The 57263-nt window shown below is 50.5% G+C and carries 56 protein-coding genes, 1 pseudogene and 3 riboswitches (1 of these 60 running past the window's edge); of the genes and pseudogenes, 37 read left to right on the top strand and 20 right to left on the bottom strand.

Going from position 1 to position 57263, the window contains the following annotated elements; genetic code table 11:
* Positions 1-995: the final stretch of a transketolase gene (gene tkt, locus K7397_RS16305; RefSeq protein ID WP_223068996.1), read on the top strand. It extends 1030 nt beyond the left edge of the window; only the last 995 of its 2025 coding nucleotides appear in the window; its start codon lies beyond the left edge, outside the window; its stop codon occupies positions 993-995.
* A gap of 146 nt (positions 996-1141) precedes the next feature.
* Positions 1142-1456 (top strand): pyrimidine/purine nucleoside phosphorylase, encoded by a 315-nt coding sequence (ppnP, locus tag K7397_RS16300; protein WP_223068995.1) that lies wholly within the window; start codon positions 1142-1144, stop codon positions 1454-1456.
* A 92-nt stretch (positions 1457-1548) separates the two neighbouring features.
* Here ppnP and K7397_RS16295 read toward each other — a convergent pair whose 3' ends face one another.
* Complete coding sequence (locus K7397_RS16295; protein WP_223068994.1) at positions 1549-2448, bottom strand: NAD(P)-dependent oxidoreductase; 900 nt, start codon at positions 2446-2448, stop codon at positions 1549-1551.
* 178 nt (positions 2449-2626) lie between these two features.
* Here K7397_RS16295 and K7397_RS16290 point away from each other — a divergent pair, with 178 nt between their 5' ends.
* The 7 genes from K7397_RS16290 (at position 2627) to K7397_RS16260 (ending at position 8358) form a co-directional block, all read left to right on the top strand.
* Positions 2627-3982, top strand: coding sequence for a glucose-6-phosphate isomerase (locus K7397_RS16290; protein WP_223068993.1), 1356 nt, complete (start codon positions 2627-2629; stop codon positions 3980-3982).
* 192 nt (positions 3983-4174) lie between these two features.
* The gene (locus tag K7397_RS16285; RefSeq protein WP_223068992.1) at positions 4175-4807 is read left to right on the top strand and encodes a YigZ family protein; all 633 of its coding nucleotides are present in this window, start codon (positions 4175-4177) and stop codon (positions 4805-4807) included.
* Between the two features lie 3 nt (positions 4808-4810).
* Complete coding sequence (locus K7397_RS16280) at positions 4811-5401, top strand: TetR/AcrR family transcriptional regulator (RefSeq protein ID WP_223068991.1); 591 nt, start codon at positions 4811-4813, stop codon at positions 5399-5401.
* Between the two features lie 223 nt (positions 5402-5624).
* Positions 5625-5840, top strand: coding sequence for a helix-turn-helix transcriptional regulator (locus tag K7397_RS16275; protein ID WP_223068990.1), 216 nt, complete (start codon positions 5625-5627; stop codon positions 5838-5840).
* Positions 5833-6225, top strand: a complete 393-nt coding sequence (locus K7397_RS16270) for a DUF2178 domain-containing protein (RefSeq protein ID WP_223068989.1) — start codon at positions 5833-5835, stop codon at positions 6223-6225. Before K7397_RS16275 ends, K7397_RS16270 begins: the two co-directional genes overlap by 8 nt.
* A 129-nt stretch (positions 6226-6354) precedes the next feature.
* On the top strand, positions 6355-7416 hold the full coding sequence (locus tag K7397_RS16265) for a sulfate/molybdate ABC transporter ATP-binding protein (RefSeq protein ID WP_223068988.1): 1062 nt from the start codon (positions 6355-6357) through the stop codon (positions 7414-7416).
* Positions 7417-7569: 153 nt separating this feature from the next.
* Positions 7570-8358, top strand: coding sequence for an MBL fold metallo-hydrolase (locus tag K7397_RS16260; RefSeq protein ID WP_237690980.1), 789 nt, complete (start codon positions 7570-7572; stop codon positions 8356-8358).
* A gap of 81 nt (positions 8359-8439) precedes the next feature.
* Here K7397_RS16260 and K7397_RS16255 read toward each other — a convergent pair whose 3' ends face one another.
* From K7397_RS16255 to K7397_RS16245, 3 genes are read right to left on the bottom strand one after another with little or no spacing between them, the layout of a single operon-like run.
* Complete coding sequence (locus K7397_RS16255) at positions 8440-9240, bottom strand: Cof-type HAD-IIB family hydrolase (protein ID WP_223068987.1); 801 nt, start codon at positions 9238-9240, stop codon at positions 8440-8442.
* Positions 9241-9283: 43 nt separating this feature from the next.
* The gene (locus K7397_RS16250; protein ID WP_223068986.1) at positions 9284-10222 is read right to left on the bottom strand and encodes a DMT family transporter; all 939 of its coding nucleotides are present in this window, start codon (positions 10220-10222) and stop codon (positions 9284-9286) included.
* A 1-nt stretch (position 10223) separates the two neighbouring features.
* Complete coding sequence (locus K7397_RS16245) at positions 10224-11225, bottom strand: lipoate--protein ligase (protein WP_223068985.1); 1002 nt, start codon at positions 11223-11225, stop codon at positions 10224-10226.
* Between the two features lie 274 nt (positions 11226-11499).
* Between K7397_RS16245 and cobD the strand changes: the two genes are divergently transcribed.
* The 11 genes from cobD (at position 11500) to K7397_RS16190 (ending at position 22818) form a co-directional block, all read left to right on the top strand.
* On the top strand, positions 11500-12591 hold the full coding sequence (cobD, locus tag K7397_RS16240; RefSeq protein WP_223068984.1) for a threonine-phosphate decarboxylase CobD: 1092 nt from the start codon (positions 11500-11502) through the stop codon (positions 12589-12591).
* Complete coding sequence (locus tag K7397_RS16235) at positions 12592-13314, top strand: adenosylcobinamide amidohydrolase (RefSeq protein ID WP_223068983.1); 723 nt, start codon at positions 12592-12594, stop codon at positions 13312-13314. It begins immediately after the preceding gene.
* The gene (cbiB, locus tag K7397_RS16230) at positions 13311-14282 is read left to right on the top strand and encodes an adenosylcobinamide-phosphate synthase CbiB (protein WP_223068982.1); all 972 of its coding nucleotides are present in this window, start codon (positions 13311-13313) and stop codon (positions 14280-14282) included. Before K7397_RS16235 ends, cbiB begins: the two co-directional genes overlap by 4 nt.
* 44 nt (positions 14283-14326) lie before the next feature.
* A complete protein-coding gene (locus K7397_RS16225) occupies positions 14327-15070 on the top strand; it encodes a histidine phosphatase family protein (RefSeq protein WP_223068981.1) in 744 nt (247 codons plus the stop codon).
* Between the two features lie 114 nt (positions 15071-15184).
* Positions 15185-15399, top strand: a riboswitch (cobalamin riboswitch).
* Between the two features lie 314 nt (positions 15400-15713).
* Positions 15714-16715, top strand: coding sequence for an ABC transporter substrate-binding protein (locus K7397_RS16220; protein WP_223068980.1), 1002 nt, complete (start codon positions 15714-15716; stop codon positions 16713-16715).
* Complete coding sequence (locus tag K7397_RS16215) at positions 16712-17755, top strand: FecCD family ABC transporter permease (RefSeq protein ID WP_223068979.1); 1044 nt, start codon at positions 16712-16714, stop codon at positions 17753-17755. The genes K7397_RS16220 and K7397_RS16215 overlap by 4 nt, the downstream gene beginning before the upstream one ends.
* The gene (locus tag K7397_RS16210) at positions 17756-18577 is read left to right on the top strand and encodes an ABC transporter ATP-binding protein (protein ID WP_223068978.1); all 822 of its coding nucleotides are present in this window, start codon (positions 17756-17758) and stop codon (positions 18575-18577) included.
* 181 nt (positions 18578-18758) lie between these two features.
* The gene (gene cobT / locus K7397_RS16205) at positions 18759-19820 is read left to right on the top strand and encodes a nicotinate-nucleotide--dimethylbenzimidazole phosphoribosyltransferase (RefSeq protein WP_223068977.1); all 1062 of its coding nucleotides are present in this window, start codon (positions 18759-18761) and stop codon (positions 19818-19820) included.
* 3 nt (positions 19821-19823) lie between these two features.
* Entirely contained in the window at positions 19824-20390 is a 567-nt protein-coding gene (cobU, locus tag K7397_RS16200) for a bifunctional adenosylcobinamide kinase/adenosylcobinamide-phosphate guanylyltransferase (RefSeq protein WP_223068976.1), read from the top strand.
* Complete coding sequence (gene cobS, locus K7397_RS16195) at positions 20387-21205, top strand: adenosylcobinamide-GDP ribazoletransferase (protein WP_223068975.1); 819 nt, start codon at positions 20387-20389, stop codon at positions 21203-21205. The genes cobU and cobS overlap by 4 nt, the downstream gene beginning before the upstream one ends.
* 29 nt (positions 21206-21234) lie before the next feature.
* Positions 21235-22818: a cobyric acid synthase gene (locus tag K7397_RS16190; RefSeq protein WP_237690979.1), complete on the top strand. Its 1584-nt coding sequence runs from the start codon at positions 21235-21237 to the stop codon at positions 22816-22818.
* A gap of 103 nt (positions 22819-22921) precedes the next feature.
* Here the strand turns inward: K7397_RS16190 and K7397_RS16185 are convergent, their stop codons facing one another.
* From K7397_RS16185 to queC, 8 genes are all read right to left on the bottom strand, one after another.
* Positions 22922-24613 carry a methyl-accepting chemotaxis protein gene (locus tag K7397_RS16185; protein ID WP_223068974.1) on the bottom strand — a complete coding sequence of 564 codons (1692 nt, stop codon included), beginning with the start codon at positions 24611-24613 and terminating at the stop codon, positions 22922-22924.
* Between the two features lie 265 nt (positions 24614-24878).
* Positions 24879-25967 carry a M24 family metallopeptidase gene (locus K7397_RS16180; protein ID WP_223068973.1) on the bottom strand — a complete coding sequence of 363 codons (1089 nt, stop codon included), beginning with the start codon at positions 25965-25967 and terminating at the stop codon, positions 24879-24881.
* Positions 25968-25993: 26 nt separating this feature from the next.
* The gene (locus K7397_RS16175) at positions 25994-26491 is read right to left on the bottom strand and encodes a DinB family protein (RefSeq protein ID WP_223068972.1); all 498 of its coding nucleotides are present in this window, start codon (positions 26489-26491) and stop codon (positions 25994-25996) included.
* A gap of 71 nt (positions 26492-26562) precedes the next feature.
* Positions 26563-27534 carry a 2-hydroxyacid dehydrogenase gene (locus K7397_RS16170; RefSeq protein ID WP_223068971.1) on the bottom strand — a complete coding sequence of 324 codons (972 nt, stop codon included), beginning with the start codon at positions 27532-27534 and terminating at the stop codon, positions 26563-26565.
* Between the two features lie 103 nt (positions 27535-27637).
* Positions 27638-28135 carry a preQ(1) synthase gene (queF, locus tag K7397_RS16165; protein ID WP_223068970.1) on the bottom strand — a complete coding sequence of 166 codons (498 nt, stop codon included), beginning with the start codon at positions 28133-28135 and terminating at the stop codon, positions 27638-27640.
* A gap of 36 nt (positions 28136-28171) precedes the next feature.
* Complete coding sequence (queE, locus tag K7397_RS16160; protein ID WP_223068999.1) at positions 28172-28972, bottom strand: 7-carboxy-7-deazaguanine synthase QueE; 801 nt, start codon at positions 28970-28972, stop codon at positions 28172-28174.
* Positions 28965-29465 (bottom strand): 6-carboxytetrahydropterin synthase QueD, encoded by a 501-nt coding sequence (gene queD / locus K7397_RS16155; RefSeq protein WP_223068969.1) that lies wholly within the window; start codon positions 29463-29465, stop codon positions 28965-28967. Before queD ends, queE begins: the two co-directional genes overlap by 8 nt.
* Positions 29462-30130 (bottom strand): 7-cyano-7-deazaguanine synthase QueC, encoded by a 669-nt coding sequence (gene queC / locus K7397_RS16150; protein WP_223068968.1) that lies wholly within the window; start codon positions 30128-30130, stop codon positions 29462-29464. The genes queD and queC overlap by 4 nt, the downstream gene beginning before the upstream one ends.
* Positions 30131-30266: 136 nt before the next feature.
* A riboswitch (PreQ1 riboswitch) is annotated at positions 30267-30310 on the bottom strand.
* 146 nt (positions 30311-30456) lie between these two features.
* On the opposite strand from queC, the gene K7397_RS16145 reads away from it, so the two are divergent.
* On the top strand, positions 30457-30993 hold the full coding sequence (locus tag K7397_RS16145) for a fumarylacetoacetate hydrolase family protein (RefSeq protein ID WP_223068998.1): 537 nt from the start codon (positions 30457-30459) through the stop codon (positions 30991-30993).
* A 149-nt stretch (positions 30994-31142) separates the two neighbouring features.
* On the opposite strand, the gene K7397_RS16140 is transcribed toward K7397_RS16145, so the two are convergent.
* The 3 genes from K7397_RS16140 to K7397_RS16130 all read right to left on the bottom strand — a co-directional run bounded on the left by K7397_RS16140 (position 31143) and on the right by K7397_RS16130 (position 34069).
* Positions 31143-32027 carry a cation diffusion facilitator family transporter gene (locus K7397_RS16140; protein ID WP_420488808.1) on the bottom strand — a complete coding sequence of 295 codons (885 nt, stop codon included), beginning with the start codon at positions 32025-32027 and terminating at the stop codon, positions 31143-31145.
* 240 nt (positions 32028-32267) lie between these two features.
* Positions 32268-33074 (bottom strand): adenosylmethionine decarboxylase, encoded by an 807-nt coding sequence (gene speD, locus K7397_RS16135; protein ID WP_223068966.1) that lies wholly within the window; start codon positions 33072-33074, stop codon positions 32268-32270.
* A 119-nt stretch (positions 33075-33193) separates the two neighbouring features.
* The gene (locus K7397_RS16130; protein WP_223068965.1) at positions 33194-34069 is read right to left on the bottom strand and encodes a radical SAM/SPASM domain-containing protein; all 876 of its coding nucleotides are present in this window, start codon (positions 34067-34069) and stop codon (positions 33194-33196) included.
* A gap of 206 nt (positions 34070-34275) precedes the next feature.
* Positions 34276-34363, top strand: a riboswitch (cyclic di-GMP riboswitch).
* A gap of 133 nt (positions 34364-34496) precedes the next feature.
* On the opposite strand from K7397_RS16130, the gene K7397_RS16125 reads away from it, so the two are divergent.
* The 10 genes from K7397_RS16125 to K7397_RS16080 all read left to right on the top strand — a co-directional run bounded on the left by K7397_RS16125 (position 34497) and on the right by K7397_RS16080 (position 47480).
* On the top strand, positions 34497-35759 hold the full coding sequence (locus K7397_RS16125) for a methyl-accepting chemotaxis protein (RefSeq protein WP_223068964.1): 1263 nt from the start codon (positions 34497-34499) through the stop codon (positions 35757-35759).
* A 130-nt stretch (positions 35760-35889) separates the two neighbouring features.
* Positions 35890-36318 carry a GAF domain-containing protein gene (locus tag K7397_RS16120; RefSeq protein WP_223068963.1) on the top strand — a complete coding sequence of 143 codons (429 nt, stop codon included), beginning with the start codon at positions 35890-35892 and terminating at the stop codon, positions 36316-36318.
* Positions 36319-36334: 16 nt separating this feature from the next.
* The gene (locus tag K7397_RS16115; RefSeq protein WP_223068962.1) at positions 36335-37960 is read left to right on the top strand and encodes a thiamine pyrophosphate-binding protein; all 1626 of its coding nucleotides are present in this window, start codon (positions 36335-36337) and stop codon (positions 37958-37960) included.
* 71 nt (positions 37961-38031) lie between these two features.
* Positions 38032-38373 carry a hypothetical protein gene (locus tag K7397_RS16110; protein WP_223068961.1) on the top strand — a complete coding sequence of 114 codons (342 nt, stop codon included), beginning with the start codon at positions 38032-38034 and terminating at the stop codon, positions 38371-38373.
* Between the two features lie 16 nt (positions 38374-38389).
* Positions 38390-39379 carry a ketoacyl-ACP synthase III gene (locus K7397_RS16105; RefSeq protein ID WP_223068960.1) on the top strand — a complete coding sequence of 330 codons (990 nt, stop codon included), beginning with the start codon at positions 38390-38392 and terminating at the stop codon, positions 39377-39379.
* Between the two features lie 242 nt (positions 39380-39621).
* Positions 39622-39960, top strand: coding sequence for a hypothetical protein (locus K7397_RS16100; RefSeq protein ID WP_223068959.1), 339 nt, complete (start codon positions 39622-39624; stop codon positions 39958-39960).
* 378 nt (positions 39961-40338) lie between these two features.
* Positions 40339-41874 carry a stalk domain-containing protein gene (locus tag K7397_RS16095; RefSeq protein ID WP_223068958.1) on the top strand — a complete coding sequence of 512 codons (1536 nt, stop codon included), beginning with the start codon at positions 40339-40341 and terminating at the stop codon, positions 41872-41874.
* Between the two features lie 168 nt (positions 41875-42042).
* On the top strand, positions 42043-45225 hold the full coding sequence (locus K7397_RS16090; protein ID WP_237690978.1) for an alpha-mannosidase: 3183 nt from the start codon (positions 42043-42045) through the stop codon (positions 45223-45225).
* Positions 45226-45733: 508 nt separating this feature from the next.
* The gene (gene rsgA / locus K7397_RS16085; protein WP_223068956.1) at positions 45734-46834 is read left to right on the top strand and encodes a ribosome small subunit-dependent GTPase A; all 1101 of its coding nucleotides are present in this window, start codon (positions 45734-45736) and stop codon (positions 46832-46834) included.
* Positions 46835-47078: 244 nt separating this feature from the next.
* The gene (locus K7397_RS16080) at positions 47079-47480 is read left to right on the top strand and encodes a VOC family protein (protein ID WP_223068955.1); all 402 of its coding nucleotides are present in this window, start codon (positions 47079-47081) and stop codon (positions 47478-47480) included.
* A gap of 442 nt (positions 47481-47922) precedes the next feature.
* Here the strand turns inward: K7397_RS16080 and K7397_RS16075 are convergent.
* Positions 47923-48051, bottom strand: a pseudogene (locus K7397_RS16075) (carboxymuconolactone decarboxylase family protein); the annotation flags it as partial.
* A 225-nt stretch (positions 48052-48276) separates the two neighbouring features.
* Here K7397_RS16075 and K7397_RS16070 point away from each other — a divergent pair.
* Both K7397_RS16070 and K7397_RS16065 read left to right on the top strand, forming a co-directional pair.
* The gene (locus K7397_RS16070; protein ID WP_223068954.1) at positions 48277-49071 is read left to right on the top strand and encodes an SDR family NAD(P)-dependent oxidoreductase; all 795 of its coding nucleotides are present in this window, start codon (positions 48277-48279) and stop codon (positions 49069-49071) included.
* Positions 49072-49091: 20 nt separating this feature from the next.
* Entirely contained in the window at positions 49092-50054 is a 963-nt protein-coding gene (locus K7397_RS16065) for an NADP-dependent oxidoreductase (protein WP_223068953.1), read from the top strand.
* Positions 50055-50203: 149 nt separating this feature from the next.
* Here K7397_RS16065 and K7397_RS16060 read toward each other — a convergent pair whose 3' ends face one another.
* Complete coding sequence (locus K7397_RS16060) at positions 50204-50614, bottom strand: DUF5367 family protein (RefSeq protein ID WP_223068952.1); 411 nt, start codon at positions 50612-50614, stop codon at positions 50204-50206.
* Complete coding sequence (locus tag K7397_RS16055; RefSeq protein WP_223068951.1) at positions 50614-51198, bottom strand: TetR/AcrR family transcriptional regulator; 585 nt, start codon at positions 51196-51198, stop codon at positions 50614-50616. Before K7397_RS16055 ends, K7397_RS16060 begins: the two co-directional genes overlap by 1 nt.
* 223 nt (positions 51199-51421) lie before the next feature.
* On the opposite strand from K7397_RS16055, the gene K7397_RS16050 reads away from it, so the two are divergent.
* Positions 51422-52264 carry an aldo/keto reductase gene (locus tag K7397_RS16050; protein WP_223068950.1) on the top strand — a complete coding sequence of 281 codons (843 nt, stop codon included), beginning with the start codon at positions 51422-51424 and terminating at the stop codon, positions 52262-52264.
* Between the two features lie 150 nt (positions 52265-52414).
* Positions 52415-52735, top strand: a complete 321-nt coding sequence (locus tag K7397_RS16045) for a hypothetical protein (protein WP_223068949.1) — start codon at positions 52415-52417, stop codon at positions 52733-52735.
* Positions 52736-52788: 53 nt separating this feature from the next.
* Here K7397_RS16045 and K7397_RS21630 read toward each other — a convergent pair whose 3' ends face one another.
* Together K7397_RS21630 and K7397_RS16040 are read right to left on the bottom strand one after the other, a co-directional pair.
* The gene (locus K7397_RS21630; RefSeq protein WP_237690977.1) at positions 52789-52881 is read right to left on the bottom strand and encodes a YjcZ family sporulation protein; all 93 of its coding nucleotides are present in this window, start codon (positions 52879-52881) and stop codon (positions 52789-52791) included.
* Between the two features lie 75 nt (positions 52882-52956).
* A complete protein-coding gene (locus K7397_RS16040) occupies positions 52957-53847 on the bottom strand; it encodes an aminoglycoside 6-adenylyltransferase (RefSeq protein WP_223068948.1) in 891 nt (296 codons plus the stop codon).
* Between the two features lie 650 nt (positions 53848-54497).
* Between K7397_RS16040 and K7397_RS16035 the strand changes: the two genes are divergently transcribed.
* Together K7397_RS16035 and K7397_RS16030 are read left to right on the top strand one after the other, a co-directional pair.
* A complete protein-coding gene (locus tag K7397_RS16035; RefSeq protein ID WP_223068947.1) occupies positions 54498-55556 on the top strand; it encodes a hypothetical protein in 1059 nt (352 codons plus the stop codon).
* A gap of 392 nt (positions 55557-55948) precedes the next feature.
* Positions 55949-57016: a hypothetical protein gene (locus K7397_RS16030; RefSeq protein WP_223068946.1), complete on the top strand. Its 1068-nt coding sequence runs from the start codon at positions 55949-55951 to the stop codon at positions 57014-57016.
* The last annotated feature ends 247 nt before the right edge of the window (positions 57017-57263 follow it).

Below are 57263 nucleotides of genomic sequence, written 5' to 3'. Positions count from 1 at the left end.
ACCTTCCTGAAGGCTGGGACAAAGATCTGCCGAAATACAGCTCCCAGGACAAAGCGGTATCCACTCGCGTGGCTTCCGGCAATGCGTTAAACGGTTTGGCTCCGAATGTGCCTAACCTTGTCGGCGGTTCTGCCGACCTGGAAAGCTCCACGATGACCCATCTGAAAGGTCTGACCAATTACAAGCCAGGCAGCTATGACGGCCGCAACATTTATTTTGGCGTTCGTGAATTTGGCATGGCTGCGGCTATGAACGGTATCGCCCTTCACAGCGGTCTGAAAGTATTCGGCGGCACCTTCTTCGTATTTACGGACTACTTGCGTCCGGCTGTCCGTCTGGCCAGCATTATGAAGCTGCCTGTTACTTACGTGCTGACTCATGACAGTATTGCAGTCGGTGAAGACGGTCCTACGCACGAGCCGATCGAGCAGCTTGCTTCCCTGCGCATCATTCCGGGTCTGACCGTGATTCGTCCTGCGGACGGCAACGAAACTTCCGCGGCATGGGCTTATGCGGTAGAGAACAAATCCAACCCGGTAGCACTGGTGCTAACACGCCAAAATCTGCCGATCCTGGAGAAGACGGCAGAGCTGGCGCGCGAAGGCGTCAAACGCGGCGGTTACGTAGTATCCGACGCTAAGGACGGCAAACCGGTGGCGCAACTCATCGCGACAGGCTCCGAAGTGCAGCTTGCCGTTAAAGCGCAAGCGAAGCTGGCTGAAGAAGGCATTCAAGTGCGCGTTGTCAGCCTGCCAAGCTGGGATCTCTTCGATAAGCAGGATCAGGCTTATAAGGATTCCGTCATCCTGCCTGACGTTAAGGCGCGCGTAGCCGTTGAAATGGCGCATCCGTTCGGCTGGGAGCGTTTTGTCGGCGAAAGCGGCAAAATCCTCGGAATCAATACGTTTGGCGCATCCGCACCTGGCGACAAGGTGATCGAAGAATATGGCTTCACGGTCGAAAATGTAGTGAAGCTCGTTAAAGAACAGCTGTAATTTTAACCGAAGCCACAGGCGCTGTGGGCCTTGCCCGCAGCGCCTAATTTATAGGTATTCTGGCCTGCCGTAAAGTCGGCCTCTATGAACAAGGAACTACACCATACCATAATTCATTAATGAAGAAGAGCGGGGGAACAAGAGTCATGTCTCAGCTGCAAAATGTAACGGTCGATAAAAAAGCCAATGTGTATTTTGAAGGGAAGGTTACCAGCAGAACGGTCTGGCTGCCTGACGGCAGCAGAGTGACGCTTGGCATCATGCTTCCGGGCGAATACGAGTTCGGGACGGATGCGGAAGAAACGATGGAGATTCTGGCCGGCGATTTGAAGGTGCTGCTGCCGGGTGAGACCGAGTGGAAGGAAATTAACGGGGCAAGCACATTTTTCGTCCCTGCGAAAAGCTCCTTCAAGCTTGAGGTGCGCAGTGTAACGGACTACTTGTGCTCTTACGGAGCATAGCATTGTTTTAGATAAAATAAACGTGCAGAAGGGCCGTATCGTATATGATACGGCCCTTCTGCCATAATCGCTTCACGTTATCAAAAGGTCGACTAATTCAGCTTTTCTCCGCCGATTTTCTGTCCGATCCACTGCTCGTACACCTTCACGACAGAAGACAAATCCTCGTCGCCGAAGCCCTGCGTCTGGCCCGACTGAAACAACGTTTTAGTCAAATTCAGCATTGGAGACGGGATGGAGGCGCCGTCGGTCAGGGAAGAAGCGAGCTTGAGATCCTTCAGCATAAGAGACAGCGAGAACTGATTATCGAAGTTGTGCTCGATAATTTTCCGGCCTTTGAGCTCGGCCGCTTTGCTGCCTGCCGATCCCAGCTGCACCAGCTCCAAAAACGCATCGACAGGAAGGCCTGATTTGGAGGCGATGGCAAAGCCTTCGATCAGGGCCAGATTGTTGATGCCGACGATTGTATTGTGCGCAAGCTTGGCGACGGAGCCTGTCCCGTTCTCGCCCATATGCAGCACTTTTTTGCCAAGAGTATCAAAAATATCCTGCTGCGCTTCCACAGTCTCGGCAGGTCCGCCAACCATAAAGACAAGCGTGCCGTCAATTGCCGCCGGCTTGCTGCCCGTGACCGGAGCATCCAGGAACGTCCCGCCGAGCTCCTCCACCTGACCAGCCAGCTTCTTGGAAAAAGCCGGAGAAATGGTGCTGGAGTCGATCACGGTCGTTCCTTTGCCGATCCCTGCCAGCAGACCATCCGGACCCTCATAAACAGCGGAAATCGAAGCGTCGTCGCTTACCATGGTAATGACAACATCCTGCCCTTTCGCAGCTTCGCGGGGAGTAGCGGCAATAGAGGCGCCTTCTTCGGCCAGGGGAGCTGCCTTGGAGGCGGTACGGTTATATACAGCTGTCTTATAGCCTTTCTTAATCAGATTGGAAACCATGGGCGCTCCCATGGTGCCAAGCCCGATAAATCCGATCTTTTTCATATGGTTCTCCTCCCAAACGATATTTTAATATTTTCTATATTTTAGCACGATGGTCATGTTCATGTATAATGTGCCCTTGTTTTCACCCCTATTTTACAGTATTCTAGGTTTAAGTTGTTCCGTTTTGAACAAGCCGTGTCACTATATCACTATACAAGTTAACGGAGGCGTTATCGTAATGTCTAAACAAGTTAGTTTCGATTACAGCAAAGCCCTTTCGTTCGTGAATCAGCATGAAGTGGACTACTTCGCTGAACCGATTCGTCTGGCGCATGAGCAATTACATAATGGAACCGGCGCAGGGTCGGATTTCCTGGGTTGGATTGATCTTCCAACAGCCTACGACAAGGAAGAGTTTGCCCGCATCCAGCAGGCTGCCAAGAAGATTCAAGGCGATTCCGAAGTGCTGATCGTCATCGGCATCGGCGGTTCCTATCTGGGGGCGCGCGCAGCGATTGAAGCTTTGCAGCATTCCTTCTATAACCTGCTGCCGAAGGACAAACGCAAGACGCCGGAAATTTACTTCGCCGGCAACAACATCAGCTCCACTTACGTGAGCCATTTGCTGGAACTGATTGAAGGCAAGGACTTTTCCGTTAATGTCATTTCGAAATCCGGCACGACAACCGAGCCTGCCATTGCATTCCGTATTTTCCGCGCGGCGCTTGAGAAGAAATACGGCAAGGAAGAAGCCCGCAAACGGATTTACGCGACAACCGACCGCGAGAGAGGCGCTTTGAAGAAGCTTGCGAACGAAGAAGGCTACGAAACCTTCGTTATTCCGGACGATGTGGGCGGACGCTATTCCGTTCTGACTGCCGTCGGCCTCTTGCCTATCGCGACAGCCGGCATCGACATCGAAGAGATCATGAAGGGCGCTGCCGATGCGGCCAAGGAATACAGCAATCCTAACGTAGCCGAGAACGGTGCGTATCAATATGCGGCTGTCCGCAACGCCTTGTACCGCAAAGGGAAAGTAACGGAAATTCTCGTTAACTATGAGCCTTCCCTGCACTACGTTTCCGAATGGTGGAAGCAGCTGTACGGTGAAAGCGAAGGCAAGGATTACAAAGGTATTTATCCGGCTTCCGTCGATTTCTCGACAGATCTTCACTCCATGGGCCAATTCATCCAGGAAGGCAACCGGAACATCTTCGAAACCGTCATCCAGGTGGAAGAAGTGAAAAGCCATATCACGATTGAAGAAGATCCGGCGGACCTTGACGGGCTCAACTTCCTGACAGGGAAGACGATGGACTTTGTCAACAAAAAGGCGTTCCAGGGCACGCTGCTGGCACATACCGACGGACAGGTTCCTAACCTGATTGTGAATGTCAAGGATATGACTCCTTATTCGTTCGGATATCTCGTATATTTCTTTGAAAAAGCATGCGGCATCAGCGGTTATCTGTCCGGTGTCAATCCGTTTGACCAGCCTGGCGTTGAAGCATACAAGAAGAACATGTTCGCCCTTCTTGGCAAGCCGGGTTACGAGAAAGAAAAGGCAGAGCTGGAAGCCAGACTTTCCGAGTAATTTGGGAGCACGTTTCGGAGCACATGTAAGAAATTAGCCCCGTTATATGGGGAGAATGCCAATGGAGCAGTTCGCCGCTTTTTTTCAGGCAGGCCGAACTGCTTCTTGGTACATAAGGATTTTGCAAGGTCCGGGCAGCGGGGCTGAAATCGAATTTTGCGAAATCTTGACACAAAAGGATGGTTTGAGCATATGTTGGATACATACAAAACGGTGCGAGGACCGGGCAGTAAAGAAATTGTCATCAAGAAGTCGAGATTTATCGGCCATATTATGCCGGTAAAGGATGAAGCGGAAGCGGTCGCCTTTATTGAAGACATCAAGAAGAAGCATTGGAATGCAACTCACAACTGTTCGGCCTATATGATTGGTGAACGAGACGAAATCCAGAAGCAGTCAGACGACGGAGAACCAAGCGGGACAGCCGGCAAACCGATATTGGAAGTCATTCGTAACCAGGGACTTAAAAATGTGGCTATTGTCGTTACCCGTTATTTTGGAGGTATTTTGCTCGGGGCCGGTGGCCTCATCCGCGCTTATACCGACGGGGCGGTCGCTGCGATTGAATGGGGAGATCCCATTACACGTATACTCCATCGCGAATTTGTTGTAGAATTAGATTATACATGGCTGGGAAAAGTAGAGAATGAGCTGAGAGGTCGAGGTATCCGAATGGGACCTACGGAATTTACGGATAAAGTCACATTGCTTTGTCTGCCGCTCGATCGGGAAGCAGAGGAGTTTCAAGCATGGATGACGGATCTGACACAAGGACAATCCGAAATTACCGAAGGAGAAAGGATCTATTTTATCGAAGGAGAATAGGATATGGCCAGAAGAGCAGTAGAGCATGAATTGTCGAGAGAGAGGATAATGGATGCCGCAAGGCATTTGTTTATTACGAAAGGCTACAGGGCGATTTCGATGCGCAGCATCGGGCAGCATTTGGGCTACAGCCACGGTTCTTTGTATTATCATTTCAAAGAGAAAGCCGAATTGTTCTATGCAATTGTCGTTCAGGACTTTCATCATGTTGCCATGCTGTTTGAGCAGGTGATGAACCGCCCGCCTGTAGAAGGTTTGACGCGGGTTGAACAGCTTATGCTCGAATTCATCAAGTTTGGGCTTGATCATCCTCATCAGTATGAAATCATGTTTATGCTGCGGGATGAGGAAATTTTGGCTTACTGCCGGACCGAGCAAACAAAGTGCTATGAACGTTTTGCTTCGATTGTCCGCAAATATTTGAAGGAAGAGCAGCATCCGCAAGAAAACAACTTGTCACTTCCGCTCAGCATGTTCCTCGGTTTACATGGTTTCATTTCATACTACATTCAAGGTCGGGTAAGTTTCGATGAAATTATGCCGTCTGCAATTGCCCATGTCAAATTTTTAAGCAATGCAAATGCCGTGAAGTAGGGCGTTTTTATTTTTAGGATGATGCTTTATTGCATTACACTATCATAACTAAAACTCTTTAAAACGTTGAAATAATAGTGCGAAGTTTAGATTTTGTAGAAGTAGAATTTATAAAGTAAAATAAGACAAAAAAGGTGTCAAATATGTTTGACACCTTTTTTGTCTTATTTTATCATATAGGTGTAAAGATTATTTTACACCTTACGTAGAGGTGGCAGATGGAATGGAAAATAGAATTAAGGAATACAGAGAAAAAAATAATCTCTCACAAGGCAAATTAGCAGAACTATGTAATGTAAGCAGGCAAACGATTAACGCTATCGAGAACAACAAATATGATCCAAGTTTACAGTTAGCATTTGATATTGCCAAAAAGTTAGGGACGACAATGGAGGATTTATTTATACATTTCGAGAATGGAGGAAAAAGGAATGAATAATACAAAAAAAGCCATTGCTGTATTAACCTTTGTCGTTTTTTGTACGTTGGTTGGATGGACTCTATACAGATGGGTGAGATTTGAGACTATAGATGGAAGTTCGATATTCTTTAGTTTTCTTGCCTTATCCTATTTTTTAAATTGGCTTAATTGGGGGGACCATGAAGGCGGTGGAAAGAAAGACGAATTAGACAGGCATATTGAAACTCAGAGTGCAAAGATCGGGTATTTTGTGTTAATGATTTTGGCGGGGTTAATTCTGTTCATTTCTGAAGGTGTAACGAATTTGAATGATATTAAGAATTTTCCTTTGCTTATTGTGGTCGGACTTACATTTGTTACCCTTCCGATTACAGAGTTTATATATTCAAAGAGATATAAATAATTTCATCAAAAACGGTCAAGAATGGAAGTTGACGGACATATTTTAGTTTGGTAAAGTAGCTTTAAATCATAGTATATTGATAAGATTAATTTATAAATCGATGGCTTTATAGAAAGGGTGAGTTCTGGGATGCATGTCGAAGTACAGCATTTGGATAAGCACTTCGGTGACTTTCATGCCGTAAAGGATGTAAATTTCAGTATTGAAAAAGGAAAGCTGATTGGTCTGCTCGGACCGAGCGGCGGCGGAAAAACCTCCATTTTGCGCATGCTGGCCGGTCTGGAGCAGCCGGACAGCGGAGATATTCTGTTCCACGGCGAGCGTGTCAACCGGCTTTCTCCACAAGATCGCGGCATCGGATTTGTATTCCAGAGCTATGCCCTGTTTAAGCATATGACGGTTTTTGACAATATTGCGTTTGGACTGAAAATAAAGAAAAGCCCCAAAGCGGAAATCAGAGACAGGGTGATGGAGCTGGTTGAGCTGACAGGTCTTAAAGGATTTGAAAAGCGTTACCCTCACCAGCTGTCGGGCGGTCAGCGCCAGCGTGTTGCTTTTGCCCGGGCGCTGGCTCCCTATCCGCAGCTGCTGCTGCTTGACGAACCTTTTGCGGCCATTGACGCCAAAATCCGTCAGGAGCTGCGGACCTGGCTGCGCGAACTGATCGAAGAGGTAGGGATTACCTCCATTTTCGTCACGCACGACCAGGAAGAGGCGATCGAGGTCGCGGATGAAATTATGATCATTAACCAAGGCCGTCTGGAGCAGAAGGGAACCCCTTGGGAGATCTACAATCAGCCGAGCACGCCTTTTGTCGCCACATTTGTGGGTGAATCGACTCTGGTGGAGGACGCTCATGAACTCAAAGGGTTCGAAGAAGCGGGCAAGCCAGGGACGAAGGCGTTGATCCGTCCGGAATATATTGAAGCGGGCCGGGAGAACGAGTTCAGATTGCTGTCCGCAACGGAATCCGGAACAATTAAGCATATCCATTTCCGGGGAAGCGAATGGCTTGTCGAGGTGGAAGTAAAAGGCCGCAGGCTGGCCACCTACCGGTCGCTGGAAAAAGAAACGCTGAAGCCTGGTGATCCCGTTCGCGTCTTGATACACCGGGCCTATCTATTTGGGGACGAGGAGAGCAGGGTCGTCGAGAACCGGTTGAAGAATGACCCGCTGCCTGTCATTATTTAAACCTAAGGAAGACGGAATCCCGGCCATTTTGGGCCCGGTTTCTGCCGAAGCATTCGGCAGGACCGGGCTTTTTGCGCGGGAAATGTTGATAGAAGGCGTTTTCTTTTGCTATGGTGAAAAGTAGATTACCAAGAAGAGGAGTGCAGAAGCGCCATGGGAAATACGGATCAATTGTGGTTTTGGGGAACAGGAGATGCGATGGGGGTACCCAGAGTTTACTGCAAATGCTCTGTCTGTGAGGAGGCCAGGAAGGAAGGGCTGAACCGCCGTTTGCGTTCATCGGTATATGTTAGTGGAGAGCAGGGAGAATTCCTGATCGATTGCGGTCCGGATTGGCGGACCCAGATGGAGCGGGCCAGACTGACCTTTATCCAGCATATCGTAATTACACACGCGCACTTCGATCATATCGGCGGACTGCCTGAATGGGCAGATGCTTGCCGCTGGCTGGAACGAAAAGGAAGCTTATATGCTCCGCAGGAAGTCATTGACACCATTCTCCGGCAGTTCCCTTGGCTGGAAAGAAACGCCCACCTTCACCCGCTGGATCAAGGCGTTAAGCTGGCCGGCTGGGAGATTCGGGGCTGGAAGGTCAATCACGGGAAGAACGGCTATGCTTACGCCTACCGCCTTGCGAAGCCGGGCTTCGCCTGGGTCTATTGTTCGGACTCCATCGCACTCACTCCCCAGCAGAAGCAGCCTCTCTTTGCAGCTGACTTGCTTGTGCTGGGGACAAGCTTTTACAAAGAACATGCCGAATTCTCGACCCGGTCCGTCTATGACATGACGGAAGCGCTGGAACTGATTCGGGAAGTGCAGCCTGGAGCAACGATTTTCACACATATGTCCCATGACATCGACATCAAGAAGGAATACGGGCTGCCCGCCGGAGTGCAGATCGCAGTACCGGGAATGAAAGCGGCTTTGTCTCAGGAAGCTTAAATAGAACAATCCCTCCCGGATGGACTAAGGGCCCACGAAGGAGGGATTGTTTTCAGTTCGGAAGTATTTTGTCAAACTGTCTTATTCCTGGCCGAGAATAAATTTGTCGATGACCTGCTTCACGCCGTCCTCGTTATTCGAAGCGGTAACGTAGCCGGCGATTTCCTTGAGCGGAGCGATTGCATTGCCCATGGCTACGCCAAGGCCTGCGGCTTCCAGCATTTCATGGTCGTTCCAGGAGTCCCCGATGGCAATCGTTTCGGACATTTCGCAGCCGAAATGCTTGGCGAGAAACTCGAGGGCTATACCTTTGGTGCCTTCCTTATGCATAATTTCGAGAAAATGAGGTTTTGATTTCGTAATGTGAACGCCGTCTCCAAGCAACTCCCGCAGAACCGGAGCGATTTCGTCCAGATAGTCAGGCTCGTCAATAATGAGAAACTTGGGGGTTGGGAGGGCAATCATTTTTTCAAAGTCTGGCTCAATATAATATCTGGTTTTATTCAGACCCACGTAATCGATCAGCTTCTGATTCTCTTCGCGGGCGTAAAGCTTGTCATCGACATAGGTTTGCAGATGCAGGTTGTGCTCTATGCAGTATTGGTACAGCTTTTTGGCCGCATCCAGGGGAACGTAGCGTTCGTAAAGAACCTTTTCATCCAGCAGGTTTTTAACCAAAGCTCCCTGGTAAGTAATAATCGGAACATTAAGCCCGGTTTGGCGGGCAATTGCCTGCGCGGAAGCGTAAGCCCGGCCGGTCGCCAAGGTGACGACAACGCCGGCAGCAACAGCTTTCTCCAAAGCCTCCTGTACGCCAGGGGTAACCTCCTTGTCATCATTAATGAGCGTGTCGTCGATATCGATAGCCATCAGTTTGTACATCGGTTTCTCTCCTTTTGTGGCTCGCAGGGCAGCAGCAGGCTGCCTACGAACTTGTCTCTTGTAATTTGGTTGAACGCGGGGACTGCCTGGACGTCTCCCCCGGATTCAGCTCGGACAGAAGTATTCCCGCCAAAATGGACGCGCAGCCGAGCAGCGCAATCCAGCCGAGCTGTTCACCCGCGAAAATAACGCCGGTTGCGGCGGCAAATACAGGCTCCATCGCAAATATAACGGCCACTCTGGCAGGAGTCGTGTGCTGCTGCGCAACTGTCTGGATCCAGAAGGCGAATGCGCTCGTAGGGCCGATTGAAATGAGCAGCGCGTAAAACACCTTAGGAAGCAGAATCGTGTGGGTGAGTTCACCGGCAGAGCCTGTGGCTTCAAAAGCAAGCGAGGCAGCGAGGCTGAAGAGCCCGGTGGCGCCAAGCTGCAGGGCAGCCAAAGGCAATGCGGGATAACGCGGCGCAAATACGCCGGTAAAGCCGATATGCAGGGCAAATGCGATGGCGCACAGCAGGATGAGGGCGTCCCCTTTACCCAGCGACATGCCGCCGCTGCTGAAGGTCAGCAAGTACAAGCCTGCTGCGGCAAGCGCGGCGCTGATCCAAATGGATTTGGACAGTTTGCTGCGAAACAGGAACATCGACAGGAACGGCACAAGGATGACGGACAATCCGGTGATAAACCCGGCATTTGAAGTCGTCGTATACAAAAGTCCCATCGTCTGGAGGCCATAGCCCGCAAACAGCAGCAGTCCAAGCAGCAGTCCGTGCCCGGCCATCCGCCAGCTGATGTTCAGCCACTGTTTCCGGTAAAAGAGCGTGATGATCATGGCAAGCAGGACTGAAGCGCCGATAAAGCGTACAGCATTGAACATAAGCGGCGGAAGCGCATGAACGGCGTGCTGAACGATGAGAAACGTACACCCCCACATCAAGGCGACGGCCAGCAGACTTAGATCTGCAAGTCGTGAACGGTTCATGCTATTCTTCCAGAAAAACGAGACCGATAAAGTCGTCCGTTTCCAGATTGCCGAAGTAATGCTTCAGATCGGTTTCCGCCAGCCCGCTTCGAACCGCTGTTTCTTCATATCGTACACCGCGCAGCCGGTTTTCGATATCGGCTACGTCACCTACCCCGAAGAAGTCGCCGTAAATTTTGATTTCCTGGATATGACCGTCTTTGATATCCATCCGCAGATCAATGATGCCAACCGGGAATTTGCGGGCGTGCTTCACATTGCATTCCGGAGAAAGGCCATAGTTCCAATCCCAGTGTTTGTAGCGGTTGTTGGAGATCTCATGGATTTTGGCCCAGTCCTGCTCCTTCAGCTCATAGCGGGGAACGGCGTTTGGCTCCATCGCGAAAATATAACGGAGGAGCTCGCTGCGGAACTCTTCAATAGTGATTTTCTTGTCCATAAAATCAATGATATTGGCTACGCGGCTGCGAACCGACTTGGTGCTCTTGGATTTGAATTTTTCCGGATTGACATTCAGGGCTGCCTGGACGTGATCCAGATTCAAATTAAACATCAGCGTGCCGTGGCTGAACATGCGGCCTCTTGTGGAAAATTGGGCGTTGCCGGAAATTTTTTGCTCTCCGACCTGGAGGTCGTTACGTCCGGTGAGCTCGGCGTTGACGCCAAACTGCTTCAGAGCTTCCACCACCGGTTGGGTAAACTTGCGGAAGTTATGGAAGGACTCTCCGTCGTCTTTCGTAATAAAGCTGAAATTCAGGTTGCCTAAATCGTGATAGACGGCCCCGCCCCCGGATAAACGGCGTACGACCTGAATGCCATGCTCCTTGACATATTCGGCGTTGATTTCTTCAATCGTGTTCTGATGCTTGCCGATGATGATGGACGGAGCGTTGATGTAGAACAGCAGATAAGTCTCATCCACAGGCAGATGTCTTAACGCATATTCTTCAATGGCAAGGTTGATCGAGGCATCCGTGATGCCCTGATTATCAATAAACAGCATAATATAAATGCCCTCCCGTGCGACAAAAGTTTGATGATTGGCTCGCCCTTAACTATTGTAAACCAAACGAGCAGGAAACCAAAGAAGATGCTGAAGAATGACGAAAATTACCCGGGCAATATTGACGAAAAAAGTCGGAGTAAGCCATAATGGGGGCACATCCCGACGGGAACGCCAGTTCAGCCAGGCGCATAATTTGGGGGCCGGTGCAGGTGGAATCACAGAAGGATACATATTAATTCAGGAACAAATATGAATAGAGGAGCTTTTTTGCATGCTTGAAAAATACGGCCATGGCGGCGATATCGAAACCGCCGCGAAACGGTATGGGCTTCCGCCCAAATCCTTTCTGGATTTCAGCGCAAACATTAACCCGCTCGGTCCACCTCCGGGTCTGCTTGCTCTGCTAAAAGAAGAGCTGGGCAGCATCATCCGCTATCCCGATCCCGGGCACCGGGCAATGAAAGAGCTGCTGGGCAGCCGGCTGCATGTGCGGACCGGCCAGCTCATCATCGGAAACGGGGCAGCCGAAGTGATGGCGCTCGCTCTGCTTGCGCTTGCGCCGCGTTTGGTGGGCATTGTGGAGCCGTGCTTTTCGGAGTATGCCGAATTGTCGCGCAAGTTTGGCGCTGCGGTAATGTCGGTGAGGGGGAATCCGGAGAATAATTACAAGGCAGCGGAGGAAGACATTGCTTCGTTGATGCAAAAGGTGGACGTCCTGTTCCTTGGACAGCCTAACAACCCGAACGGCGTGCAGTATCCCGCGGGTGAGCTGGTCCGCTTAGCGGAAGCGGCGGAGCGCTGCCAAACGCATCTGATTGTGGACGAAGCCTTTATAGACTTTATTCCAAAGCAGCAGCGGCAGAGCCTGCTTTCGGACCTGGAGCGCTATCGGCATGTGCTGCTGATCCGCTCTATGACAAAATTTTACGCTATTCCTGGACTCAGACTGGGCTACGGCATAGGCCATCCTGAGCTGATTCAGTCCCTTGCGAATAAGCAGGTGACCTGGAGCGTCAACGGACTGGCGTTGTTGGCGGGCGAATTTTGCCTCGGCAGGCATGAAGCGTACGAGGAGGAGACAATCAGGCTGATTGCCGGGCAGCGTGATTTGCTGCGGCAGGGCTTGGCGAGTCTTGGCTGCTTCGTTTGCCTTGGTGAAGCCAATTTTCTGCTGGTGAGACTGCCGGAGCATCAAACGGTCGCAGCCGTGCAGGACGCTCTGGGCCGAAGGGGCGTGCTTGTCCGCAGCTGCGCCATGTATCCGGGACTCACCGAGCGCGATATCCGGGTTGCCGTTAAAGATGCCGCAGCGAACGGCCGGCTGCTGCATGACATGAAGGCGGTTCTTGAGGAGGAATGTTAGGTGACAAGGCCATTTGAGAAACAAGTTATAAAGGCATACGCGTCCGAGGTTTGGCCGGGCCTGGAAGTGACGAGGGGTGAGCGGCATCTTGCGCTGCATTTCCCGGAGCTGACCGAAGCGGTCGGCAGCGCCGTATTTGGCGGGGGGATGGTCCGGATCCGTACAATGGTCAACATTTACGTGGACAAGTTCTACCGGTGCGACGATCCGGAGCGAGACATCCGGGAGCTGCTGGACGCATGGGGATATCCGCTGGAGACGACGGCGGGGCTGCTGACCGCCGTGAAGATGGACCGCGCCTCGATTTTTGAAGAGCAGGATGAGTGCGCCGGCGTGCTGTGCTGCGTGACGGCCGGGGTCGGGAACGGGGCGAAGGCGGGCGTGAGGCGGACGACGTTCCCGGCCGATTATGTGCCGGGAACGATCAACATCATGCTCGCCGTGAACGGGCGCCTGACGCCTGCGGCGATGGTGAACGCTCTGATGACGGCGACGGAGGCGAAGGCCGCCGCATTGGCCGATCTCGGGATCCGTGATCCCGAGACCGGAGGAGTCGCGACGGGCACGACGACCGATGCCGTCATGCTCGCCGTGAGCCAGAGCCGCGCCGGCGGGCCGCTGCACAAATATGCGGGCACGGCGACCGACCTCGGCGGCCGGATTGGCCGCCTTGTCTACGCCGCGGTGACGGAATCGCTCGCCGATAGGAGCGAGCGGACATGATCGCGGCGTGGTGGATCATCCCCGCCGCCTACATCCTCGACCGGCTCATCGGCGATCCCCGCTGGCTTCCCCATCCCGTCATCGGGATGGGGAAGGCCATCCGCGGGATCGAGGCCGCGATTCGCCGGCGGGTGCCCGCGCGCCGCTTCAAGGCCGCGGGCATGCTGCTGCCGCTGAGCGTCGCCGGCGGCGCGTTCCTGCTGACCTGGGCCGCCGTATGGCTGCTGGCCCAGGTCAGCCCTTGGCTGTCGGCGGCGGCGCAGGTGGCGCTGATCGCGACGACGATCGCCGCCAAAGGGCTGCGCGACGCCGGCATGCAGGTCTGCGCGGACCTGAAGCGCGGCGACCTGAACGCCGCGCGCCGCTCGCTCGGCATGATCGTCGGCCGCGATACGGCGCACCTTGAGCCCCCGGAAATCGCCCGCGGGGCCGTCGAGACCGTCGCCGAAAATATTGTCGACGCGGTCGTCTCGCCCCTGTTCTATGCGCTCATCGGGGGCGCGCCGCTCGCGATGGCGTACCGGGCCGTCAATACGCTCGATTCCATGGTCGGCTACAAAAACGAGAAATACATGGATCTCGGCTGGGCCTCCGCCCGGCTTGACGATGCAGCCAATTATATTCCGGCGCGGCTGACCGTGCTGCTTCTGGTCTGCGCCGCATGGCTGCAAAGCCATAGCGCCAAACGGGCGTGGCGGATGGTACGGAGGGATGCGAAGCTGCATCCGAGCCCGAACAGCGGCTACCCCGAATCGGCGGTTGCGGGAGCGCTTGGCATCCGCCTGGGCGGGGAGAACGTTTACCATGGCGTCAAGTCGTTCCGGGCCTATATGGGAGAGAAGACCCGGGAAACCGAAGCGGACGACATTGAAAGAGCTTCGCGCCTGCTGCTTGGGGTTTCTTCGGGCTTCGCGGCGCTATGCGGGCTCGGATTATACCTGTTTGGAACCGGCCTATGGTGGAGTTAAAGGGGACGGGTCATTTCAGCGGTAAAGCGAGGCGATTTTAAGATATGAACAGAAACGGGACGGTGCTGGAGCTCGTCTTGGTCCGCCACGGCATGACCAGGTGGAACGCGGAGCGGCGCTATCTGGGGCATAGCGATATCGGCCTTCTGCCGGAAGCTTGCACAGGGCTGGCCAGGCTTAAAGCTGAGCTGGCTTATGAAACGTTTGACGCCGTATATTGCAGCGACCTTGTCCGCTGCCGGGAAACGCTGCTCTGCATCCGCCCCGACCTTGCGGAGGCTGCCGCTTATGACAGCCGGCTGCGCGAAATGAATTTCGGCGGCTGGGAAGGCTGCACTTACGAAATGCTGCGGCATAACCCGGATTACCGGGCCTGGATTGATGATCCCAAGCAGACGACCCCGCCGGGCGGGGAGAGCTGGGACATGTTCGAAGGCCGGGTCAAATCATATATGCTTGATTTGAGGCGCAAGGCCAGGGCGTTTGCCGGAGAATATGCGGCACGGTATCCCGCCAAACACGGCGGAAACGCCGAACAGGCCGAACACGCTGAACAAGTGGAATACGCCGAACACGCCGGGCATGCAATAAAGCCGGGACCGGAGCCGGACTTGGAGCTGGCACGGGACAAGCCGGATTCCGTACAAGATGACGTCTCCTTTCGGGCGCTCATTGTCACCCATGGAGGCGTCATCCGTCTGCTGAAATCTTTGTATGCTGGAGGGCTTCCGTTTCGGGAGCAGACGGCAGAACCGGGAAAATGCGAACGGCTGCGCGTATTGTGCTGACCGGGCGACTTGCGCTATTTTTCTTTAGCGCTTTACACGGGTTATCTATTTTGGGTTGTAAGGCGGCTCTTTTTCCCCTATAATCCAATAGAGAATATTTGAACTGAGAAGCGAATACTTATAATCTTTGCAGGTCCCGTAAGCTCTTGATCAGAGAGTGTACGGGTTAATAGGGAAGCCGGTGCAATACCGGCGCGGTCCCGCCACTGTAACCGGAAGGCAAAGCCCGGGGTTAAACGCCACTTCTTCGCGAAATAGCGAAGTGGGAAGGCAGGGCATTTGCCGGTTGAACCGGAAGCCAGGAGACCTGCCTGCAGGGAACAAGATACGGTCCTTCGAGGAAAGGATTGCGTTCTGCCGGAAAAGAAGCTGTGCTCCGTGGCAAGCTGCCGTTCGTCGTTCTGAAAGAAACGGCCAGTGATTCCAAGGATCAACTCTGCTTTTGTGTAGACGTAAAGCCCCTCCTTGGATGGAGGGGCTTTTTTTCTAGAACCGATGCCTTCTTCAGGCTGGACGGTTTTGGCTTTTTACGCTTCCTCAGCTCTGAAGCCGGAGCGTTCCTTCCGGACATGGTGGACTATCGCATCAAGGATCAAGCGAATATTTTTCGAAAATGTGTAATTTAAGACTAGGGGGAGAAGAAATGAAGAAGTTTTCAAGACTATGGAGCATTTGGCTGATCGCCTTGATGCTCGTCATTACAGCAGGGTGCGGCACAAACAACAAGACTAACGACGCGGCGAGCCCGTCCGCCAGCGCGGCGCAGAGCCAGGATACGCCGGCTTCCGCATCAGCGGAAGCGCAGCAGCATACGTCATATCCGCTTGTCCTGAAGGATGCGAGCGGAACGGAGGTTACCTTCGATGCCGCGCCAGCCCGGATAGTATCCATTGCTCCATCGGAGACGGAAATGCTGTTTGCGCTTGGCCTGGATGAGCAAATTGTTGGCGTATCCGACAACGACGACTATCCGGAAGCGGCCAAATCCAAGCCGAAGATGGGCGGCTGGCAGATCAACACCGAAGCGATTGTAGCCGCCAAGCCGGATGTCGTTTTTGCGGCAGGCATTACCAGCGATGATACGATCAAGGCGCTGCGCAAGCTCGGCATTAAAGTGTTCCAGTTCAATCCGAAGACGGTGGATGCGGTCATTCAGGATGTCGAGCAGTACGGCCAGATCACGGATCATCAGGCCGAAGCGAAGCAAGTAACCGACAAAATGAAGGCGGAGCTGGCGCAGGTGACCGAGAAGATCAAATCGGTAAGCACGGACCAGAAGAAGAAGGTTTACATCGAATTTTCTCCGGGCTGGACGGTCGGCAAAGGCGAGTTTATGGACGAAATGATCACGCTGGCCGGGGGCGTAAACGTCGCTGCCGACGCAACCGGCTGGTATGAAATCAACGAAGAGAACATCATCAAAGCGAATCCCGACGTGATTCTGTATTCCAAAAACGTAGTGGATCAAAACAGCAAGACGCTGGATCAAATCATCAAAGCCCGCGCTGGATGGGACCAGATTACAGCCATCAAAGAGAACCGTGTTGTAGCGCTTGACGACAATTTGCTCAGCCGGACCGGACCGCGTATTACGGAAGGTTTGATTGAAGTGGCCAAAGCCATTTATCCGGATCTGTTCCAATGAGTAAAAAGCTGGCAGCGAGCCTCGGCGTCGGCATCTTGCTGCTTGTTCTTACGCTGCTTATCTGCGTAGGCGTCGGCTCCGTATCGCTGCCGCTCGGTGAAATCGCCCGCATCTTGCTTCATAAGCTGCCTTTGATCGGGCAATGGATAACCCCCGATTGGGATAACGCCTCCGAGAAAATCGTGCTCGAGGTAAGGCTCCCGCGCGTCGTGCTCGGCCTGCTCGTCGGCTCCTCGCTGGCGGCGGCGGGAGCCGCCTTTCAGGGGGTGCTGCGCAATCCGCTAGCGGATCCGTTTACGCTCGGCGTTTCATCGGGGGCCTCCGTGGGAGCCGCCGTGCTCATCTTTTTCGGCTGGCAGTATTCGCTGGCTGGCATCTTCACGCTGCCGCTTGTTGCTTTTGCAAGCGGGATCGCGACGCTGTGGATCGTGATGAGGCTTGCCCGCGAGCGCGGTAAAATCCCGACGGAGAGTCTGATCCTGTCCGGGGTCGTGATGCAGGCTTTTCTCGGAGCTATCGTGTCTTTTCTGACGACCCTCTCCAATAAAACCGTAAATGAAATTTTATACTGGACAATGGGCGGATTAAGTCTCCGGGGATGGTCCTATACGGCTATCCTTTTTCCCTATCTGCTATTAGGAGCCTTGTTTTTGTGGAGCCGGACGAGAAGGCTGAATCTGCTCGCGCTAGGCGAGCGTCAGGCAGCCCATACCGGACTTGACGTGGAACGGACGAAACTGACGATGCTGCTGGTCGCTACGCTGATGACGGCAGCGGCGGTCTCGGTATCCGGCGTTATCGGCTTTGTAGGCCTGGTAGTGCCTCATATGCTGAGGTTGATCATTGGGCCGGATTACAGGCTTCTCCTGCCGCTGTCTGTGCTTGGAGGAGGCATTTTCATGATGTGGAGCGACCTTGCGGCAAGAACGCTTCTGGCCCCGACGGAGATTCCGCTCGGCGTTGTGACCGCTTTTGTCGGCGCGCCGTTCTTCGCTTATCTGCTCTATTGCAATAAGAAACGACGGGAGGCGGCTGCTTAGATGATCGAGCTTCAGAAGGTCAGTAAATCCTTCGGCAGCACGCCTGTGCTTCATCAGGTGAGCTGGACGGTACAAAAGGGTGAGTTCTGGGGCATTATAGGGCCAAACGGAAGCGGAAAATCTACGCTGCTCCATTTGATCTCCGGCAGCGAGAAGCCAGGCAGCGGAGAAATTGCGCTCGCCGGCAAGCCTGCCAGCGTGTACAGCCGGACGGAGCTGACCCGCATGCTGGCTGTGCTGCAGCAAGATGGGCTGCCGCCGGTGTCTTTTCCGGTGCGGGAAGTGATCGAAATGGGCAGATTTCCGTTTCTGGATTGGCTGGGCCGCGACACCTCGGAGCATGCCGATGCCCTGATCGATAATATTATGAAGCAGCTTGAGCTCACGGAGCTTGCCGCGAAACCGCTGGATGAGCTTAGCGGCGGACAGCGGCAGCGGGCTGCGCTCGGCAAGGTCATGGCCCAGGAGCCGGCCATTGTGCTGCTGGACGAACCGACCACATTTCTGGATATCCGGTATCAAATCCAGTTTATGGAGCTGGTTTCGGCTTGGCAGAGGGATTCGGGATTGACAGTTGTCGCGGTCATCCATGACCTGAACCTGGCTGCCCTGTTCTGCGACAAGCTGCTGGTCCTCAAGGAAGGGCATATTACAGCTACCGGTACGCCGAAGCAGATTCTGAATCCGGAAGTGGTGCGCGAGGTGTTTGAAGTGGAATCGGCTCTTGTGGAGCACCCGGACAGCGGAGTGCCCCAGCTTTTGCTCAGGCCGGATAGCCGTAATGTCGTGACGACTTCGCAGCACAGGATAAAGTGCCTGTGAGTTTGCGAGCGAGCGCTTATCAAAGCGGCCGGAGCAAGGCCCGCCATTCTGCAATATAATTATTGCGCTTCACATTGGAAGAAGGAAGCTTGGCGAGCGGCGGAGAATTCTCCGCCGTTTTTGTTTAAGAATAAGAAGTATGATTAACGTAAGTAGATACGAGTTTGCGAGGAGTGAGTGAATGATGAAAGATTGGAAGCATCTCATTGGCAATATTGAGCCTCTTGATCAGGCAGCGATCCAGCAGGCCCAGTCCAGGCTGGACAGTCTGACAAAGCCGCCGGGAAGTTTGGGCAAGCTGGAAGAGCTGGCTCTTCGTCTTGCGGGCATAACGGGGAATCCTTATCCTTCTTTCCCGCAGAAATTGGTCGTTGTCATGGCTGCGGACCACGGCGTTTGCGCCGAGGGGGTCAGCGCATTTCCGCAGGAGGTCACCGGACAGATGGTGCTGAATTTCCTGAACGGGGGGGCAGCGGTCAATGTGCTGGCCAGACAGGCTGGCGCCGACGTCGCCTGCGTGGATATTGGCGTAATCGGAGAGCTTTCCGTGCCCGGTCTGATTCGCCGCAAGGTGCGTCCGGGAACAGCCAATATGGCTGCAGGCCCGGCAATGAGCCGCGAAGAGGCGCTGTCCGCCATTGAGACCGGAATCGCAATCGTTCGAGAGGCTTATGCGAAGGGCACGCGACTGTTTGTAACCGGTGAAATGGGCATTGGCAATACAACGGCCAGCGCGGCTGTAATGAGTGCTTTGACCGGCATTACGCCGCTGGAAAGCGTAGGCCGGGGAACCGGCATTGATGATGAACGGCTGCGCCATAAAGGCGTCGTCGTGCAGCGGGCGCTCGAGATCAACAAACCGTCAGTCGGAGATCCCGTAGATGTGCTCGCCAAAGTAGGAGGACTTGAAATCGGCGGACTTGCCGGAGTCATTCTCGGTGCAGCGGCATGCCGCTGTCCTATTCTAATCGACGGCTTCATTTCGTCCGCTGCGGCTCTTGTGGCCCAGCGCCTGATTCCGGAATCGGCGTCATACATGATCGCCTCCCATTTGTCCGCGGAGAACGGCCACGGCGTGCTGCTGCGCGAGCTCGGTCTTACGCCGATGCTGCATATGGACATGAGGCTCGGCGAAGGCACCGGAGGCGTGCTGGCCCTTCACTTCATTGAGGCGGCCTGCCGGATTATGAAGGAAATGGCCACGTTCGACAGCGCCGGCATCTCGGGCAAGGAGGATGCATAAGCCATGAGCATTCTGGTGACCGGCGGGGCCAGGAGCGGCAAAAGCTCTTTTGCGGAAAAATGGTGTATGAAACAGGGAGATTCAGCCGTATATATCGCTACCGGACAGGCGTTTGACGAGGAGATGCGAGAGCGGATTTCGCTGCACCAGCAGCAGCGGGAACGATCCGGATACAACTGGCGGACTGTGGAGGAGCCTGTGCATCTGAACGAACGGCTTGCGCAGCTAGGCGGGTCAGATACGCAGATCGTATTGGTGGACTGCCTGACCTTATGGCTGTCAAACATCCTGCTTCGCGCAGAAGCGGAGCACGGAGCCTTGTCCGCGGCAAGCCATGCCGTTAGTGCAGAAATCGACGGGCTGGTCACGGCCGTGCAGGCATTTCCGGGACGCTTGGCGCTGGTGAGCAATGAAGTCGGCAGCGGGATCGTGCCCGAATACGCCCTGGGAAGAATGTACCGGGATTTTACGGGCATATTGAACCGGCGCATCGCGTCCGTCTCTTCGGAAGTGTTTCTGGTCACGGCCGGGATTGCGGTTGAGCTGAAAAGCCGTGAGTACAAGCTATGAGTGTAAACAGACGGGCCCCTCTGCTTGCCGCCTTTCAATTTTTGTCGCGCTTTCCGGTGAAAACGGAGCTTGATTTCACGCCCGAGCTGCTGCAGAAAAGCACAAAGCATTACCCGCTTGTAGGAGCCGCCATCGGCACTCTGGTATTGGGCTTCAGCCTTCTGTGGCAATGGGCGCTCCCCGCCATGCCGGCGGCAGCGCTGACTTTGATCGTTTGGGTATGGATGACGGGCGGACTGCATCTGGACGGCTGGATGGATTCCGCTGATGCGCTGCTCAGCTACCGGTCAAGAGCACGAATGCTGGAAATCATGAAGGACAGCCGGGTGGGAGCCATGGGCGTGCTGTGCTGTGTGCTTCTGCTGCTGCTGAAATTTACGCTGATCGAAAGCTTGCTGGAACAAGAACAAAGCCCGCTTGCCGCCGCAGCGCTTATAACCGTTCCTATATGGAGCCGCTGGTTTATCGCCTATGCGATGACGCGCTGGCCGGCTGCAAAAGGCCGGGAAGGATTGGCCGGGCTTTTTAGCGGTCTGGAAGGCGGAACGTCCGGCTTTGCTTTTGGATCAGCGCTTGTGCTGTCCGCCGTTCCACTGGTGACCTCCGCAGCCTATATGGGCGCCGCTGCGTTAAATGATTGGGCTCCTGCCATTGTCCTTCTTGTTGTTCAGCCAATCGTATCCTGGGGTGCAGGAAGCTGGGGAGCCCGGACGATGGTGCGGAAGCTGGGCGGATTGACAGGGGATACCTACGGCGCGCTTAACGAAGGGGTTGAAGCCATTTTGCTGCTGACCGTGCTGCTCTTATTGCATTAGCCAAGGCTTAGAAAGAAGGGGGAAGAGGGATGACTGCGAAGCGGGAGTCAGGGAACAAACAGGGGCGCGTGCTGATGCTGCAGGGAACGGCATCCGATGTGGGCAAAAGTGTTGTAACGACCGCGCTCTGCCGCATTCTGATGCAGGACGGCCTTCAGCCGGCTCCTTTCAAGTCCCAGAATATGGCGCTTAATTCCTACGTCACAAGGGACGGGCTGGAGATCGGCCGCGCGCAGGGCGTGCAAGCTGAGGCCTGCGGCATTGAGGCGACAACGGATATGAATCCTGTTCTGCTCAAACCGACAGGGGAAATGCGTTCGCAGATTATTGTGCATGGCAAACCCGCGACATACATGAGCGCGGCGGCTTACCGGTCGGAGTTTCTGCCGGAAGCGAAGACAATCGTCATGGACGCGCTCGGCCGATTAAGGGCCGAATACGATATTGTGTTGATGGAAGGGGCGGGCAGTCCGGCGGAGATCAATCTCAAGGACCGGGATATCGTCAATATGAATTTGGCGGGCTGGGCGGATGCCCCCGTTCTGCTGATAGCGGATATTGACCGGGGCGGTGTATTCGCATTTCTGGTCGGCACGCTTGCGCTGCTTGAACCGCATGAGAGAGCCAGAGTGAAAGGCTTTATCATCAATAAGTTCCGGGGCGACATCAACCTTCTGAAACCGGGACTGGACTGGCTGGAAGAGAGAACGGGGATTCCGGTTCTCGGTGTTCTGCCCTATGTCCCGGACCTCAACATCGAAGCGGAAGATTCGGTAGTGCTTGAGAAGCATGCTGCTGCAGCCGACTCGGCCATCAAAGAGCTGGATATTGCGGTGATCCGTTATCCCCGGATTTCGAATTTTACCGACTTTGATCCGCTTCGATCGGAACAGGACGTAAGAATCCGTTATGTTCGCAGCGCCTCCGAACTGGGCCATCCCGATGTCATTATTTTACCCGGGTCCAAAGACACGATCATGGACCTTGCTTTCCTCCGGGAGCAAAAGCTGGAAGAGGGGATCCATACCGCTGTGGAACAGAAAGGCTCGCGCCTTGTCGGTATTTGCGGAGGATATCAAATGTTGGGAGAGCGCTTGCTCGATCCTGAGGCGGCAGAGTCGGGGGAACCTAAAGAAGCGCATGGCCTCGGCTGGCTGCCGATGACGACTTTATTCCGCCCCCACAAACAAACGGTGCGCGTTCAAGGAAATGTTCTGCCGGGTCATCCGGTTCCGCTCTTTGGGGGGACTGACGACTGCATGGCTATCGAAGGCTATGAGATTCATATGGGCGTTACAGAATGGGCGGTACAGCAAAACATCCACCCTCTGTTCCGTATTAAACGGGAAGATGGGAAGGATGAATATGAAGGGGCCGGGAACGGGGACGGCAGCGTGTTTGGCACTTATCTGCACGGTTTATTTCATAATGACCTGTGGCGCAGGCGCTGGCTGGACAGCATCCGGGTTGCCAAAGGGCTGAAGCCTGTATCGGAGACCTTTTCTTCAAAAGTGCAGAAAGAGGCTGCTTTTGACCGGCTTGCCGATGTTGCACGCGAGCATCTGGACATGAAGAAAATCTATCAGATTGCCGGGTTAAAAGAGCTGCCATGAGGATAAGGAAAGACTGGCGAACACAAATTCTTTCATATAGTGGATCTGTCAAAATAAAGACCGCCGGAATCTTGACTATTTCCGGCGGTCTTTTCGCGTGCTGTTAAATTTTGAACTGCTGTACGGAATCACGCAGTTTGTCGGCCTGCTTCTGCAAATGGTTTACCTTTGCAAAAAAGGCTTCCATATATTCTCGTTGGCTTTCGGAAGATGCGCTAATGGCCATTATATTCTCCAGGCTTTGTGATGAAATCGAGGCGCTTTCCTCAACGGATGCCGTTACTTCCTCGGTGCCAGCCGAAACCTGCTGGGTTGCCGAGGAGATACTTTGCATCGTCATGTTAATATGCTGTATCCATTCGTCAAGCTGCTGGAAGGCCTGTCCGGCTTCACGGACTTTGTTCGCACCGGCCTTGATTTCCGAGTTCACTTCATTCATGGCATGGACCGAGTTGATGGAATCCTCGCGGATCTGGTTTAGCGATTCCCCAATCTCTTTCACAGCCGAACTTGATTGTTCCGCAAGACTTCGAACTTCACTCGCTACAACGGCGAAACCTCTGCCATGTTCGCCCGCGCGCGATGCTTCAATGGCTGCGTTCAGGGCCAGGATCTGAATTTGCTTCGTAATTTCATTGATCGTTTTTACAATTTCGGTGACGGCTGCCGAACGCGAATTCATTTGCTGCATATGACGAAGGGATTCGGCTGAAGCCATTTCAATCTGGTTGATTTGTTCAACCGTAGCTTGCGCCAGTTTGTTGCTGGCATCAAGTTCTTTGGAGGCCTGGCACATTTGCTCTGACACCTCTGCCGACGAGGTAGCGATGTGTTGAACGCCTTTTGAAATTTCTTCCATAGCACGGGCATTTTCCGTCGCAGCCGATGAGATCGTTTCGCTTCCGATTTGAATGTTCTTCGCCGATTCCCTGGACTTCAGCATGCCGGATTTTATATCTTCAATTTTTTCGGCCATCTCCGTACTGTCTCCAACTACATGCTCCGAGGTTTTAAGTACCTCTGCGATCATTTCTTTAAGGCTCAGCGTCATCGTTCTGAAGCTGTAAGAAAGCAATGCGATTTCGTCGCTGCCTTTGACCGGAATGTCTTCCCGGAAGTCGCCTTCGGCCATTTTTTGCGCAATACGGGACAAATTCACGATGGGTTTGGTAATTCGCCGGCTGACCCAATAAGCTGTGACAAGACACGTTACGATGATAAATACCGACAGGCCGATACAAATCCAGTTGATCTGGTCGCGTTTCTCCTTGACAAAATCGGCGTTAATGCCGACAGCTAACACGATTTCAGAGCCTGGGAGTCCTATGTATGCTGTTTTGTGCATGCCGTACTCGTCGCTATATAAGTCGCTAAAGCTAACAGAATTGCTTGTTAAGGCATTGTTCATGGCCTCTTGAACTTCCAATGTTGTTTTGGGTTTCATGGGGGAGTTGCTGTCCGTGACAAGGACTATGGCCTGGTCTTTTTGAACCTGTGCGAGATAAGCTGTTTGCAGATTCAGCTCTTTAATTTTGGTAGTGAAATAGTTTTGAATCGTATAGATGGAATTTTGACTGCCGCTTTTGACCTGCATAGCCTGAGAGTTGTTCAGATTATTATAAATATCTTTGGCGCTTGTTGAAAGAGCCTTATCGAATTGAGGAAGCACATTTTTATCGATGATATTCATAGACACAAAATAAAAGCTTAGGCTGAAAAGCACTGAGGAAAGTATGATGATGAGCGCAAAAGTGATCATCAACTTTTGGGTGATCGAGGTTTTCATAGAAAACATAAAGTTATCTCCTTCTTTATAAATTGCACTGTGAGGACTAGGTCCATAGTCTAAAAAACAGAACACCACATCTATTTTATAGGAAAAGAAAACCAGATGGAATGAAAAATCGCAAAAAAAGAAACGTTTGTTTCTGATTATCCTGAATATACAGTGAACTGTATGAAAATAGTTACATAATAAGTGAGGAGGGAGGGGGGCCAGACGTCTTTAGAAGGAGAAAAACAGGCTGCCCAATACTGTGTGGGCAACCTGTCTAAAGGTTCTAGCCGATGATGGAAAGCGTTTTGGGGAATGTCGTCAAAATGGAAACGCCTTGTTCCGTAACCAGCACATCATCTTCAATCCGTACGCCGCCTTTGCCGGGGACATAAATCCCGGGCTCTACGGTAAAGACATTGCCGGCCTGAAGCAAGTCCTCGTTGGCTCCGTGAACGGACGGGTATTCATGCACATCGATGCCGAGGCCATGTCCAAGCCGGTGAAGGAAATACTCGCCGTAACCCGCTTCCGCAATTACATTGCGCGCCGCTCTGTCGATCTGCCCAAATGAAACGCCAGGCTTGATAGCGGCTATTGCGGCTTCATTTGCGGCAAGGACGGCATTGTAGATGGCGGTCAATTCATCGGACAGCTGGTGAACCGCAAATGTCCGCGTAATATCTGATGCGTAGCCGGCAGCATATACGCCGATGTCAAACATCAGCAAATCGCCGGCCTGTATTTTGCGGGAACCTGGAACCCCGTGCGGCAGGGCTGTTTTCTCACCGGACAGCACCATGGAGTCAAAAGACGGTCCGTCAGCCCCCAGCTTGCGGATCTGGTACTCGATCTCGGCAACCAGCTCGTTCTCCGTTACTCCGACCTGTACCCGCGAAAGTCCCTGCTGAAGCACTTTTTCAATCAGCTTGACGGCATGCTTCATTTTATGTACTTCTTCTTCCGTCTTGATCATCCGCATGTTTTGCAGCCAATCCCCGATATTGCGGGCCTCTTTAAACCCAAGCTCGGCTTCAAGCGTTTCATAACGGGCAACGGAGAGGTGGTTTTTTTCCAGTCCTATGACGCCAGGAGAGCCTTTTAAAGCCTCTTTCAAAATACGGTAAGGGTTGTCCGTATCGCTATGGGTAAAGATGCGCTGAACTTGACTAGACGCACGGGCAGCTTCTTCATCAAGGGCAGGAACGACCAGAAACGGCTCCTCCCCTCGGACCATCACCGCTCCCAGGAAACGTTCATGCGGATTGCTGAGAAATCCGGTTAAATAGTAGACGTGTTTGGGGTCTGTAATCAGCAGCGTGTCGATTCCATGGGCGGACATCTGCTGCTCGAGCTGATTCCATTTCGTATTCATCAGGCAGTATCCCTTTCTATGGTAAATTAAACAAGCTTCCGCAGCTCATTCACAATATCCTTTATCTGTTCAAGATGGCGCTGCTCATGAATGCCGACAAACTCTTCCCACTGCTTCAAATTCATCGGACCGTATTCAGGGTGAGGAAAAGAGCGGTTCTTGCCCAGTTCATCGTCAACATCCTTCAACACTTCTTCAAGGGCATGTCTTGACTGATTCAGCTTGCTCTTGAGCGATTCAAGCGTGGCAGGTTCATCTCCCGGAACGAGATGGGGGAGAGTCGCCATATGACGGCTCCGGTCCAGTACCAGCCGGAACGGTTTGGGTTCTGCCCGAGCATTGCGGCCTTCCTTCAGGGTGATTCCGATTTGGCCCGCGATCGCGCGTTCAGTGAGATAAAGATGCTCAAGCACCTGGGCAGCGCTCCATTTGCCGCGAGCAGGCGGTTTGTTCAGTTTCTCGCAGGAAAGTCCGGCTACCGCGTTCCAAAGCAGCTGCCTGACCACTTCGTTCTGTTCCAGCATTCCATTCCCCCCTTGACGGCTGTACTTGGGATTTCCAAATATATTATATCAGAATTTATATATTTAAGCCGCTAATCTCTCAGCTCCGGAACGATATTCGGGGGAGTCTGCCCTTGGAGGGCGGCTACCAGATTTTCCGCTGCCAGCATCGCCATCTCATCCCGGGTCTGCTTTGTTGCCGAGCCGATATGAGGCAAGAGCACGACATTATGCATGGAGAGCAGCGGATGATCGGGCTGAATAGGCTCCCGCTCAAAAACGTCGAGACCTGCGCCGTGGATCCGGCCTTCCCGAAGAGCCTCGATTAAAGCTTCTTCATCCACGGTCTGCCCTCGCGATGCGTTTATAAATATGCTGCTCGGCTTCATCAGCGCAAACTCGGAACGGCCGATCAGACCCCGGGTTTGCGGCGTCAAGGGAGTCATGAGCACGACAAAGTCGGAATGACGGAGCAAATCCTTCATTTCGGCATAGGCAGCCCCGAATTTCCGCTCCGTCTCCGGCTTGGGGTGACGGTTATGGTACAGAACATCCATGCCGAAGCCAAACCGCGCTCTTTGGGCAACGGCTTCCCCGATTCTCCCCATGCCGATGATGCCTACCGTCTTGTGATGGACGTCCAGTCCGAACAAGGCTTCATTGTCGCCGCGTTTCCAGCTTCCTTGCTTTACATAAGCGTCGAGCTCGGATACGCGCCGGGCAACGCCCAGCATCAGGGCCAGAATCAAATCGGCAACGGTATCATCCAGCACGCCGGGCGTGTTCGTTCCAATAATGCCGCGCTCCTTCATCGCTTCCAGATCAAAATTGTCGTAGCCGACGCTCATGGTGCTTACGGCCTTCAGCTTCGGTGCGTGATCCAGCAGCTCCGCGCTCAGCTTGCCCCCTGATGTCAGCAGCCCTTCAACATCCGCGATTTCCTTGACAAGCTGGTCATACGGCATCGCCTCCGGACCGTCCCATTTCTTGTACTGGCAGTGCCGGGCAATATAGGATTCCACCTCCGGAGGAACTGGCCGGGCAATAAAAACCTTGGGTTTCATAAAAAAACTCCTCCCCATCTGGTGTGTCATAACAATAAAATGAAAGAACGGACATTCTTTCTTTCTACTTTACACCAAAAAGGGAGGAGACATAAACCGCTGCTCAGCGGTTATCGACTTTTTCCGGATAAAGATCATGGTTCATCAGGCGCTGTTCGGCCATTTTTTCATATTTTGTGCCGGGGCGTCCGTAATTGCAGTAAGGATCGATGGAAATTCCGCCGCGGGGCGTGAATTTGCCCCAAACCTCGATGTATCTCGGATCCATCAGCTTGATCAGATCGTTCATAATAATATTGACGCAGTCCTCATGGAAGTCGCCATGATTGCGGAAGCTGAACAGGTACAGCTTAAGCGATTTGCTTTCAACCATTTTAATGTCGGGGATATAGCTGATGTAAATCGTTGCAAAATCAGGCTGCCCCGTAATTGGACACAGGCTGGTGAATTCCGGACAGTTGAATTTGACAAAATAATCGCGATAGGGATGCTTGTTATCGAAACTTTCCAGCACCTCCGGCGCATAATTGAAAGGATATTTGGTGCCTTGATTGCCGAGCAGGGTAAGATCCTGCATGTCTTGCGGCTGTCTTCCGCTCATGAAACGTTCCTCCTTCAAATGTTTAGATCCGTAAAATCAAACTCCGCGCTTGTTGCCCCAGATCAGCGCATGAAGCTGGGGAAGAACGCGGACGCGGCTTAGTTCCGGTTTCGCCATAACGGCTTCCACAAGCTTCTCATAGCGCTCCAGCAGGAACAACGCGTGTTCTTTTGTATCCATACGGTGGACATCGGGGTTGCCGACCTGAAGAAACATCGAAGAATCCGGATAGCGCTCTTGCACCTTGGCTGCATAGTCCAAATCCCGGTCGTCGAAGACGACGACCTTCAGACTGTAGGCGTAAGGGTTTGGGCGATTCTTCAGCTTGTCGACAATGCTGTCCAGCGTCTCCCAGTTCGTATCCATTCCGGAGCTTGGCGGCTTCGGCGACAGCGTCACCTCGTCAATGTCCGCGAGCCAGTCCTGCCAGCGCGACCCTTGCGTTTCCACGGCGAGCGTGACCCCATGCTCCTTGAGCAAGGCAACGAGCGCGCCGAGCTGCGGGAGCAGAGCGGGATTGCCGCCTGAAAGGGTGACATGGGAGAAACGGGAGCCGCCGAGTTCCACAAGGCGCTGCCAGATTTCCTCCGGCGTCAGCCGCATGATCTGATCTTTGGCGCTGCCGTCCCAGGTAAAGGCGGAATCGCACCAGCTGCAGCGGTAATCGCAGCCGGCCGTGCGGACGAACATCGTTTTTTGGCCGATGACCATGCCTTCCCCCTGAACGGTCGGACCGAATACTTCCAGTACGGGAATGGGCAAGACCGGTTGAGCCGCTTCCGGATCCGGAGCTTGAGCTGCGGCTCCCGAAGCGGCGGGGGGCAGGACATCATTCATTTTCATGCTGCATCCACTCCCGTCTGATTTCCGCATAGCTGGTTGGCGTTTCAAACAAACGGACAAATTCCGTTCGGGCCTCCCGCATAAGGCCTTCTTCATTGGCTTTGATAAGGGCGGCCTCCATCTGCTCATACATCCATACGACCATATTCTCGGCTGTTGTATTCATAGGCGGAAGAGTTTCGTTCAGGTAGCGGTGATCCAGAAAGCCTTCCATTTCATTCTTCCAGATAGATTTGATCGTACCGAAATCGACCGTAATGCCGGTTTCGTCCGGCAGAGCGCTGATGCCGAAAACGACGTTGTAGGTGTGCCCATGCAGGTTTTTGCATTTGCCTTCATAAGCATGAAGATGATGGGCCGCGTCAAAAGTGAACTGCTTGCTCACCATCACCCTGCGGTTATGATAGCGGAGCTGCTTCGCCGAGATGTCCTTGCCAAGCTGCTGCAGCGATTCGACGATGCGGAATTCTCCAGGGGATCGGCTCATACGCGAACACCCTCTCTGCGTGCGGCCACATATTTGTCGAGTCCGGCTTTGCGCAGCTTGCAGGCGGGACATTCGCCGCAGCCGTCGCCCATGATGCCGTTATAGCAGGTTAGCGTGCGCTCCCGGACAAAATCGAAGGCGCCGAGCTCGTCCGCCAGCTGCCAGGTTTGGGCTTTGTCCAGCCACATTAGCGGGGTGTGGATGACAAACTGGTAATCCATGGCCAGATTGAGCGTGACATTCAGCGATTTGACAAAGGTGTCCCGGCAGTCGGGATAGCCGCTGAAGTCGGTTTCACACACCCCGGTGACCAGATGTTTGGCACCCACCTGTTTGGCCATGACGGCCGCAAAGCTGAGGAAAAGATGATTGCGTCCGTCTACGAACGTGTTTGGCAGGCTGTTCTCCTGCTGTGAAATTTCAATATCGCTCCGGGTCAGCGCATTTTCTGTGAGCTGCCCGAGCAGGCTCATGTCGAGCACCGTATTTTTAACGCCAAGCTCTTTCGAAATGGCTTTCGCGCATTCGATTTCGAGACTGTGACGTTGACCATACATAAACGTGACCGTTTCGACTTCGCGAAACTGTTTAAGTGCCCAGAACAGGCAAGTCGTACTGTCTTGACCGCCGCTGAACACGACGACCGCTTTTTCATTTGCAAGCATAATAAAACCTCTCCTTCAAAAATAATGTCGGAAAAGCCTTGCAGCTTCAGCTTGAGGCCTTCCCGCAGTTACGAAGAGAGAGGGTTCATGAACTTTTTCTACGCAAAAAACAAGCCCCGGTTCATAAGGAACCCAGGTACCGATAGTTTTTTATAGAGGGAGTTCTCGAACCTCTCCCATGCGGTGCATGGATTTGTCTTCGGTTTTTAAGGCGCGCTTTACAGGAGCGCCAAAATATTATAACACAAGTAGACTGCAGGCAGAAGAAGCATTATGCTTTTTCATAGAATTACCTTGTATATAAAGGATGGTGCAATCGGCAGCAGATTGCGCTGCCTTCGGAGTCGAAGCAGGTGGATTATGAAGCGGAGCTGGCGCTTGTGATCGGCCGCAATATCAGCAACGCTTCGATCGAGCAAGCGAAAGCTTCGATCTTGGGTTACTGCTGCGCGAACGACGTATCGGCCCGGGATCTCCAGTTCCGCAGCTCGCAGTGGCTGCTTGTCAAAAGCAGCGACGGGTTTGCGCCTGTCGGGCCGTATCTCGTTACAGCCGATGAAATTGCCGATCCGAACCGGTTGCCCATCGCCTCCTATGTTAACGGGGAGCGGCGGCAAGCCTCGAATACCCGTGATATGATATTCGGCTGTTATGAAATTGTAAGCTACATCTCCCGGTTTATGACGCTCATGCCGGGCGATCTGATTCTGACCGGCACGCCGGAAGGCGTGATTATGGGCAGACCGGAGCAGGGGAGGGAGTGGCTGAAGGACGGCGACGAGGTAACGATTGAAATTGAAGGCTTGGGCAAGCTCAGCAATACCTTCCGTAAAACAAGATTAGCGGGAAAGGAGAGATTTTAAACGGGGAATGCCGATAGACAGCTTTCATCCTAGCCGGAATATAGAACAAGGGTTTGTTCTCGGAGGCAGCAATCGCCGCCCGAGCGAACAAACCCTTGTTCATTTGCATGAATTGTTCGAAACGGCAAGCGGCTAGGCCATTCCCGTTTCTACTTGCTGTCCGCATATTCGTAAGGCTCAATATGGATATGCACATAGGAAATTTCATAGCGCTCCAGAATGCGCCGTTCGATCTCCTCGGTGATCGCATGGCTTTCGGCAACGCTCATTTGCTCATCCACTCCAATGGTGGCATCCACAAGCGTATTGTTGCCATGGACTCTTGCCCTCAGGTCAATGATTTTGGCTACGCCGGGAGTGGTCTGTACGGTCGACCGTATTTGTTCCAGCTGGGAAGCGTCGAACCCGTCCGTCAGCGCATGCGTGGAATCGCGGAAGATGACCCAAGCCGTCTTGCATATAATGAAGCCCACCACCAGCGCGGCCAATGGATCAAGCCAGGGAAGTCCGAACTGGGAGCCGAAAATGCCGATGAACGCGCCGATACTGACGAGCGCATCCGAACGGTTGTCCTGTGCCGCCGCATGCAGGGCGCCGCTCTTGATCCGGTTCGCCAGGCGGGCATTGTACATGTAGACGCCGTACATCACGGCGGCGCAGAACAGCGCCACCCAGGCTGCCGTCATATCAGGCGATAAGGCTTCCGGTTCCCTGAATTTCATAACCGCCTGGTACAGCACCTGAAGTCCGACCACAAACATGATGAAAGAGGCGGTCAAAGACGCTACCGTTTCCGCCCGGTAGTGGCCGTAACGATGTTCCCGATCCGGCGGCTTGCGGGATATTTTGAGGCCTGCAAAGACGGCAAGCGAAGCCACAATATCGGTCGCGTTGTTTAAACCGTCCGCCTGAAGCGCAGCCGAATGCGTGAAATATCCGATCGCAAGCTTGAGCCCCGAGAGAAGGATATATACGGCTATGCTCAGCAAAGCGCCCTTCTCACCCTGTTTAATGTTGTCATAAGAATTTTGCAAAACAAACCCTCCGCCCGTATTTTGTTCATTATTTATCATACTTGACAGGTCCCGTGTGGGTCTACAGAAACAGTGTTGTTGCCGTCCCGCAAAATAGGGCTCGGGTTACAAAGTTGAACGGACCCAATAAGAGTGGACGGGCTCAAACCAAACCGGATCGCTTTGTCATCCATGAAAAAAAGACGTGCGTCACATGTAGTCCATGTCTTTGCACGTCGATTGCCGGGTGGACTTTAAGGATCAGACCCTATTTTTCCCGTAATAAATCTCGTCCATCTCCAGCTTCAGTCTTTCGGTAATTTCCTGCTGCTCGGCGGTACTGAGCTTATCCTTCGTATATCCGAATAAATAATTATCGAGATCAAACTGCTTGAGTTTGCACTTGGTATGGAAAATATGTTCCTGATACACGTTCACATCGATCATATCGTACATATTTTTGACCGTATCCGGGATAAAGTTCTGAATGGAGCTGATCTCATGGTCGATAAATAGCTTGTGGCCGTTAATGTCGCGCGTGAAGCCGCGAACGCGGTAATCCATGATCATGATATCCGTGTCAAAGGAATGAATCAGGTAATTAAGCGCCTTAAGCGGCGAAATTTCCCCGCAAGTCGATACATCAATATCGGCGCGGAAGGTGCTGATGCCTTCATCGGGATGATACTCCGGATACGTATGAACGGTTACATGACTCTTGTCCAATTGAACCACAACCGAGCTTGGCAGAGGTCCCGGGGTTTCTTCAAACGATTCGCTCGGCGCGCTCTCTACAGGGCCTTCGGAAATCAGCATCGTTACGCTTGCGCCCTGGGGCTCGTAATCCTGCTTGGCGATATTAAGGACATGTGCGCCGATAATTTCCGCTACATGGCTTAGTATAGCCGTGAGCCTGTCGGCATTGTACTGCTCGTCAATATATGCAAGATAAGCCTTCCGTTCTTCCTTGGTCCGCGTATAACAAATATCGTACATATTAAAGCTTAAGGATTTGGTCAAGTTGTTAAAGCCGTGAAGCTGTATTCGCTCCTCAGGTGTCAGTTTCATCGTTTAGCTTCCTCCGCTAATTTTCGCATGAGCATATCATATGCAAAAAAACGCCTTCTAATTAATACCTGTTTAGCTAAACCGAAAAACAGCAGGACAGATGAACTCCCAAACCTTTCTTAAGCGCCAAACCGTTTGCGGTAACCGCATTTCCGGCACAGTTCCTCGACTGCTTCTCTTCGGGAAAAACCGTAAAACAGATTGTTTGCCCGTTCGCTTTCCACAATTTCGGAAAAATGTGCGCTATGGATATTGCCCAGACTGATGACCCCTTCACCGTCCAGACAACAAGGAACGACTGTGCCGTCGACAAGAACGCCGGCCTGGGTGCGGAGCGCATGACAGAAGCCTTTCCCGTCATCTTCAGGCGCCTGAAGACTCGGCCACTGGAATTCATAATCCTGGTTCAGGTAAATATTTTTGGCGATTTTTACACCTTTGCCCGGTTCGACCTTCTCTTCAATCCTGTAGTCCAGATTGAATTCCTTCTCCAGCATTTCCAATGTTTCGCGATTGCGCTTTCGCTGGGCATTCGTCATATTGTCTTCGGACAGGTTCCACAAACGGAACGAGATGATAACACCGTGCTTAACGGCTTCGCGAGCAAATCCCAAAATACCGTCAACATAACCTTCACGGTTCTCCGAGCCGGCGTGTCCGTCAAAGCTGTGCAGCGAAAAATTCATCTGCCTGAGCGCCGGTTTGCCCAAAATCTTGGGGCCGGCTTTATGAATCAGCGTACCGTTGGTCGTAATATTGACTTTAAACCCTTTGGCATGGCTCGCATCAAGCAATTCGCCGATTTTGGGATGAAGAAGAGGCTCTCCTTTTACGTGGAGATAGATATGGTTCGTATGGGGCTTGATCTGGTCCAGGATGTTGTTGAATACATCCAGCTTCATGAAGTTGGCTTTTCGGGCTGTTTGCGGGCAGAAGCTGCATGCGAGATTACAGACGCTCGTAATTTCGATATATACTTTTTTGAATGTTTTCAAACTCGGATCCCCAATCTGTGTGAAATAGCCTGTTAGTTTATTCTAATGTAAGCCGGAGCTTATCTTCAAGCCGCCCTGGAAAACCGAAATTCACGAAAGAGATGGCCGGAAAAAGAAATATGTCGTAAAGTGTGAAAAAATGGGGACGATTAGCCGATATACTAAGTAGCTTATTTTGCTTCATCATGTGGAGTACCAACAATTTAAGATGTAAATCGCAAACCTGGCCGAAAGGCAGGGACGCAAAACCACGGATCTACAGTTCTTTCGAACCATGACCGCCGGGCTGCCAACCTTATGTTTCCTGTATGTTTCTTTTGTTTGGCCGCCGGACTTTCTCATGAAAGTCTTTTTTTTTTCCTGAAGGAGAGCAGCCATACGCTTAAACGGTCGCGGTGATACTAAAACAAGCAAAGGAGTAAGGGTCTTGAAACGATTACCATTCAAAAGGGGTTTTATCCGCAAGTTCATATTGCTGGCTGCGGGACCTGTAGCTTTATCGATTGTGTTTGCCCTCATTTTTTATAAACTCGGCTTTACAAGCGCCTGGGGCACCGTATCCATGATCGTACTGTTCATCGTACTCAGCGCTTTGGAGGCCTTTTTCATTGCCAATCAAATGATCAAGGCGATCAAGCGAATGTCAGAGCATGTGAAAGACATGGCGGAAGGCAATTTATCCTCGGATGCGGAGGTCGAGGATGACGCCGAGTTTAGCGAGCTTGCCGTCCACTTTCAGCAAATCGGGGGGCAACTGAAGGAACTCATCGATCATATGAGGGAGATGTCCGCAAAGGTAGCCGGCACGTCCAAGGATTTATCAAGCAATATGGAGTTTTGTACGGATATGGTTGTCGGGGTTGCGGAGTCCATCAAAATGATTTCCGAAGGAAGCGAGCAGCTCGTCGAGAGTGCCCGCGGCAACAAGCTGATGCTTGAAGAAGTCGGCAAAGGCATGGAGCACATTGCAGAATCTTCGCAGGGCGTCGCCCAGGAAGCAACGGAAGCAGCCGCACAGGCGAATGCAGGGAATGAGCTGATCAATCGTCTGGTCGACCAAATCAGCATCATTTACGAAACAGCCGTTGCTTCTTCCGAAACGGTAAACCATTTGGATTTGCGTACGGCAGAGATCGACAGAATTACGCTGCTGATTTCGGAAATTGCCAACCAGATCAATCTATTGGCGCTGAACGCGGCTATTGAGGCGGCAAGAGCAGGCGAATATGGCCGGGGGTTCTCGGTCGTTGCCGGCGAAATTCGCAAGCTGGCGGAACAGTCGTCGGCATCCGCCAAGGAAATTGCGGATACGGTCGCTCATATCAGAACCGGTTCTAGGGAATCGATCGCTGCTATGGGGCGGGTTATGGCAGAAGTGGAAACCGGAAGCGGGCTGGTTACGGAAGCGGGGGATTCCTTTAACCAAATCGTTCATCTGGCCGAACAAGTATCTTCAAGAGTCCAGGAGGTATCGGCGGTGACGGAACAGATCAGCGCAAGCAGCGAGCAGATTCTGGACTCCGTAAGACAAACTCTTGAGATCACCGAACAGAATCTGGCCGGCACGAAAGAGATCGCGGCATGCTCGGATGAGCAGTTGACCGCTATGGAAGAAACGCTGGAGTCATCCAGACAGCTTGAAAAGGAAGCGGAAAGGCTGAAGACGCTGCTCAGCAAGTATTCAAATTAAAAAAATTATTATTTTCATTCTGTTTGCGGGAATTCTTGAAAATATAACCAAATTTCTCCTTTTGTCCGATATACTAGACGTACCCTGACGATAGAAAAATTCAGTGCAGCCACCAAAGGAGGAGTAGAGAATGGAACGTTTGGCTTTATTGTTCGAAGAGCTGGAGCGCCTTACCGGTGTAGCCGATATAGCCTATCATGAAATCAGGGATGGCCATTTGAGTCCTGTATTAAAAACAAAGACGGACCATCTCGGCGTAGAGAAGTGGAAAAGCGTTCATGCCCAAAACCCGGTTTATATTCAGCATGACCGGCTGCTTCGTGAAATGATGGCTCATCCCCAAACGGCAGTGGTACAGGATGTCAAAAATGATCCTCGTTCAGCAGAAGAGTTTTTCCTGTTCGGGATCGACAGCATCCTGGTGGTACCCGTCATGGAGGACGGAGCGGTGCAGGGCATTGTAGTGGTCGCCTCGATCGGCAAACTGCACTTTTTCTCCGAAGAAGAGATCGGGCTTGTGGAATCACTGGTAAAGAATGCATTTCAAACTATAGGATGAGGAGATGCCAGCGAATATGAATATTGCCGAAGCCATACTTAAGTATTTGAAGGAAACCGGAGTAGAGTGCATTTTCGGAATTCCGGCCGGGATCATTGGTCCGATTTATGATGCGCTCATTGATGTCGATATTAAACCGGTGATTACGAAAAATGAAGCCGGAGCAGCCTACATGGCTGCCAGGTATGCCAGTCATTCAGGAAAGCTTGCCGTTTGCGCCGGAGCCGGAGCGGTCGGCGTCAGCAACATGATGAACGGCATTGCCGACGCGATGCGCGCCAAAGCTCCGCTGCTAGTTATTACCGGTTACGTGAACCGGTGGCAGATCGGCAAGGGGGCCATCCAGGAGATGGACGCACAGGATATTGTCAGACCTATTACCAAGTACAGCAACACGGTAATGAACGAATCCGATGTCATGACCGAGCTGGATAAGGCGGTAAGAATCGCGCTTACGCCTCCTTTTGGCCCAGTACATATATCTGTTCCGATCGATGTGCAGCGGATGGAAGCACCGGCTATCCTCCCTGCCGCCCCGGATGCATCCGCTCTGCAAAAAGTGTCCTTCAACGCGGCGGAGCTGGACCGGGCGGTAGGTCTTCTGAATCAGGCAGCTCAGGGACTCATTATGGTTGGACGCGGCGGACGCTCGGCAGCGCAAGATATTATGCGGCTTAGCGAACGATTGCAGTGGCCTATTATTACGACGCCATCGGCGAAAGGGATTATTCCGGCTGATTTCCCGCTTAACCTTGGGAACTACGGATTTTCGAGCACCGACGCGGCGATGGATTACGTCACTTCCGACCAGGCATCCTGCATTTTGATCCTGGGGACAAGCCTTGGCGAATCGTCGACATGCAACTTTAATGAAGTGCTGGTAGAAGGCCGCAAGGTCATTCATGTTGACCGCGATCCGAAGGAACTCGGCAAAGTCTTTAAGTCGGATGTGCCGGTTCAGGCGGATCTCAGAGACGCGGTTCCTTATCTTATAGAGCATGTAAAGCCATCGGCGGCTGCTTTCCGGAAGCCGTATCCGCTTAATGAAGCCTATGAACTGAATCATACGGGCCTGTCGCTGCGTCTTTTCCTGGAGAAGCTGAAAACGGTGATGCCAAACGATACCCGCTATGCTTGCGATATCGGGGAATTCACCAACTTTGTCGTGAAATACCTGGAGGTTCCTGCAGGGGGCGACTTTGAAATCAATCTGAACTATGGGGCCATGGGATCGGCAATGGCTGGGGGGCCAGGGCTTTATCTGGCGGATCAAAGCCACCCGGTTGCGGTGATCGCCGGGGACGGTTCATTTTTCATGAATGGCACCGAAGTATTGACAGCCAAGGAGTACAAACTGCCAGTCATTTACTTCATTATTAATAACGCGATGCTTTCCTATGTCGAACGCGGACAGAAATTTTTGTACAATCGGACGATGCCGGATTACAAGCAGGAGCGGATCTCCATTACCGATATGATGCGCGTCGCAGGGGTAAGATCGATGTCCGTAGAGCGTCTGGAAGATATGGAAGAAATTCCGGGATTCATCAGAGAGATGGGAGGGCCATGCATTATTGAAGTCATTACGGACGGCAGTGAACCGGCTCCCATTCTGGATCGTCTGAAGGCGCTCAAGAAATAGAAGAACCCTGTAAATTACCTTTAGCTTGATTCATTAATAATATTACTATAACTATTGGAGGAATTATCATCATGGGAAGCTTTAATCTGAGCATCAACCAAGCGGCAAAAATTTTGAATGCCGAGGTGGAAGGAACGTTTACGCCGGAAGACGGCAAAGCATCCATTCAGGCCTACCAAAAAACCATTTCCGGCCTTTCCGTTCCGGACTATGAAATTGACATCGACTGCACCAAACTGAATGTTTCCGCACCGGAGTCGCTTCCGCTGCTGGAAGGCTGCTTTGAGCTGTACAAGAAAGACGGCTTTAAGAAAGTCACTATGCGCATTGCTAAAAATCCGATTCTGAAAATGCAGCTCGCGCGCGTTGCACGTTCCGTAAAAATGGACAGCTACGAAATTATTGAACAATAAATAAGGAGAGATGACTATGAGAGGTGTGCAAATTCGCGATATTCAAATCTATCATCCGGCAAATGAAGTGGATAACGAATACTTCATTAACTATTTTGCGGAAAGAGGTACGGATGTTACAGGACTGGTAACAGCTCTGGGCCGTAATAAGCGTTTTATTATCGATAATCCCGAAGAAAATACGCTGACTATGGCCGTGCAGGCATCGAAGCTGGTGCTGGATAAAACCGGACTGCAGGCAAAAGATGTGGATCTGATCATCTTTACTTCCCAAACGCCGGAGTATTTGCTCCCGAGCAATGCGCTGAAGCTGCATAGCCTACTCGGCGGCGACCTCTCAACCATCTGCTTTGATATCAATGCCAACTGTGCCGGAATGCTCGTTGCGATCGAGCAGGCCTGCCGTTACATGGCTTCCAATCCCCGGGTGGAGCGCGCGCTTGTCGTTGGCGGCGACTATCTTTCGGTCCACAGTCCGGAGCAGCCGGTCTATTATTCCAATTTTGCGGAATCGGCAGTTGCGGTTATTCTGGAGCAGGCTGAAGGAACCCGCGGATTGATCGACTCCGTCTATCAAACCGATACGTCCGTTATCGACAATTCCCTGTTCCCTGCGCACGGTTTGTCGAATTTATACCGTGAGGAATATACAGCCAAGGACGCGCAGGTTGAGTTCACGCCATTCGATGATTCGGTTTGCGCGGAATCCGCCATCAACTCCATCAAGATTTTATTGGAACGCAACAACATGGACAAAGAGGAAATCGGAGGCTTTATGTTCTCCCAATTCACCATCGGCAATATCAAGCGGGTTTCCGAAAGTCTCGGGCTTGATATGGATAAAGTGGTTTATATCGGTGACAAATATGGGTATACTGCTTCAACAAGTCCTCTCCTGGCGCTTTACGAGGCGGTACAGGCAGGGAAAGTGAAACGGGGCGATTACCTCGTGTTCTGGACAGTTGGGGCCGGGTGGCAAAATGTAAGCCTCTTGCTGCAGTACTAAAATTTCGGCATTAGTTGTAGAATAGAGTATCGGACAAAAGTCTGATGCTCTATTTTTTTGTGAAAAACAAACGGCTCGATTTTTGTCGAACAAATAAAAAAACAGTCGAAAATTTGTCGAATAAATAGTATATTATTAGAGAAAGCTAGTAGAATTTGCCGAAGCACATATTGATTCCTATCCATGGTGCACAACAATCGGAACGAACACGAGCTGTATCTACATAATTTGGAGGAATTGTTATGGGGAAGTTTAACATTCAGATCAATAAAGCTTCTAAAATCATGAATATTTCGGTCGAAGGAAATTTTTCGCCTGCAGACGGCAAGGCTTCGATCGAAGCCTATTATCACAGTGTGGCGGACATCTCCATACCGGAATATACCATCGATATTGACTGCACCAGACTGGAGTTTTCCGCACCCGACTCCCTTCCGCATCTAGGCCACTGCTTTGAGCTGTACAAAAACGGCGGCTTCAAAAAAGTCATCTTCCGGATTTCCGAAAATCCGATTTTAAAAATGCAGCTGACAGGGGTTGCCAGAATGACGGAATTGACGGACTGCGAAATTATCGAATAGTAAAAATGTAGACTTAGTGTTCTTACGAACGCTCCCGAGGTCGAACGTTGCTCCAATCGCTGTTGTCACCGGATTTTTTAAATTCCCGTAAGCGGGTAAAATCCGGTGACAAAGGCGACCGCTGCCGCTTCTTACGCAATCGTTCCGCCCTCTTCCGCTGCATTAAGCGAACTGGGTGTTTGATGTATCAAAATAAGGTTCCGTCATCAGCCGCCGGGTTTCCTGCAGAAACGCATGGTGTTCATTGTAACATGATTTTTCCATTTTCCTCTGTGAAAATATAGTAACTTTTCCCTGTTATCTGCGTTATAAGTAATGGATTCATCCGAAATGGGACTAGTCCGATTCTTATTATCAAAGGGGAAAAGAGGGAGCAGAATGAAGAAATGGATGGCGAGCTTAGGTGTCCTGGCAAGTTTATTCTATGCCTTCAGTTCAGCCACAGCTGCCGGAGCAACTACGGGGGCTAATGCAGCCGCAGCAGCACATATACGGTCTTTTGAATCAACCTCGCTTATCAAAACGGATGGAACCTATTGGACGTGGGGCGGCAACCAATCGGTTCCGACGCAGGTTGAAGGTATCAGCAATGCGGCTGACTCGTTCGGCGATATCCAGGAGTCTGACCTGTTTGTAGTCAAGCAGGATCGGAGCGTCTTATTTCTAAGCCAGGACAATCCGTCCTCCAGAATAAAAGCAGAGCCGTTCGAAGGCCTGAAAGACCTCGTGGATGTCCGCAGGATCAGAAACACCATTGCGGCATTGGACGCCGGGGGCAAAGTGTTTTCCGCTGAAATAAACGATGGAGCCAATAGACTCGGCAGCTTTATCCCTGTGACCGGACTAGATAACGTCTCGATGATGGACAACTACTACGAAATTATTCTACCCAACTATGATTACATACCGCGCTGGCTGTTTCTGAAGACAGACGGAACCGTCTGGACGAATCAGGACGAGAAGCTGCAGTCTTTTGTACCAGTACAGTATCTTCAGGACATCACTTCCGTTTCGGGAAATCTGGCACTGAAAAAGGATGGTACGGTCTGGACTTTGCCCGAACAACTTACCCGGCAGAATGGGCCGGGAGCCGAATTGTCAGCCCGTAAGCTAGACAGCCTGTCCAATATCAAGATGATCAAGGCCGCCGGAAATGCCAGACTGGCCGTAGACGGACAAGCCCGTCTATGGTTCTGGGGGGCAACCGTGACCGGCTTTTCGGATGGAACCACCTACCATAATCAGGATTCCCCTGTACTGCTGACCAAGGTAAAGGATGTGAAGGACGCGTTCGTCGTGGAACGTTCCCTGATCGTCCTGACTCAAGCAGGCCAAGTATTCGAAACCTCTCTTCAGCTCGAAAAGCTGCCGGGGAGCGCTGATTTTAAGCTGGTGTCTACGAATGTGGACAAGATCAAAGCCGGTGGACGCCACATCATCATGCAGAAGAAAGACGGTTCACTGTGGGGATGGGGAGTAAACAAAAACGGAAAGCTTGGCAGCGGAGACTACGAATTTATGCATGCTGCTCCGGTCCCGGTTCAGAAGCCCGTTTCGGTACATGTAAACGGGGACTGGATTCCTTTGAACAACGGGGTTATCACCCGTGACGGCCAATCTTTTGTACCGCTTCGCTCCGTCTTTGAACAGCTCGGCGCTCGTATCACATTCGACGAGACATCCAAAACCGCAACCATAGAGCGGACGAAAACCGGTTCAGAGAAAATCACGATCAGGATTGATTTCAAAACGAGCGAAACATGGCTGAGTGGCAAAATAGTGAAGCTTTCGCAAAAGCCTTTTTCCGTAAATGGAGTCTCCTACCTGCCGCTCCGGTTGATCTCGGAATCTCTGGGCGCAAAGGTAGAGTGGAATGCGCAGTCTGACGATATTTCCATAACATTGGCAAAATAAAAATAGGGGGTCCGCTTCAAAAAAAAGAAGCGGACCCCCCTATTTAACAGGGGATAACACGTGTTATAATCTGTTTGGCAACGACTTGATGATGTACATATCCACGTGAAGCCGCTTTCTAACAGGTACCAGAAAAATGAGCCATTAGAGGTGATGGACATGCGATTTATGATTGAAAAATTGGAACGGCGCGTCGGCGAGCTGTCAGCTCTCAGATACCGTGATCACAGAAGTCTGACCTCGGTTCGCATCGTGCCGGAAGCAGTGACACTGGAAGAAGCCAGGCAGGCCGTGAACTCAAGCGCTGCTGTCAAGGTCGGAGACCGCTGGGGCGGCCGGGATCAGTATGCGTGGTTTATAACGGAGCTGGAATTTCCGGAAGGCTGGCAAGCGCAGGATGTGGTTGGCCTGATCAAGCTCGGTGAAACCGGTGGAGGCAACTGCAGCGGATATGAAAGCCTGGTTTATCTGAACGGGGAGCCTGTGCAAGCGCTTGACCGCAACCATGCGGAGCTGTTTGTTCCCGCATCCGTTCTGAAGCAGGGCCGGGCGGAGCTGGCGATTTATGCCTGGAGCGGCCTCACGGCCCCGGATGGCCGTACGCCTTTTGATCACAGGATCGACCGGCTGGATATCGCCATTCTGGACGGAGAGACGGATGATTTGTATTACACGGCGCTGCATATGCTGCAGACGCTGAAAGTGCTTGATGAGCGTGTAGTGGAGAAGCATGCGATGACCGCTGCGCTTGATGAAGCCTTCCGCCTGATCGACTGGAGCGTTCCCGGTTCGGAAGCCTTCTATGAATCGACACGGCAAGCGCAAAAGGTGCTTCGTGACCGGCTTGAGGCCATCCCTCGCGGTCCACGACCGCAAATCACAGCCGTTGGTCACTGCCATATCGATGTGGCATGGCTGTGGCGCTTGAAGCATACCCGGGAGAAGGCGGCGCGCTCCTTCTCGACCGTGCTGCAGCTGATGGACCGGTTTCCGGAATATGTGTTTATCCAGTCCCAGCCGCAGCTTTACGCTTACCTGAAAAAGGATTTCCCTACGCTGTACGCGAGAATCAAGGAGCGCGTTAAGGAGGGGAAATGGGAAGCGACAGGAGCTATGTGGCTGGAGTCGGACTGCAACATTCCGTCCGGGGAATCGCTGGTTCGCCAGATCCTGATCGGGAAACGCTTTTTCCGGGATGAGTTTGGCGTAGACAACAAGGTGCTTTGGCTGCCGGACGTGTTCGGATACAGCTGGGCACTGCCGCAGATTTTGAAGAAAAGCGGGATCGACTATTTTATGACGACCAAAATCAGCTGGAGCCAGTACAACCGCTTCCCTTGCGACACCTTTACGTGGCGCGGCATCGACGGAACCGAGCTGCTGACGCATTACGTCACAACTCCAGACAGCGACGGCAGCACATACTATACGTATAACGGCAACGTCACCGGCTCATCGGTTCAAGGGCTGTGGGACAATTATCGTCAGAAGGAAATCAACGATGAACTGCTGCTCGCTTACGGCTGGGGCGACGGAGGAGGCGGGCCGACCCGCGATATGATCGAAGCCGTCCGGCGCTATGAGGATATGCCGGGAGCGCCTCGGGTGAAGCCGGGTGGGGCGGAAGGCTTTTTCAAAAAGCTGGAGGAGCAGGTTCAAGGCAATCCGCAGCTTCATTTGTGGGATGGAGAGCTGTATCTTGAATATCACCGCGGAACCTACACTTCCCAGGCGTATAACAAGCGGATGAACCGCCGGATGGAGCTGCTGCTGCATCAGGCAGAATTCGTCAATGCTTTTGCGCTTGCCTTGATTCCGGATTATGCCTACCCGGCATCCGCGCTTGCGGAAGTATGGGAGACCGTTCTGCGCAACCAGTTCCACGACATCATTCCGGGCTCGTCGATTCACGAAGTGTATGAGGACAGCCGGATCGAATATGAGGAAGCCCGTCAGCTTGCTCTTAAGACCCTCGAAGAAGGCGTACAGCAGTTGGCCCTGCCGCGTCCGGCAGGCGAGGCAGCAGGGGCAGCGACTTCTTACCGCATATTTAACGCGCTCGGTTGGACTCGTTCTTTTTTCTGCGAAATTGCTCTGGGTGCAAATGGCGGAGCTGCGGGCGAATGGGCATGGTACTCCGCAGGTGGAGAAAAGCTGGAGACCCAGGTGAAACGCGGCAGCGGCAATTGCGGCGCTACGCTGCTTGTATGGGTCAAAGACGTCCCGGCCTATGGTTATACGACCATGAGCGGACGATTGGAAGCGGGTGCCGCAGTCGGCAAAGTGGAGACAGATTGGCGGATCGGCACAGAACAGATAGAGACTCCATTCTACAGCATCCGTTTCAATGAAGCGGGACAGATCGTTTCGCTCTTTGACAAGAAGGCTGACCGTGAGGTACTCAAGCCGGGACAGCCCGCCAATGTGCTGCAGGTATTTGAAGATAAGCCGATGACCTTCGACGCGTGGGATATTGATATTTTTTATCAGGAAAAAATGAAAGTGGTAGATCACTTGCAGGAGCTTTCCGTGCTGGAGGACGGGCCGCTGCGCGGAGTGCTGAAGTTTGTTTATACGTATCAGAACTCCCGGATCGAGCAGCAGTTGATCGTGTACCGCGACCATCCGCGGATCGATTTTGTGACGAACGCCGACTGGTATGAGCATCAGCAGCTGCTGAAGGCCGCTTTTCCGGTGGAGATTCGCTCTACCAAAGCAACCTACGAGATTCAGTTCGGGAACGTCGAGCGCCCGACCCACTGGAACACCAGCTGGGATTATGCCCGGTTCGAATCGGTTGCCCATCGCTGGGTCGATTTGTCCGAAACGGGCTATGGCGTCAGCCTGCTCAATGACTGCAAATACGGGCATGACATTCGTGGTCATGTCATCCGTCTGAGTCTGATCAAGTCCGCCGTGTGGCCAGACGGGTCTGCAGACCAGGGGAAACATGAGTTTACCTACTCCCTGTATCCGCATCAGGGCGGATGGTATGAAGGAGGCACGCACCTGGCTGCCTGCGAGCTGAACCTGCCGCTATTGGCAGTCCCGATGCTGCCGCAGGATAAGCTGCCTCAAGAACTGGGTATGCTGCGCGTGAATGCCGGAAACATCCTCATCGATACGGTGAAAAAAGCGGAGGACAGCTCCGCCCTTATCGTCCGGCTGTACGAATATGCCGGCATGCGCTCTAAAGCGAAGCTGGAAATCGATCCGCACCTCGGCAAGGTCGGCCTCGCGGAAGAGACGGATCTGATGGAAGAGCATCCGGTAAGTCTGCCGTCTTCGGAGCATGCAGTAGACCTGGCATTCAAGCCGTATGAAATCAAGACGCTGCGGATTACGCTATAAATAAACCTTTACACGAGTAGACCGTTAGGGGTGCTATATGAATAAGCCAAAGCCCGCTTTCTTCGCCGAAGCGCCATTTGCCCCTGGGAATAAACGGATTTAGGCGGTTGTTCCATTGACGAGCGGTTAGCCTCCAAAATACAATTTAAGATAGAAATGACACGAAGGGAGCTGTGCATAATGAGAAACGTTCAATCGATTGCAATGTATGAAAAATGGATCAGCACGGCCTCTTTGGATGGAACAAGCATACCGGAATCACGGAGATTGCCGGAGTGTAATGCCCGGGTGTAACGTGCCCGGAACGCTGTTAACCAAGCCGGGAGAGCCTTTTCGCTTTCGCGGCTTATTTTGTGCCTGGTTACGGGCGCGGCAGCGGACATGCCTGAACAATGAACGGCTGTTCATTTCCGCAGGATGTCTGCTGCTTTATGCAAAGCCGCGAAGCATGACTTCGCGGCTTTTTTTGCTTTTGGGTTTAAACTTTAGAACAGATGGGGGAATCTGAATGAACAAACAAGCAGCAACCGATTTAGGGCAATATGGGTGGAAAAATGAACTCCAGCAGCATTGGGACAATGAATTCGGCGCATCCGGCAGCGAGCAATGTCCTGCCCGCGTAATTGCGGACCTGGGGCAAAAATACCGTCTAATCACTCCCTTTGGAGAAATGTGGGGAGAGCTTACAGGCCGGTTTCGTCACCGTTTGGATACGGAAGGAGAAGGAACTTTTCCTGCTGTCGGGGACTGGGTGGCAGCCGAATGCAGGCCGCTGGAAGGCTCCGCAAGCATTCACGGCGTGCTTACCCGCCGCAGTCAAATTTCCAGACAGGCTGCAGGCGGCCAAACGAAGGAACAGATCGTCGCTGCGAACGTGGATGTGCTGTTTCTGGTCGCTGCGCTCAATCATGATTTCAATCTCCGGCGGATTGAACGCTATTTGATCATGGCCTACAGCAGCGGTGTAACCCCGGTCATTCTGCTAAGCAAGGCCGATTTGTGCGAGGATCCTGCAAGCTATATTTTGCAGGTTCAAAGCATTGCACCGGGGGTTCCGGTATTTGCCGTGAGCGCGCTCGAAGACCAGGGGATGGAGCAGCTTTCTCCCTATTTGAAAACGGGCATCACTTGCGCATTGACCGGATCTTCCGGCTCCGGGAAATCTACGCTTCTCAACCGGCTGGCAGGCAAAGCGCTTCAGGCAACACAGGAGATCCGCGAAGATGACAGCCGCGGCCGGCATACGACGACGCATCGCGAGCTGTTTCCGCTTCCCGGCGGCGGCGTGCTGATCGATACGCCGGGGATGCGCGAGCTTCAGCTGTGGGACGGCGGCGGGGACGGATTATCCGGAGCATTCGCGGATATAGAAGAGCTGGCTGCTGGCTGCAGGTTTCGGGACTGCAGGCATCAGCGGGAACTGGGCTGCGCCGTACAGGAAGCGGTCCGAACGGGACAGCTCGATGCCTCGCGCCTCGCCAATTTTCACAAAACCGCACGGGAGCTGAAGTATCAGGCGGCCAAGGAACGTAAGCGGGAGGCAGTCCGTGCAAAAGGCGGAAACCGGAAAAAGGCCAGATCCAATGCTTGGAGCTCCGAGTTGGATTAGGTCGGCTGCGTATGAAGGCCCCCTGCATTCAGGGCTAAGCAAATTGGGAGGATAATGCCGAAGTTTGTCGAAGTAAACAAGGCAGGCCTGTCAGCATCCAGATTGGGTTTACGGGCAGAAACGAACTCGTCAACGGATGCATGAGCTGCGGGTTTAAATGGTCGCCTGCCAAGAAAAGATAGAGAGAGAGCGGCGATATCATTCGAAGCCGTTCCCTGACAAACGGTGAGGAGATGAATTTGAGATGTCTAAAATCACAACTTTTCTGATGTTCGACGGCCAGGCTGAAGAAGCGATGAATTTGTATACCTCTATTTTTGAAAACTCGGAAATCAAGCATATTGTCAAATATGGAGCCAATGATGGCGACCTGGAGGGCAAAGTGCTAAACGCGGTATTTTCCTTAAACGGGCAAACATTGATGTGTATTGACAGCAGCGTAAAGCACGATTTTACCTTCACACCTTCTATTTCGTTGTATGTCACCTGCGAAACAGAAGAAGAAATTGACAGGGTGTTTGGCAAGCTGTCCGAGGGCGGATCGGTTTTGATGCCTCTGGCCGCTTATCCGTTCAGCAAAAAGTTTGGTTGGCTTACAGACCCGTTCGGCGTATCCTGGCAGCTTAATCTTGCAAGTCACGCCTAGAAAATCAGCATAGCGATTGAATTCTGGCTCCGCAAACACCTCAGTCCAGCGAGGTCGAAGTATCTAGGGTTGAAGTGCTCGTAGAGTAGAACATACCGATTAGCGTGGTTCGAGACTTCGGGTACGATGGACGATTGAGATCCCGAAGTCCCTAACGCAATTTGCTTGTGAGGCATGTGGAGACAGGATGTACCCGGATATTACAAGGGTGTTCATGGATACGAATACCGTACCTGAGGATCGGTTAGGGACAAAAGAAGGAGGAGAGAGCTCATAGTAGATCAGAAAAGGGAATGGGGGTGGAGTCGAGAGCGGAGCGGCCGCCTTTAGAGTCAGGTTCTAACCATAAGAATATGACTCTAACAGCGGTGGAACCCCATCCCCATTCCCTTCCCCACGCACAAACGTATCATATAGCACGACAAAGGACCGTCTGGAGATATTACCGGACGGTTTTTCTTAAGGAGATTTGCTTCGCCACAAAAACCGCGTTGAGAGCTCTTGGAAAACCCGTATACGGAATGCAGTGGGTAGTCGCCTCAATGATTTCGTCCGGCGTGAGTCCTACATTAGAGCGCGTTCTAAAGCAATACTTTTATTTTTCCGTTTAATGATGTATCCTGTCCCTGGATCGTACTAAAGAAACGGAGCGGGCGATATCAACTTTCCATAGGAACCTTTTGGTTCCTATGTTACTTATAAGTGCTTAATGTTCATTATTGTAGACCGGGTACATAATAATAGAGACCGATGCGGTATTCTCTTGTTCAAATATAAGAATATGGAGGGATCCCACGTGAATCTGAATTTGGAAGGAAAAATAGCGCTCGTTACCGGCTCCACAGCCGGAATCGGCAAAGAAATCGCCAGATCCTTGGCGGCGGAAGGCGCGATCGTTCTCATCAATGGACGGCATGAAGAGAAAGTACACCAGACCATCCAAGAAATTCAGGCGCAGCTGCCAGGCGCCGTACTCAAACCGGCAACAGCGGATCTTGGAACCGGACAAGGGTGTCAACAAATGTTTGAGGCTTACCCCGATCTGGACATTTTAATCAACAACCTGGGGATTTTTGAGCCAGCGGAATATTTCGATATTCCGGATGAGGAATGGTTCAGGTTTTTCGAAGTCAATATTATGAGCGGTGTGCGGCTTTCTCGCCATTACCTGAAAGAAATGATTCAAAAAAATGAAGGCAGAGTGATCTTTATCGCCAGCGAAGCGGCCATTATGCCGTCTCTGGAAATGGCTCATTACAGCGCGACCAAAACGATGCAGCTCTCGCTTTCCCGCAGCCTGGCCGAGCTGACCAAAGGAACGAAGGTGACAGTCAATACAGTCATGCCCGGCTCCACGTTAACGGAAGGCGTGGAAACGATGCTGGAGACGCTGTATCCGGATCAGGGGCTGACGATCGAAGAGGCCGAGAAAAAATTTATGACGGAGAATCGCCCGACTTCCATTATTCAAAGGCTGATCCGGCCGGAAGAAATCGCTCATTTCGTTACGTTTCTCAGCAGTCCTCTTGCCTCGGCCATTAACGGTTCCGCTTTGAGAATCGATGGCGGGCTAGTGCGGAGTGTATTTTAGGGTCAGGAGGAATGCTACAGATGATCGGAATTGGTATTGAGCAATACGGAAATGAGCATAAGCTAAAGGAGGTTCGTGTGCCGACGCCGCCAGTTGGGCCTGAGGATCTGCTGATTACGATTAAAGCCAGCGGGGTAAACCCTGTGGATTGGAAGGTGAGAGAGGGGCTGCTGAAGCAGGATTTCCCTTATGAGCTCCCCCTCATTTTAGGCTGGGATGGAGCGGGGAAAGTGGCAGCGGTCGGCTCTAACGTACAAGAGTTCCAGGTGGGGGACGATGTCTTCTTCAGACCGGAAATGGAGAAGCAGGGTACGTATGCGGATGAGATTGTTGTTCCTGCAGATCTGGTCGCTCCGATGCCTGGCGGGCTCAGCTATGAGGAGGCGGCTTCGCTTCCATTAGTGGGCCTTACAGTCTGGCAAGCGCTTGTTGAAGAGGGCAACGTTCAGCCCGGGGACAAGGTTCTCGTACTGGCTGGCAGCGGAGGCATCGGCTCAGTCGCAATTCAACTGGCAAAGGCGCTCGGCGCCTATGCGGCCACGACAACGAGCTCGAAAAATATAGATTTTGTGCGTAACTTGGGGGCCGATGAGGTTCTTGCTTACGACCTTGACGGCGGTATGGATACGACGACACGGTTTGATTTTATGCTCGATACGATGGGTGGACGCGCTTACGGCGATGCCCTTCTTCTGATGCGACCGCATGCCACAATAGCCACCCTCATCAGCGACCGGGACGCAGTACGGCCGGAAATTGCGGATGAACTGGAGCAAGAGCTCAGCCTCACGGTCAAGTTTGTGTTTACCCGCCCGGACGGCCGGAATATGAACAGGCTTCGGGAATTAGTCGAAGCGGGCAAGGTGAAGCCCGTTGTAACGGAAGTTTACCCGCTTACGGTCGAAGGAGCCGTGCAGGCCCACCTCTCCAGCCAAACCGGGCGGACAAGAGGCAAGATCGTGCTAAGCAGGGAACAAGCGTGATTTGTCTGTCTGTTCAATTTGAAAAAAGCTATGGCTGCTTCACGGGGACTGGGGATTACCCCAAGAAGTGAGACAAAAAAACACCTTCAAGGGAATGCGACCATGTCGTAAGAGATGGAGACAACCTTGGAGGTGTTTTTGCGAACCGGTCATTTGATTGTTCCTTTTTTCCTCATGAGTTGATTCATCATTGCAGGTATTAATAAATATAACGCATACGCCATAGACATCCATGCTGTAAAAGCAATCACCTGTGAGTCATCTAATTTAGGGAATATAAAATAATGGTTGGATAAGGAAAAAGTATCTAACGATAAACCAATTATGGTACCCATTACCCCGAACTTTAATGATGCGTGATCGGTTTTGTCAAATAACAAATAAACATTCGTAACAGCCCACAAGGCAGCTCCAGTGCCAACTACTAATAATAAAAAGCTCGAAATGAACGCTTTTGTACCTGGACTAAAGAGGACGTATTCCCCAAAAATCACGAAAAACAGTGTAGCAGCGAGCCATACGATAACACCCCAAATGGCTGTGAACAAATAGCTTTTCATTACTTGGCCTCCTTGTTCAGTAAATTCCCAAGTTCCTTAAACAGCTGTTCAAGCTTTTCGAACGTCTCTTCTACTGGAAAATCCTTTTGTAATAATGCCTGTAGAGCTAATCCGTCAACCATAGAATTAATGAGGATTCCCCAAGTCCCAAGTGAAATTCCTTCAATCGGTGATTCAGCCCACAAGCTTGCCAAACGCTCAGACAAAGCTTTATTTTCGGACATCATAATTTCTCCGAGCTGACCTCTTATTTTTTCATGATTGAAACTCGAAGCAACTAATGTAAAAAATAATTTATGAAAAAACGAATCATAGGAACAACGACTTTTAGCTGATTCTATGGCTTGTTTAATCAGAGTTTCGTTGCTCCGGGATAATTCCTCCCAAGAGGTATCGCAAATATCCTGAACAATATCCAGAAGCAGCTGTTCCTTGGTTCTAAAATGGTAATAAACGGTTCCTTGTGTAACGCCGGCCGTATCTGCAACGGCTCTTAAAGTAAATTTATCTATGCCTCTGTCAACCAAACAATCCTTTGCGCATTTCAGCAAGTCCCGTTTACTTATCACATTAGGTTTTGCCATTACTTCACCTCCAGTATTAGTTATTCAACTAACTAACTTATTTTAGGGTGATTTTACCATATTGAATTAAGGGGTTCAAGACACTTTTCATATGATCTAAAAGCACTTTTTAGTACCTATATAACTTTATAGTACCTATAACACAAAAAAGTACGTACTTCTCATTTCGTTTTATATATATCATAATGAAGTCCCAATCTAGCAATGTGATGGAGGAGTATATATGACGAAACATTTGCAGGATACAACAACGCTGTCTAACGGCGTCAAGATGCCTTGGTTTGGTTTGGGCGTATTTAAGGTAGAGGAAGGACCCGAGCTTGAGAATGCGGTAAAAACAGCGATCAATCACGGATACCGAAGCATCGATACCGCGGCCATTTACGAAAATGAAGAGGGTGTCGGCCGGGGGATCAGAGAGGGGCTGAATGCGGCCGGTATGGCAAGGGAAGAGCTGTTTGTGACTTCTAAAGTATGGAATGCCGATCTGGGCTACGAGTCAACCCTGGCGGCGTATGAGACAAGCCTGCGAAAACTGGGTCTTGAGTATCTGGATTTATACCTTATTCACTGGCCTGTGGAAGGCAAGTTCAAGGACGCCTGGAGAGCATTGGAGACTCTTTATAAAGAAGGACAAGTAAAAGCGATCGGGGTCAGCAATTTCCACATTCATCATCTGCAGGAGTTGTTGAAAGACGCGGAAATCAAACCGATGGTGAACCAGGTGGAATTCCATCCGCGCTTGACTCAAACGGAACTGCGGGATTTTTGCAGGGAGCAGGCTATTCAAATCGAGGCATGGTCTCCGCTGATGCAGGGACAACTGCTGGATAACCCGGTCTTAAAGGAAATTGCCGATAAATACGGCAAGTCCATTGCTCAGATTATACTGCGTTGGGATTTGCAAAATGGCGTCGTGACCATTCCGAAATCAACCAAAGAGCATCGTATCATTGAGAATGCGGCGGTGTTCGATTTTGAATTGACTAAAGAAGATATGGAGCGCATTGACGGTTTGAATCAGAACCATCGAGTCGGTCCGGATCCGGACAATTTTGACTTTTAATCAAGCTTTAGAAATGGGGCTTAAAACGGGGCAGTCAGGAACTGCTGCAATTTACCGCTGATCGCTAACAATCATTTGGTTAAAGGAACGAACCACCGTCTCGAACTGGGCATAAGATGTGTTAGCTTGCAGAGAGAGGTGGTGATAACCATGAGTTTTCAGTTGGCAGGATACCAGCAAAAAGTGTTGTATCAAGCAGACAGCGGTTCAATTCAAACCTTGAAATCAATTAGAAGTCACCTGCACAATGTGTGCAGGCAACATGTAAATCAATTTGTTCGGATTGAAACATTAGACCGTCAAGTTTTCATGGGGAGAATTGTGGGTTGCGACAAGGGCTTGTTGTATTTGGCAGTTCCATATCAAAGAGGTCATCGTGCTTTTTTTGGAAGTCCTTTCTTCAGTAATGATGAACTTATTTTAACCCTTGTCCTTTACGAGTTGCTTGTCATTACTCTATTGTACACATAACATGGGAACAAGAGCCTACCCTCACGTAGGCTCTTGTTTTTTGAGTTGTTATCTTAGAAAGTTCTCAGAACAATCACCAACAGAATGTAAAGCACCAAGATTACCGTAGTCGAGGTAAATCCTCCGAGGCCTGCCAAACCACCCATTGCTTTCCCTCCTTGTTATGATCAACTTACACACCCATAATATGTAACTATCCCTGTCTCTGTATGGACTATTACCTAAAATTGCCGTGTATTTGTCTTTGCATTTACAGGCAATTCCCTAACATGCTTAAGATACTTAGTCATATTTGCATCATCTTGGGTATTGTAAGTATACTGAAAAAACGCAGCGACATCTTTGGCTAGAACCCTAAACAATTCACAAGCTGTGAATACCGAATTCCACATATGCTCATAATTGCTATCCGAATAAGTCTCCTTATACATTTCCCAATATGATTCGGGAAGATACTTTTTCATGTATTTTCCCATTTTCCCTATGGAAACTTGAAAATTATTTTTTGTGCCAACCCACCATGAAACCATCTCATCCAAATGAGGTCTGATGACGAGTTCAAACATTTGCTTGGCATAAGGCAATTCATCACGCCAAATTCCTTTGGCAACGTTTTGCAGGCACCACCAAAAATCATTGGAACAACTCATGAATAACTGCTCCGTAGGCTTTTTTACATGATAGTCGAGATCTGAGGGAGCAGGGATGGCTGGGAGGCAGTTGTCCTTATCCAATAGAGGGATTGTCAATTTATCATTAGTGTACCCTTCAAGCATACTTTCTTTGGTTTCAATGTGAAGGTCTATGCGATTTCCATCTGTAAATAACATTAAATATCCGTAAGACCGGCTAAAATCCATATCTATACTTACGGATTTGTCATTTTTGTCAGGCTCCTGCATCATAAGCAAATCACCAAAAATGTTTGTCCATGTTTCATCATTAATAAAAGAGGCTGTTTCAGTCACTACATAAACGATATCATAGTCCTGAAAAATATCTTTGGGAGCATTAGGATTGGTACGCGAGCCGTTCATATACACCGCGCGGATTCGTTCATCCTTCTGAGCAATCCCTAATATTAAATCAAACATTTCTTTTTCGGTTCTCATATGTATGTTCCTCCATCTCCATTCTTTAATTACGATAAACATAAGGGATGGGTTCAATTATTTTCCAAGCGGCTACATATGCCAAAATCTTATTACGTTGTTCGATTAATGAAGATTTTCATAGATTTTGTACATGGATAGTTCACTAGCCATTGATTTAGTAATCATAAAAGCATCCTTTAAACTCTTTTCATTTGGTCCAATATAGATTTGGCATTCGCGATCTAAAAATGCCTTCGCTAACTTAGGGTCACCTAAAGTACAACCGTTTCCGATAACTATTTTCCCATCCAGCTTTGATAAACTCCACATGAGGCGTATGTGGGAACATATCCATCAGCAGTGTCTTCTATATTTGCAAAGGCGAATAAAGTCACCTTTGCATCCAGAATACCAACATGCCGGATACCATCCGATGATCTGTTGCTACTGGTTCTATTACAGCATATTAGACTATGAATCTATAAGCTACTAATGAAAATAAACTTGTTGTTATGTAGTAATTATGATATATACTAGAATAAATTTGTAAATATTTTCATTTACCATTTACATATGATACCTCGTATGTTATAAATATACATAACAGATCATAAATTTTGTTGTATTGTAGGTTCACAAATCAATTTAGAAGAGAGAGGGGAATTATTATGAAGAAAAAATTAATGACATTCTTCTTTGTGCTGACATTATTGCTTGGCTTGACTTTCACGAAATTTGCTAGTACTACCACTGCGTTAGGTTATGAACATGCTTGGTACCCAATTAGTACAATGAATATTACACAAATAGCATATGAAAGTTACTCCCACTCAAATTCAAATCATATTGATGCTGTTGGTTCAACATATGCATTTGCACCTTTTACTGGGAAAATAGTAAACGTTAGCAGCTCATATGGTGTTGCTTTATTTCAAAGTATAGATAAAGTATATTATCCAGATGGTACCCTGGATTATATGACTGTTCAATTTATGCATGGAAGTAATTATAGCTACTGGAAATCATGTCTTGACAATGGTACTGTTATTCCACAAGGAACCGATTTTTATAAAATAGGTGGAGTTGGTGCTGGCGGTGCAACAGTATATGCTAACCACTTTGATATAGGTGTTTATAAAGGAAGAACAAGCTCATTCACTTCATATTTTTCAAGATTCGGCAATACATTTTCTTTTAACGCTTTTTACATTAACCCCAATAAAACCACTTCTATAATAAATAAGGGTAAAGTTGCACCTGGTAATACTGTTTATAATGGTGCACCTAGTGATTATAGCAACCTTTGGCGTACTCTTGGATCTACAAGCACTATAAATGTAACATATCAAACCTATGATGATGTTACTGATACATGGTTACCTAATGTGGTCAATGCACAAGATTACGCAGGAATATTTGGACACGATGTAGATTGTGTATATGCTAATTTATCAAGCGGAAATATAACTTACAAAGTACATGTTAAAGGCGGAAGCTGGTTACCTGAAGTAACAAACAGAAGTGATTACGCGGGTATAAAGGGCCAACCTATTGATGGCTTAATGATGAAAACTGATACAGGAAAAACTATTCATTACAGAGTTCATTTAAGAACGACTGGTACATGGCTTCCATATGTAACAGGATACAGTCAATATGATTCAAATAATGGTTTTGCAGGTACTTTGGGTCAAGAAATAGATGCAATACAAATATATTTGGACTAGACTCATATTATGAATTAGCTATTTTAAAATGTAACTTATAGATAATATTGAGTAATAAATGCCACTTTCCTGGTGTGAAAATGAACATTCTCATCAGGAAGGTGGTTTTTATTTCCTATGTGTAAAACGAGATTTTTTTACTATTCTTTTGGTGCGGCGGTCAACACGAGAAAGATTGATGACAAAATTACTCACATTTTTCATTAATCTATTAATGAAAATAAATTTGTTGTTATCTGGGTAATTATGATATATATTAGAATAAATTTGTAAATATTTTCATTTTATATTTACATATGATGACTTAAATGTTATAAATATACATAGAACAGCATAAATTCTGTTGTATTCTAGGTTCACAAATCAATTTAAAAGAGAGCAGGGGAATAATTATGAAGAAAAAATTATTGACAATCTTCTTTGTGCTGACTTTAATGTTTGGTTTGACTTTCACGAAATTTGCTAGTACTACCACTGCAGCAGGTTATGAACGTGCTTGGTACCCAATTAGTACAATGAATATTACACAAATAGCATATGAAAGTTTCTCCCACTCAAATTCAAATCATATTGATGCTGTTGGTTCATCATATGCATTTGCACCTTTTACCGGGAAAATAGTAAACGTTAGTAAATCATATGGTGTAGCTTTATTTCAAAGTATAGATAAAGTATATTATCCAGATGGTACCCTGGATTATATGACTGTTCAATTTATGCATGGAAGTAATTATAGCTACTGGAAATCATGTCTTGACAATGGTACTGTTATTCGACAAGGAACCAATTTTTATAAAATAGGTGGAGTTGGTGCTGGCGGTGCAACAGTATATCCTAACCACTTTGATATAGGTGTTCGTAAAGGAAGAACAAGCTCATTCTCTTCATCTTTTTCAAGATTCGGCAATACTTTTTCTTTTAATGCTTTTTACATTAACCCCCAAAAAACCACTTCTATAATAAAGAAGGGTAAAGTTGAACCTGGTAATACTGTATATAATGGTGCGCCTAGAGATTATAGTAACCTTTGGCATAAACTTGGATCTACAGGATCTACAAGCGCTATAAATGTAAAATATCAAACCTATGATGATGTTAATAAGGCATGGTTACCTAATGTTTCAAATGCACAAGATTACGCAGGAATATTTGGACACGATGTTGATGGTGTATATGCTAATTTATCAAGCGGAAATATAAGGTACAAAGTACATGTTAAAGGCGGAAGCTGGTCAACTGAAGTGAAAAATAGAAGTAATTACGCAGGCACAAAGGGAAAACCTATTGATGGCTTAATGATGAAAACTGATACAGGAAAAACTATTCATTACAGAGTTCATTTAAGAAGGACTGGTAAATGGCTTCCATATGTAACAGGATACAATCAAAATGATTCAAATAATGGTTTTGCAGGTGATTTTGGTCAAGAAATAGATGCAATACAAATATATTTGAAGTAGATTCATATTATGAATTAGCTATTTTTAAATGTGGACTTATAGAAAATATTGAGGTAATAAATGCCACTTTCCTGGTGTGAATTAGATTTCCAACATTCTCATCAGGAAGGTGGTTTTTATATTTGAGCATTTTGCAGTAATATAAGCCCTTGAGCCACAAGGATTTTCAGGCATAAAAAAGGGACTTCACCCCAATTTGGCGAAGTTTTTCGGTGACCAAACCAAAAACCCCAGAATGGAGGAAGTC

The sequence above is a fragment of the Paenibacillus caui genome, assembly GCF_019904135.1.
GTDB lineage: Bacteria > Bacillota > Bacilli > Paenibacillales > Paenibacillaceae > Fontibacillus > Fontibacillus caui.
This window is presented reverse-complemented; position numbering and strand designations above follow the sequence as displayed.

Excerpts from the sequence above, each read along its gene's own strand:
- ppnP (WP_223068995.1), top strand. The coding sequence starts at position 1,142 with ATGTCTCAGCTGCAAAATGTAACGGTCGATAAAAAAGCCAATGTGTAT.
- K7397_RS16295 (WP_223068994.1), bottom strand. The coding sequence starts at position 2,448 with ATGAAAAAGATCGGATTTATCGGGCTTGGCACCATGGGAGCGCCCATG.
- K7397_RS16290 (WP_223068993.1), top strand. The coding sequence starts at position 2,627 with ATGTCTAAACAAGTTAGTTTCGATTACAGCAAAGCCCTTTCGTTCGTG.
- K7397_RS16285 (WP_223068992.1), top strand. The coding sequence starts at position 4,175 with ATGTTGGATACATACAAAACGGTGCGAGGACCGGGCAGTAAAGAAATT.
- K7397_RS16280 (WP_223068991.1), top strand. The coding sequence starts at position 4,811 with ATGGCCAGAAGAGCAGTAGAGCATGAATTGTCGAGAGAGAGGATAATG.
- K7397_RS16275 (WP_223068990.1), top strand. The coding sequence starts at position 5,625 with ATGGAAAATAGAATTAAGGAATACAGAGAAAAAAATAATCTCTCACAA.
- K7397_RS16270 (WP_223068989.1), top strand. The coding sequence starts at position 5,833 with ATGAATAATACAAAAAAAGCCATTGCTGTATTAACCTTTGTCGTTTTT.
- K7397_RS16265 (WP_223068988.1), top strand. The coding sequence starts at position 6,355 with ATGCATGTCGAAGTACAGCATTTGGATAAGCACTTCGGTGACTTTCAT.
- K7397_RS16260 (WP_237690980.1), top strand. The coding sequence starts at position 7,570 with ATGGGAAATACGGATCAATTGTGGTTTTGGGGAACAGGAGATGCGATG.
- K7397_RS16255 (WP_223068987.1), bottom strand. The coding sequence starts at position 9,240 with ATGTACAAACTGATGGCTATCGATATCGACGACACGCTCATTAATGAT.
- K7397_RS16250 (WP_223068986.1), bottom strand. The coding sequence starts at position 10,222 with ATGAACCGTTCACGACTTGCAGATCTAAGTCTGCTGGCCGTCGCCTTG.
- K7397_RS16245 (WP_223068985.1), bottom strand. The coding sequence starts at position 11,225 with ATGCTGTTTATTGATAATCAGGGCATCACGGATGCCTCGATCAACCTT.
- cobD (WP_223068984.1), top strand. The coding sequence starts at position 11,500 with ATGCTTGAAAAATACGGCCATGGCGGCGATATCGAAACCGCCGCGAAA.
- cbiB (WP_223068982.1), top strand. The coding sequence starts at position 13,311 with ATGATCGCGGCGTGGTGGATCATCCCCGCCGCCTACATCCTCGACCGG.
- K7397_RS16225 (WP_223068981.1), top strand. The coding sequence starts at position 14,327 with ATGAACAGAAACGGGACGGTGCTGGAGCTCGTCTTGGTCCGCCACGGC.
- K7397_RS16220 (WP_223068980.1), top strand. The coding sequence starts at position 15,714 with ATGAAGAAGTTTTCAAGACTATGGAGCATTTGGCTGATCGCCTTGATG.
- K7397_RS16215 (WP_223068979.1), top strand. The coding sequence starts at position 16,712 with ATGAGTAAAAAGCTGGCAGCGAGCCTCGGCGTCGGCATCTTGCTGCTT.
- K7397_RS16210 (WP_223068978.1), top strand. The coding sequence starts at position 17,756 with ATGATCGAGCTTCAGAAGGTCAGTAAATCCTTCGGCAGCACGCCTGTG.
- cobT (WP_223068977.1), top strand. The coding sequence starts at position 18,759 with ATGATGAAAGATTGGAAGCATCTCATTGGCAATATTGAGCCTCTTGAT.
- cobU (WP_223068976.1), top strand. The coding sequence starts at position 19,824 with ATGAGCATTCTGGTGACCGGCGGGGCCAGGAGCGGCAAAAGCTCTTTT.
- cobS (WP_223068975.1), top strand. The coding sequence starts at position 20,387 with ATGAGTGTAAACAGACGGGCCCCTCTGCTTGCCGCCTTTCAATTTTTG.
- K7397_RS16190 (WP_237690979.1), top strand. The coding sequence starts at position 21,235 with ATGACTGCGAAGCGGGAGTCAGGGAACAAACAGGGGCGCGTGCTGATG.
- K7397_RS16185 (WP_223068974.1), bottom strand. The coding sequence starts at position 24,613 with ATGTTTTCTATGAAAACCTCGATCACCCAAAAGTTGATGATCACTTTT.
- K7397_RS16180 (WP_223068973.1), bottom strand. The coding sequence starts at position 25,967 with ATGAATACGAAATGGAATCAGCTCGAGCAGCAGATGTCCGCCCATGGA.
- K7397_RS16175 (WP_223068972.1), bottom strand. The coding sequence starts at position 26,491 with ATGCTGGAACAGAACGAAGTGGTCAGGCAGCTGCTTTGGAACGCGGTA.
- K7397_RS16170 (WP_223068971.1), bottom strand. The coding sequence starts at position 27,534 with ATGAAACCCAAGGTTTTTATTGCCCGGCCAGTTCCTCCGGAGGTGGAA.
- queF (WP_223068970.1), bottom strand. The coding sequence starts at position 28,135 with ATGAGCGGAAGACAGCCGCAAGACATGCAGGATCTTACCCTGCTCGGC.
- queE (WP_223068999.1), bottom strand. The coding sequence starts at position 28,972 with ATGAATGATGTCCTGCCCCCCGCCGCTTCGGGAGCCGCAGCTCAAGCT.
- queD (WP_223068969.1), bottom strand. The coding sequence starts at position 29,465 with ATGAGCCGATCCCCTGGAGAATTCCGCATCGTCGAATCGCTGCAGCAG.
- queC (WP_223068968.1), bottom strand. The coding sequence starts at position 30,130 with ATGCTTGCAAATGAAAAAGCGGTCGTCGTGTTCAGCGGCGGTCAAGAC.
- speD (WP_223068966.1), bottom strand. The coding sequence starts at position 33,074 with ATGAAACTGACACCTGAGGAGCGAATACAGCTTCACGGCTTTAACAAC.
- K7397_RS16120 (WP_223068963.1), top strand. The coding sequence starts at position 35,890 with ATGGAACGTTTGGCTTTATTGTTCGAAGAGCTGGAGCGCCTTACCGGT.
- K7397_RS16115 (WP_223068962.1), top strand. The coding sequence starts at position 36,335 with ATGAATATTGCCGAAGCCATACTTAAGTATTTGAAGGAAACCGGAGTA.
- K7397_RS16110 (WP_223068961.1), top strand. The coding sequence starts at position 38,032 with ATGGGAAGCTTTAATCTGAGCATCAACCAAGCGGCAAAAATTTTGAAT.
- K7397_RS16105 (WP_223068960.1), top strand. The coding sequence starts at position 38,390 with ATGAGAGGTGTGCAAATTCGCGATATTCAAATCTATCATCCGGCAAAT.
- K7397_RS16100 (WP_223068959.1), top strand. The coding sequence starts at position 39,622 with ATGGGGAAGTTTAACATTCAGATCAATAAAGCTTCTAAAATCATGAAT.
- K7397_RS16095 (WP_223068958.1), top strand. The coding sequence starts at position 40,339 with ATGAAGAAATGGATGGCGAGCTTAGGTGTCCTGGCAAGTTTATTCTAT.
- K7397_RS16090 (WP_237690978.1), top strand. The coding sequence starts at position 42,043 with ATGATTGAAAAATTGGAACGGCGCGTCGGCGAGCTGTCAGCTCTCAGA.
- rsgA (WP_223068956.1), top strand. The coding sequence starts at position 45,734 with ATGAACAAACAAGCAGCAACCGATTTAGGGCAATATGGGTGGAAAAAT.
- K7397_RS16080 (WP_223068955.1), top strand. The coding sequence starts at position 47,079 with ATGTCTAAAATCACAACTTTTCTGATGTTCGACGGCCAGGCTGAAGAA.
- K7397_RS16065 (WP_223068953.1), top strand. The coding sequence starts at position 49,092 with ATGATCGGAATTGGTATTGAGCAATACGGAAATGAGCATAAGCTAAAG.
- K7397_RS16060 (WP_223068952.1), bottom strand. The coding sequence starts at position 50,614 with ATGAAAAGCTATTTGTTCACAGCCATTTGGGGTGTTATCGTATGGCTC.
- K7397_RS16055 (WP_223068951.1), bottom strand. The coding sequence starts at position 51,198 with ATGGCAAAACCTAATGTGATAAGTAAACGGGACTTGCTGAAATGCGCA.
- K7397_RS16050 (WP_223068950.1), top strand. The coding sequence starts at position 51,422 with ATGACGAAACATTTGCAGGATACAACAACGCTGTCTAACGGCGTCAAG.
- K7397_RS16045 (WP_223068949.1), top strand. The coding sequence starts at position 52,415 with ATGAGTTTTCAGTTGGCAGGATACCAGCAAAAAGTGTTGTATCAAGCA.
- K7397_RS21630 (WP_237690977.1), bottom strand. The coding sequence starts at position 52,881 with ATGGGTGGTTTGGCAGGCCTCGGAGGATTTACCTCGACTACGGTAATC.
- K7397_RS16040 (WP_223068948.1), bottom strand. The coding sequence starts at position 53,847 with ATGAGAACCGAAAAAGAAATGTTTGATTTAATATTAGGGATTGCTCAG.
- K7397_RS16035 (WP_223068947.1), top strand. The coding sequence starts at position 54,498 with ATGAAGAAAAAATTAATGACATTCTTCTTTGTGCTGACATTATTGCTT.
- K7397_RS16030 (WP_223068946.1), top strand. The coding sequence starts at position 55,949 with ATGAAGAAAAAATTATTGACAATCTTCTTTGTGCTGACTTTAATGTTT.